Genomic DNA, 56,228 nt, shown 5'->3' on the forward strand with positions numbered 1-56,228 from the left:
CGGGCAGGGACTTCTGTCCGGTAACCCACGAATCTGCGTGAGCGAGGCCCCGGCCCGCAACCACCCACTAAGGCGGCCACTCCATACCGTCTAGGGGGTCCCGAAGCCGTCCATGATCCGCCCGACCAGCAGCGGAGCCAGGCTCGAGCCGGCGCGCAGCCACGCGCTGCCGAAGCCGGTGCCGATCGCCTGCGGACGCGTTGGGTACGAGCACGCGGGTCCCGCGAGATCGCGGCGGGCGCCGCCGATGAGCCGCTGGGCTCGATCAACGGCCAGCCCGCCTCATCGCATCGGCAGCGGATGCTGGCGCCCACGCTCATCCCGCGCACGTCGACCGGACGGCCATCGAGACGGGCCGACGGTCCTGCCCAAAGCCCCGTGCAGGACGCCACAACCTAGCCTTTAAATGTGCAGATGCGGGGCTGTCCGGGAATCCGCCCCTGGCAGGCAGCTCCGGCGTCGCAATGGCTATCTGGACGGGTCGTCGAGGAAGGTGGCTTCCAGATCGAGCGAGGTGAGCATGCCTTTGAGCATCGCCTTGGTGTTCTCGCCAGCCCGCTCCCGCAGCTCGGACTTCTCTGCGGCGTCGGTCAGCTTCGTTTCAGCGAGCGAGTAGAACTGCGACTGCTGGGGCGGTTCGAGCGCATCAGCGATCCGGTCTAGAACACCCCGGTCCTGCGAGAACACGTAGGACCGGCGATGGTCAAGGTTGGGCTTGTCGAGCTGTGGCTTCGGCAGCCGCACGTTTACGGACTTACCGTCCGCGGACAGCGTCAGGTCCCCTTCCTTCAACCCGGTCAAATCGACGTAGGCATCCACTGTGCCGGCGGCGACGAAAAGCGTGCGGCGTCCAGCGACGACCCCCAAAGCCCCTGGCATGCCGCCATCCTGCACATCAACCACCGTCTCGAAGTTGCCCACCGCCGCGTGGTATCGGCTGGTGTTCTGGATTGACTTCAGCAGCGCCGGCTGGCTCCGGCCAGTTCTACCGAGGTGGAACGGATTGACGCCGAATGCGTTCATTGCGAGGACCCCGGCCAACACGGTCGCGAGGACGCCAGCCACAAACAACCCAGTTATTTTGAGCACACGTGCGATCATCAGCACTTCCCCTTTCCGCCCCCTATTGGGCCGTGTCAAGATGCGTGAATGGCGCGAACCCGCCCTACTTGGCCGGGTAGCTCCACTCCCAGCCACCTGTAACGGCGATCGACTCAAAGATCAACGTTCCCCTGCCCGCGGGGACGTCGAACGCGATCTTCCCGGTCGCCTTTTCGCTGGGGCCCATTTCTTGCGGAAGCTGGCTTGCGGAGTCCAAGCACCCATATGCAACGGGGTCGCCGTTGACAGTCGTGCCATTCTCAGCAATCGCTTTCCACGACAGAGTCGTGAAGAACTTCTTGTTCGATAGCTCGCGCAGTGCGGCCGTTGTCTCAACATCAAGGTCCAGCGTGATGATCTGCCCATTCTTGGGTTGGTAGTACTGGCAGGCAACTCCCTCAGAGATCGACTTGACCGTGAATTTCACCGCGTGCGAGCCTGGCGTTCCGATCCATGCGGGCTCCCCCACCTGCTTGATCAGGTTCCCGCGTACGCTCGTCGGCCGAGGCGTGCTGGTCAGTGTCGGTGACGATGTTGGTCCTGCCGGCGCGACGCTCTGGGCTGCCGCGGGCGTTGGGCTGGTCTCCGCCGCCGGGGCTGCGGATCCGCAGCCCGCGAGCAGACCTGCGAGTACGCACGTCAGAACCACAAGATGCTTCTTCATTTGAGTGTCCCCCTCATAGATGCGATGCCCCTCCCCCAGGGCCCTGCTCATCATAGGGACACGCTCCGACATTCAAGCATTTGGTCCTGATCGGGCAAGATATCTCCCATGGGGTCTACCGATTTCGCGAGCGTGTTCGACCAGCTGTACTACTCGGCCACCGACGAGCGGGACAAGGGCGCCAAGTTCGAGCGGCTCGTGAAGCGGTACTTGGAGTTAAAGCCGAAGTACGCGGACCAGTTCTCGGACGTGTGGCTGTGGAGCGACTGGCCCGGCCGGAACGGGCACGTGGACACGGGCATCGATCTGGTGGCCCGCGACCGGTACACGGGCGAGCTGACAGGCATCCAGGCCAAGTTCTACGACCCGGCCCGCCAGCTGGACAAGAAGCACATCGACTCGTTTTTCACCGCGGTGGGCAAGGTCGACTTCGCCCACGGCATGGTCGTGACCACAACCGACCACTGGTCCAAGCACGCCGAGGAGGCGCTCGAGGACCAGTCCAAGGACATGCAGCGCATCCGCCTGCAGGACTTCGCGGACTCGACGATCGACTGGTCGGCCTTCGACGTGGACCGCCCGGAGGAGATGCGCAAGTCTCCGGCGAAGCAGCCGCGGAAGTACCAGCGGGAGCTCAACGAACGACAGTACCGACTGCGGTCTATCTTCCCAAGGAAGGGATCCCACAACCTCGGCTTCTACGCCAATGTCGGCGGAACGAACATTCCATTTTGCACGCTCGCGATCACAACGATTCCAGATCTCAATTTCTACAGCCAAGGCGGTCAGTTCTTCCCGCGCTACACCTATTCGACCCCCGCGCCCGGCGAGGCCGACCTGCTCAGTGGTCTCTCGCCGTCGTCCGAGGGGCCGGAGCGGATCGACAACATCACCGACGCTGCCCTGGCCGACTACCGCGCGGCGTACGGCGCGGAGGTGACGAAGGACGACATCTTCTTCTACGTGTACGGGCTCCTGCACTCGCCCGAGTATCGGGAGCGGTTCGCCGCGGACCTGAAAAAGATGCTCCCGCGCATCCCGAACGTCCCGAGCGTGGGGCGGTTCCGGCAGTTCGCGGAGGCGGGCCGGCGGCTGTCGGAGCTGCACATCGGGTACGAGGACGTCGAGCCGTTCCCCCTGACGGAGGTCGAGACCGGGCTCGGTCTGGAGACCGACGCGTACGTGAAGTACGCGGTTACGAAGATGCGCTACGGCGGGAAGTCGGGCGCGTGGGACAAGACCCGCGTGGTCTACAACGGGCACATCACCCTCGAGGGCATCCCCGAGGACGCCCACCGGTACATGCTCGGCTCCCGCTCGACGATCGACTGGATCCTCGAGCGCTACCAGATCAAGACCGACAAGGCCTCCGGCATCGTCAACGACCCCAACGACTGGTCCCGCGAGCACCACCAACCCCGCTACATCATCGACCTGCTCAAGAAGATCGTGACCGTGAGCGTGGAAACGAACCGGATCGTGGATAGGCTGCCCGCGATGGCAAGTATCCGCGTTGAGCCGCGGCAACGCTGAAAGGGCAAGAGCTCGTGAAGCCTCTCCGAGAACTCCTCTCAGGACTGATGACTTGGGTTGCCATCAGCATTGCAAGCGGCCTCGCTCTCACGCTTTGGTCTGCATCCATTACGAATCCGTTCTGGCAGCCGCTACTCGCCGCAGTCGGATCTACCGCCATATCGATCTCTGGCGCGCTACTAATTACTGAAGTGATCCTCAAACCGCTATACGTTCGGGACGTTCTCGACGTCGCCAGGCTCAGCAGCGAAGTATACGGTTCGGGCCTATCATCAATCACTCGTGCCAACAAACTCAGTTGGGAGAAGTATCTTTCCGGCACCGGAGATATCAATATCGCCGTGAGTAATCAAGCTCTCTTGAACGCCGGGGCATGGCAGCAAATCGTAGAAGATGTGCCACGCAAAAAGCGCCAAATAAACATTTTCGTCCCAAATACAGACGGCGGCAAGGAAATTGCAACGCATCTAGAATCATCATGGGGCCGCAACGAGTGCAACACGGGCGGTTCAATTCTCAAGATCGTACCTCTTGACTCCGTTACGCAGGGAATAATCGTAGTCTGCGATTCATTCACCGTTGCTTCTATAGCGGAGGACCCGTCATACGATAACCCACTCGTTGTTGCATTCAGGCAGAGCAACGGCAACGCGGATGACTCAACACTCAGGCGAGGAATCGAACGAATGACCGGCTCTGACATATCTCCACTCTTCGAAGGATGAGATTCTATTGGCAAATAAGCGTACGACCATAGACGATCCCGATCTTATCGAACTATTGGATGGGATCGATCAAGGTCTCATTGGCCTTCCCAACTTCCAGCGCGACTTCGACTGGAGCGACAGCGACATCCGTGCCCTACTCGCGACTGTTCTCAATGGATGGCCAATGGGAAGCCTCCTCCTCATTGACGGTGATAGCCAAAGCCGCGATTTCTATGATCCTCGACACTTTGAGTTCGCGCCCAAACTCCGGGGCACGCCCGAAATGATAGTACTGGACGGGCAACAAAGGCTCACATCTCTCTATTCTGCACTTTATGGAAGGTCTGAATCAGTTCATGCGGTGCGCTGCCGCCCAGGGATGCAGTGGGGTGATATTGATTCACTAGACTCGGCTATTACCACGTTCAAACGAACAATCTGGGAGGAGAAATACCCCTCACCCCGGGAACAATGGAGAAGCAGACTTATCCCAGCTACCGCCCTGAGATCGGCCATCGATTTTTACGCGTGGCGGGATCTTGCGGTGGATGATGAACGCGAGAGAGACGAGATAACCGAGATATATCGATCCCACCTGTCTGGTCTTTACAGGTATAGGATTCCGGCGCTTGTCGTGTCCAAAGGTACACTACCAGCGGCGGTGGCGCGCATATTTGAACGAGTAAACAAGACCGGTCAGCAGCTCGGAACATTCGACCTCATGGTAGCCAAGTCATTCACGTCGAACTTCAACCTTCGGGTGAAATGGGATCAAGCGAAGGAGCTGTACCCTGCGGTCGGCGCATTCTATGGGGAAAATGGGCTTGCACCGCTCCAGGTTATCTCGATGCGATACCAGGAAGATATCAGAGCGTCCCGCGTCTTAGGCCTATCTGCGGTGACAATACATGATCATTGGGATTCAGCCGTTGCTGCGTTGGATTCCGCGATTCGGTTCTCCATGGATCATTTGGGGATACGGACAGGATCGTGGCTCCCCTACCCCAACATGATGATAGTCCTCGCAGCTTATGCATGGTCAGGGGAATCATTCAGACATGCTTTGATTCTCAAGAATTGGTTCTGGGCATCTTCCTTCACAGGTCGTTACGCTGTGGGGTCAAACACCGTCGCAGAATCGGACTACAAGAAATTGTCGGCAGGCACATGGCTGGCTGATGGGATCAGAATTGACTGGCCCACGCTTCGTGATTCAACCAAGCAAGCCAGCGGAGCTATCCATCGCGCATGGCTGTGCGCCGTCGCGGCAGGGGCCGGGAGGCAACTCGGCCAGACTCTAGAAGTCCCCATTCCGCGTAGCGTTCTTCCTAGAAATGCTTGGGCACCTGATGGGCCAGCCCCTCACCTGCTGACGCTTGGATTTGTCCTGGAAACAGAAACCCGAGAACTTTTAAGCTCCAGGATGCAGCCTCAAGAAGCAGTTGCTGCAACAGGTATCAATAATTCGGTCAGTCTTCTTCGATTCCTGCGGGATCGGGCTGAGCAGCTCGTTTCCTTCCTGAAGGAGGAATGCAGAATCCCGGTAACCCTCATCGATAGTGAACTATATGAGATCGAAGGTCATACCGACTGATCATGGTTCCGCCGATTGAAGTAATCTTCGCGAACGCGACCCTCCGCGCCAAGGAGGCGGTCATGTCCGACGAGCCGATCGAGCGCCGCATGGTGATCGGATACGAAGTCATTGAGGGCGCCTGCGGCTGCACCGACCGCGGCCTCCCTCGCAAATGCGGCCCTTCGCATCTCCCGACGAACCGCGAAGAGCCCCTTGTTTCGAGAGCACGACGACCAGTTCGTCATTGCTTAGTCCCACGACATGGAAGGCCGTTGCCAACAAATTCCTGCCAACGATGGAACCGGGTCCGAGTAATTGGATGCTAAGAGGCAGACTACTGCCGGTAAGAAAGACTGCTGTGATGAACCAGCAATCTTCTCCCATCCGTCCATTTACGGCACTCCGGGGCGTGAGTCATAGAGGCTCGATCGTTGGCTGACGCGAGTGGCGCCCGGTCACCGGCCGCAGCCTGTAGAGGTGTGGCTCAGAGTGCGAGTCAACGTCGTCGAAGAAGTACGGAAGCCCGAGGGTGACCATCGCGAGCTGGGAGGCTAGACCGTGGGTGCCGGGCTCGTTGAGCTGCGGCACTCCGATCCAATGGAGCGAGCATCGCCGCAGCGCTGTGCGCTCCTCGTCCCTCACTAGCTGGTTCGCATCCTGCGTGATGATCGCGTCAAAGTCCAGCGTCTGGAGCGTCTCGAACAGCTCGATGTCCTCCACGCCGCCGAGGGACTCCTGCTGCGGCGAGCGGAACTGGTGGCGCCGGTGGAGCTTCGCGAGAGGTTCGCCAAGTGCCGGGAACAGGTTCTGGTCTAGGTAGAGCTTCAACGTCGACTAGTCCCCCTGGAGACGCCGAACCGTACCGTCGAAGTTGACTGCATCGATGGCGGCAGCGGCTGAGACGCTCGGGTAGAACTCGTGGACCTCGTCAGGCGCCACTGAGCCGTCCTGCAGCAAGAGCGCGATGTTGTTGTACGGGATGCGGGTGCCCGAAATAGTCGGCCAGCCGCCCATTCGCCTCTCGCGCACCTCAAGGTTCGGGCGCGGCCTCCGGAAATCGACGACGATATCGCCCTGCATATTCTCGAACGGCGCGAGCACGTCCTCCATGGTGCCGAGCAGCTCTTGGCCCTTCCGCGTAACGAGGTCGGTGATGCTGTCGTCCTGCAGCAGGAGGATGCTCCCGTGGTCAGCGACGAGCTTGTAGGACGCGGGGTGGTCCGTGAGGTCGTAGTCACGGAGCGACGCCATTGCACGTCGAATCTTCTGGAGCGACACGTGCCGACGTAGGCGCACGAAGGTCCGGAGGGCGAGGACGTCCCGGAAAGAATAGAGCACCCTCGGGTGCTGCTGGACCTCGGGGCGCAGCAACTCGGTACTCCGCCAGCTTCGCAGCTGGGCGACCGACGCGCCGCTCAGGACCGACGTAAGGTCTGTGGGAAACGCGATGGCACTCTCCCCCTCCGCCAAGTAGCCTCTCGCGAGAAGGATGTCACACACTGCGAGAAATTGCTGTATCCGGCGTGGTGAGAACGTAACTCGCAATCACCGAGCCGGCAGGACGCGCGCATCCGCAGGGCAGCTCAAAGCCTATAGTCCTGCATGGGCTAATGGACCACCGTTAGGTCGAAGCAGCTTCCACTCAGTGGAAGGCGACCCAGCACACTTGTCGGTGATCAGGACCACACTGGGACAAGACGCAGAGGCCCGGCCCCCCGCCGCGCCGAAGGCCACCAGATCAAGGAGTGCTGATGTCACTGGAGACTCAGGGAACGGGCTGCCCGTTCGGGTTCGGCGCCCAGGCGGGCACCGACACGGGGGCGGCGCCGGCGAGCGCCGGCCACGCGCCGTCGGCCGCGCACAACGCCACCCACCACGGCTACGAGCCGTTCCAGATGAAGAACCCCTTCCCGGCGTACGCGACTCTCCGCGCCGAGGAGCCTGTGATGTACGACGAGCGGATCGACCTCTTCGTGGTCACCCGCTACGACGACATCAAGGCCGTCTTCGACGACTGGGAGACCTTCTCCTCCGAGAACGCCCAGGCCCCGGTCCGCAAGCGCGGCCCGCAGGCCACCCAGATCATGAACGAGGGCGGCTTCACCGCCTACTCGGGCCTCTCCGCCCGCATCCCCCCGGAGCACACCCGCATCCGCGGCATCGTGCAGAAGGCCTTCACGCCGCGCCGGTTCAAGGTCCTCGAGCCCTTCATCCGTCAGAACGTCGCCGAGCGCCTGGACGCGATGATCGCGCGCGGCCAGGATACGGCCGCCCACCACGGCGAGATCGTCAAGGACCTCGCCTACGAGGTCCCCACCATCACCATCCTCACGCTCATCGGCGAGGACCTCGCCAAGCTGGACGACTACAAGCGCTGGTCCGACTCCCGCGCCGCGATGACCTGGGGCGACCTCTCCGACGAGGAGCAGATCCCCCACGCCCACAACCTCGTCCAGTACTGGCAGGCCTGCCTCGCGCTCGTCGCCAAGGCCCACGCCGAGGGCGGCGACAACCTCATCGCCGACCTCGTCACCGCGCAGAAGGACGGCGCCGAGATCTCCGACCACGAGATCGCCTCGGTGGCCTACAGCCTCCTCTTCGCCGGCCACGAGACCACCACCACGCTCATCTCCAACGCCCTCCGCCTCCTCGCGGCAGACGAGAAGACTTGGCAGAAGCTCGTGGAGGACCCCAAGAAGATCCCGGGCGCGATCGACGAGGTGCTGCGCTACTCCGGCTCGATCGTCGCCTGGCGCCGCAAGGCCCTCAAGGACGCGGAAATCGGCGGGGTGAAGATCCCCAAGGGCTCCGGCATCCTCCTCGTGATGGGCTCCGCCAACCGCGACGAGTCGAAGTTCGAGGACCCCGAGACCTTCGACATCACTCGCCCCAACGCCCGCGAGCACCTCTCGTTCGGCTTCGGCATCCACTACTGCCTCGGCAACATGCTCGCCAAGCTCCAGGCCAAGATCGCCATCGAAGAGGCCACGGCCAAGCTCCCCCACTTCACCGTGGACGACCCGGAGAGCATCGAGTTCCGCGAGAACCTCTCCTTCCGCGTCCCCGTCTCCGTCCCCGTGAGCTGGACCGAATGAACGCGCCGACCACAACCATGGAGCAGACCATGCAGGACACCCACTTCCAAGACACCGAGTACATCCAGTTCTTCGACGGCGGCACCGAGCCGACCCTCGCGAACCTCGGCGGCAAGGGCGCATCGCTCGTCACGATGACGTCCGCGGGCATGCCCGTCCCCCCGGGCTTCGTGGTCACCACCGCCCAGTTCGACGCGTTCATGGCCGAGAACCAGATCACGGAGAGGATCCACGCGCTCCTCGCCGGCCTCAACCCAGAGGACGTCGCCGAGGTCGACGCCGTCTCCGCGACCATCCGCGCGAGCATCGAGGAGTGCCCGGTCCCGGCCGAGGCCCGCGCGCAGACGGTCGCCGCCTACGAGGCCCTCCAGTCCCGCTTCGACTCCCCCGTCCCGGTCGCCGTCCGCTCCAGCGCCACTGCCGAGGACCTCCCCGATGCCTCGTTCGCCGGCCAGCAGGACACCTACCTCTGGCTCGAGGGATTCGACGCGGTGGGCGAGCACATCCGCAAGTGCTGGGCCTCCCTCTACACCTCGCGCGCCATCATCTACCGCCTCAAGAACGGCATCCCCAACGAGGGCCTGTCCATGGCCGTGGTGGTGCAGAAGATGGTCAACGCGAAGGCCTCCGGCGTTGCCATGACCCTCGACCCCACCAACGGCGACCGCTCCAAGATCACCATCGACGCCTCCTACGGCGTCGGCGAGATGGTGGTCTCCGGCCAGGTCACCCCGGACAACATCGTCCTGGACAAGGTCACCCTCGCCCTCGTGGCCGAGCACCTCGGCGACAAGCACGCCGAGCTCGTCCCGGACGCCGCCACGCGCCGCCTCGTGGAGCGCGAGGTCGACGCCGAGCGCCGCTCCCGCCGCTGCCTCACCGACGCGCAGCTCACCGCAGTCGCCACGCTCGCCAAGCGCGCCGAGAAGCACTACAGGACCCCGCAGGACATCGAGTGGGCCCTCGACGCCGACCTTCCCGACGGCGAGAACCTGCTGCTCCTGCAGGCCCGCCCCGAGACCGTCCACTCCTCCAAGCCCGCCACCGCACCCCAGCCCGTGGTGAGCCAGAGCGCGCAAGCCGGCGCCGCGCCGTCGTCCGCCACCGGCGGCTTCAGCTGGGGCTCCATCAAGCTCACCGCCTGACCCTTCCGTTCGCCCGAACAAGCAGAGGACACACCAATGTCGATGAAGTCCTTCCCGAAGCCGTCCGAGCTCCCGGTCCCCGCCGGAGCCGAGGGCTGGGAGAAGCTGTACCCCTACTACCTTGTGTTCCAGGACAAGCTCAAGGAGCAGGAGGACGCCAAGTTCTGGTTCTGCGACAGCCAGCACTGGCCCACCGTCTTCAAGCCGTTCGAGACGATCGGCGGCGAGTTCGCGGTCAAGTGCCTGGGCCAGTACAACGCCCGCCACCTCATGATCCCCAACGCGAACGGGATCGAGTTCCGCATCCATCTCGGCTACCTCTACATGAGCCCCATCCCGGTGCCGGAGGACCAGATCGCCGCGCGCGTTCCGGACTTCGAGGAGCGCGTGGGCTACTACTTCCAGAACTGGCCGCGCCTGCTCGAGCAGTGGCACACCAAGGTCAAGGGCACCATCGACGAGATGGAGAGGATCACCTTCGCCAGGCCCCCGGCCATCGTCCCGATCGAGGACATCCACTCGGGCAAGGCCAAGGACGGCTCCGAGGTCCTCCTCGACAACTACGACCGCCTCATCCAGCTCGCCTACCAGAACTGGCAGTACCACTTCGAGTTCCTCAACCTCGGATACATCGCCTATCTGGACTTCTTCAATTTCTGCAAGCAGGTCTTCCCGAACATCCCGGACCAGTCCATCGCCACCATGGTGCAGGGCGTGGACATGGAGCTGTTCCGCCCCGACGACGAGCTCAAGGGCCTCGCCGCCCTCGCCGTCGAGCTCGGCATCCAGTCCGCCTTCGAGAACGCGGACGATGCCGACGCCACCTTGGGCGCGATCCGCGCCTCCGCCGGGGGTGACCACTGGATCCAGCGGTGGGAGGAAGCCCACGAGCCGTGGTTCAACTTCACCGTGGGCAACGGCTTCTACGGCCACGACAAGTACTGGAACGAGCACCCGGAGATCCCGCTCAACTACATCAAGGACTACATCGCCCGGCTGGACGCGGGGCAGGAGATCCTCCGCCCGGTCGAGGCGCTCATCGCCGAGAAGGAGCGGATCGTCGAGGAGTACCGCGAGCTGCTCGAGGGCGACAACCTCGCCGCGTTCGACGCCAAGCGCGGCCTGGCCGCCCAGTGCTACCCGTACGTGGAGAACCACAACTTCTACATCGAGCACTGGACCATGGGCGTCTTCTGGCGCAAGATCCGCGAGCTCTCCCGCGTCTTCCATGCCGAGGGCTTCTGGACCGAGCCGGACGACCTCCTCTACCTGGGCCGCAACGAGGTCCGCGACGCCCTGTTCGACCTCGTGACCTGGTGGGGCGTGGGCGCCTCCGAGCCGATCGGCCCGAGCTACTGGCCCGAGGAGATCGAGCGCCGCCGCGCCATCGTGGACGCGCTCAAGACCGCCCGGCCCCAGCCCGCCCTCAACACCCCGCCGGCCTCCATCACCGAGCCGTTCACCCGCATGCTCTGGGGCATCACCACCGAGCAGGTGCAGCAGTGGCTCGGCGAGGGCGAGGCCGTGGAGGGCGGCGGCCTGCGCGGCATGGCGGCCTCCCCCGGCGTGGTCGAGGGCCCGGCCCGCGTGGTCACCGACGCGGACCAGCTCTCGGAGGTCCAGCAGGGCGAGATCCTCGTCGCAACCGTCACGGCGCCGTCCTGGGGCCCGATCTTCGGCAAGATCGCCGCGACCGTCACGGACATCGGCGGCATGATGAGCCACGCCGCCATCGTGTGCCGCGAGTACGGCCTCCCCGCCGTGACCGGCACCGGCTCGGGCTCCACGACCATCCGCACGGGCCAGATGCTCCGCGTGGACGGAACGAAGGGCACGGTGGAGATCCTCGACGCCGCCCCCGCCCAGGCGGTCGTGTCCGGCCCGGGCGCGCACAGCCACGCGCACGGCGAGCCGGGTCACGAGCACGGCGAGCACACGCAGGAGCCGGCGCATGCCTGAGTCGCCCAACCCCACGCCCGGTTCCCGGCTCGCGCTCATCACGGGCGCGGCCGGGGGCCTGGGCCGGGCCTTCGCCCTCGGCTTCGCCTCCCGCGGCTACAAGGTGGCCGTCGCGGACGTGAACGCCGCCGGCGCCGAGGAGACCGCGCAGCTCGTGCGTGAGTCGGCCGTCGAGGGCACCCAGGCCGAGGCCCTCGCCCTCAAGGTCGACGTCACCGACGTCGCGTCCACTGAGGCGATGGCCGCGGAAGCGGCCGAGTTCGGCCGAGGCCGGATCGACGTCGTCGTCAACAACGCCGCGATCTACGCCACGGTGACCCGCAGCCCGTTCGAGGAGATCGACCCCGCCGAGTGGGACCTCGTGATGGGCGTGAACCTCAAGGGCCCGTGGCTCGTGACCCGCGCCGCCAGCCCCTACCTGGGCGACGGCGGGCGCGTCATCAACCTCTCGAGCGCCACGATCTACTCCGGCTCCGAGCAGTGGGCCCACTACGTGGCCTCCAAGGGCGGCGTCGTGGCCCTGACCCGGGTCCTGGCCAAGGAGCTCGGCAAGCGCGGGGTCACGGTCAACGCGATCGCCCCCGGGTTCACGCTCACCGAGGCCAGCTACGGGCTCATGGAGAACGCCGAGACCTACGGCGTGGACCGCGGCTCCATCAAGCGGGCCAGCCAGCCCGAGGACATCGTGGGCGCCGCCCTCTTCCTCGCGAGCCCCGACTCCTCCTACATGACCGGCCAGACCCTCGTGGTCGACGGCGGCCGGCAGTTCATCTGAACCCTTTAGACCACCCTGACACCGATTCTCAGGAGAGCACCCCAATGACCACTACCGTCCACTACACCGACGCGGAGGGCACCGTCCGGGACATCGAGGGACGCCCCGGCGACTCCGTCATGGAGACCGCCGTGCGCAACGGCGTGCCGGGCATCGTCGCCGAGTGCGGCGGCTCGCTCTCCTGCGCCACGTGCCACGTCTTTGTCCGCGAGGACTGCCTCGACGAGCTCCCGCCCATCGAGCCCATGGAGGACGAGATGCTCTACGGCACCGCCGTGGACCGCGAGGAGAACTCGCGTCTGTCCTGCCAGCTCAAGCTCACGGACGGGATGGACCTGTACGTGACCACCCCGGAAACGCAGGTGTGACATGGCTGAGAAGACCGGCCTGCTGATCATCGGCGCGAGCCAGTCCGGCGTCCAGCTGGCCATCTCGCTCCGCGCCCTCGGCTTCGAGGAGCCCATCACCCTCCTCGGCGAGGAGAACCACCGCCCCTACCAGCGCCCGGCCCTCTCCAAGGAGTGGCTCCAGGGCGAGGTGGGCAACGAGTCGCTCATCTTCCGCTCCAACGAGTACTGGGACGAGCACCACGTCACCCTCGTCAAGGACCAGCGGATCACGGAGATCCGGAAGAACCCGGACGGCTCCGGCGTCGCGGTGGCCGCCTCGGGCGCCGAGTTCCCGTTCCAGCGCCTGGCCCTCACGGTCGGGGCGCGGGCGCGGAAGCTCGCGATCGACGGCGGCGAGCTGGCCGGCGTCGTCTACCTCCGCAACGCCGACGACGCCCTGGCCCTCAAGGCGATCGTGGGCACCGCGTCGGACGTCGTGGTGGTGGGCGGCGGCTTCATCGGCCTCGAGGCCGCCTCGAGCCTGAAGAAGATGGGCAAGAACGTGGTGGTCCTCGAGGCCGGGCCGCGGCTCGTGGGCCGCGCCGTAGGCGAGGAGACCGCGCAGTTCTTCCTCGACGCCCACCGGGCCCGCGGCCTCGACATCCGGCTCGGCGCGAAGATCACCCGGTTCGTGCCGGGCTCCGGCGAGGCGGATTCCGTCGCCGGGGCCGAGCTGGCGGCCGATGGTGGTGCCGAGCCCGAGGTCGTCCCGGCGCAGATCGTGCTCGTGGGCATCGGCGTCGTGCCGAACACCGAGCTGGCCGAGCAGATGGGCCTGGCCGTGGACAACGGGATCGTGGTGGACCAGTACGCGCTCGCCTCGGACGGCACCACGGTGGCCGTGGGCGACTGCGCCAACATGCCCAATCCGGTCCCCGGCTCCCCCGCCGGCGAGCGCATCCGGCTCGAGAGCGTCAACAACGCGATCGAGCACGCGAAGGTCGCGGCGTACTCCCTCATGGGCCGGCGTGAGGACTACGCGGGCATCCCGTGGTTCTGGTCCAACCAGGCCGACCTCAAGCTGCAGATCGCCGGCCTGTCCATGGGCTTCGACCAGACGGTGGTGCGCCGGGACGACGAGCGCGGCAAGTTCTCCGTGCTCTACTACCGGACCGGCCGGATCATTGCCGCCGACTGCGTCAACGCCCCGCTGGACTTCATGGCCGTCAAGAACGCCCTCGCCAAGGGCCAGAACATCCCGGCCGACGCGGTCCAGGCCGCCGCGCCGGACGTGCAGCTGAAGACCCTGGCCGTCCCGCTCGCCCCGGCACCCGCCTGATCGTCCGGCCCCCATCTGCCGGCACAGCGCCGATCCTCGAATTCCTTGCCCCGGAGGACCCCATGACTGACCAGCCCACCCTTGCTTCGCCGGAGGCGAGCGCACCCGCGAGCGCCGCACCGCCGCCCAGCGCGGGCCAGCCCGCCGGCGGCCCCGCCGTGGACTCCGCCCGCGCCGACGCGTTCGCCGCCGCCTACCCCGTGCGGCCCGTGCCGGCAGAGGGACCCGTAGACACCCGTCCCATCTGCGAGACGCCTGGGACGGCCGGCCCCGGTGGGCGCCTCGACCCGCTCTGGAAGGCCGTGGTCGAGTACACCCGCACCCGCGGCAACGACATCCACCTCCCCATGTCGGTGGCCTACGCCGAGCGCCTGTGCGATGCCTACCCGTCCGCTGACCGCGAGCTCGTACTCGTCGCCGTGCTCCTGCACGACACCGGCTGGGCCCGCGTCGACGAGTCCCGCATCCTCTCCGAGGGCTTCACCGGCGACTGGCGCAAGGCCCAGATCCGCTACGAGCACGAGCACCAGGGCTGCCTCGTGGCGCGCGAGGTGCTGCCCGGGCTCGGGTACGCGGACGAGTTCGTCGAGCGCGTCACGGCGATCATCGACGGGCACGACACCCGCCACGTCGCCTACTCCCTCGAGGACGCCCTCATGCGCGACGCCGACCGGCTCTGGCGGTTCGACCGCGCCGGGATCGCCCTCGCGTCGTCGTGGTTCGGCATGGACCCGGCCACCTACACGGACCGCCTCGCCGACGAGATCGTGCCCGAGCTCATCACCGCCGCGGCCGTCGAGATGGCCAGCACCGACCTCGCGCGCTCCACCGCGCTGCTCCAGACGGGAGTGCTCCGATGACTGTCCCCGCCCACACCGGCGCCAGCCACACCGGCGCGACCCAGAACACCGGCTTCACGGCCGCGGGAGGCGAGCGGCCGGCGTCGTCCGCCTCCGGCCCCGACGCCCGCGGGCGCCGCGCCGCCCTCGCCCTGCCCTACACGCGGGTGGACGACGTGTTCGTCGACGGCGCGTGGGTCCCCGCGCGGGCCACCGGCCGCAACCCGGTCACCGACCCGGCCACGGGCGAGGTCTGGGGCGAGGTCCCGGACGGGTCGGCGGAGGACGTCGACGCCGCGGTGCACGCCGCGCGCCACGCCTTCGACGCCGGCCCCTGGCCCCGCCTCTCCCCCTCCGAGCGCGCGGCGTACCTGCTGCGGATCGCGGACGAGATCGAGTCGCGCGCCGAGGACCTCGCGCTGACGAACACGCGCGAGAACGGCTCACCGATCACCGAGACCCGCGGGGCTGCGGCGAACGCGGCGGGGATCTTCCGCTACTTCGCCACCCTCGCCGAGTACCTCGAGCGCGAGGACGTGCGGCCGTTCCCGTTCGCCCCGGGCCAGGAGTCCGTGGTGCGCCGCGATCCCGTGGGGGTGTGCGCGCTCATCGCACCGTGGAACTTCCCGATCAACCTCGTGGTCATCAAGCTCGCCCCGGCGCTGCTGGCAGGGTGCACCGTGGTGATCAAGCCGGCCTCGCCCACGCCGCTGTCGATCCGGTTCATCGTCGACGCGGTCGCGGCGGCGGGGGTGCCGGCCGGCGTCGTGAACCTCGTGACGGGGTCGGGCCGGATGGGCGATGTGCTCGTCAAGCATCCCGGCGTGGACAAGGTCGCGTTCACCGGGTCCACGCCGGTGGGGCGGCGCATCGCGGCCGCGTGCGGGGAGCTGCTGCGGCCGGTGACGCTCGAGCTGGGCGGGAAGTCGAGCGCGATCGTGCTGCCGGACGCCGACCTGGACGCGATGTCCAAGGTTCTGATCCGGTCCTCGATGCGCAACACGGGCCAGACCTGCTACATCTCCACGCGCATCCTCGCGCCGGCCTCGCGGTACCGCGAGGTGGTGGACATGGCGGCGTCGGTCATCGCCGCGGCGCCGCAGGGCGACCCGCTCGACCCCGCCACGGTCTTCGGGCCGAGCGCCACGAAGTCCCAGTTCGACACGGTCATGGGGTACGTGGAGTCCGGCCTCGCGGAAGGCGCGCGGGCGGCGACCGGCGGCAGGGCGGCGTCGTTCGCGGCCGGAAGCGGCCTCGAGGGCGGCTTCTTCGTGGGGCCGACCGTGTTCGCCGACGTCACCCCCTCGATGCGCGTGGCCCGCGAGGAGATCTTCGGTCCCGTCCTGACGGTCCTGAAGTACGACGACGCCGGGCGGGCTCGCGGGGTCGACGAGGCCGTGGCGCTGGCGAACAACACCGAGTTCGGGCTCGGCGGCCTCGTGTTCTCGGCCGACCCCGAGGCGGCCCTGGCCGTCGCGGACCGGGTGGACACCGGTTCGATCGGCATCAACTTCTTCGCCTCGAACCACTCGGCCCCGTTCGGCGGCCGGCACGACTCCGGCCTCGGGACGGAGTACGGGATCGAGGGCCTGGGCGGGTACCTGACCTACAAGTCGATCCACCGGAAGGCGGGGTAGGCGGAAGGGGTGCTCCCCGGCCGTCACACCGGGGCGGACGGCCCTCTCGGGATGAGTGGAACGGCGTAGGCTGGGAAACGCATCACGAGGGACCGGATTGAGGGCCCCGCGCAAGGAGGCAGACCCATGGACGAGACCATCGCCGGGCAGGGTCCGGAAGCCGTACTGGCCCGGGCGCAGGAGGACGAACTCCTGGACCTGTTCCTCGGAAGCGTTGACCTTGCCACGTTCCTGGCGCGCGTGGCCGTGGTCGCCGCGGAGGACCTGTCGAAGGACACGACCGTTCCCGGCACGGTCACGTGCAGCGTCACCGTGGGCCGGCACGGGCGCCGCGCCACCGCGGGCAGCAGCGACCCGATCGCCGACGCGATGGACGAGCTGCAGTACGCGAGCGGTGAGGGCCCCTGCTCCGAGGCCGTGAGCACGGGCCACACGGTCTACGTCCCCGACCTGAGCACCACCACCCGCTATCCGCGCTACCGGGCCGCCGTGGCCGGGTCCCCGCTCCGCTCGGTCTTCGCCACGCCCATCCCGCTGCCCACCTCGGCCAACGCCGAGGCAGCCCTCAACTGCTACTCGGCCGAGCCCGAGGGCTTCCCCGACGAGCTCCGCGCCCGCGCCGAGGAGCTCGCGTCCCTGGCGTCGCGCTCGGTGCACCTCGCGGTGCGCTTCGCCCGGGAGACGGACCGCGTGTCGGACCTCGAGTCCGCCCTCGAGTCCCGCACGGCGATCAACCTCGCCGCGGGCGTGATCATGGCGCAGTCCAACTGCACCGCGGACGAGGCCATCCAGGTCCTCAAGAACGCCTCCATGAACCGCAACCAGAAGCTGCGGGATGTCGCCGCGCTGGTCCTGTCCCGGTACGGCAGCGAGGATCCCAAGACCACGTTCATCTGAGGTTCTCCGCGGGGGAGGTGAGGTGCCGTGCGCATCGTCTCGGTGGCCTTCGAGACGGAGGACCTGTTCCGCGCGGAGCAGTTCTACGGCGGGGTGCTGGGGCTGCCCACGCACCGTGAGGACGGGACGCTGGCCGTCCGGGCAGGGTCGTCGCTCCTGCTGCTGCGCCGCGGTCCCACGGGAGGCCCGACGGGCCCGGGCAGACAGCATCTCGCCTTCACCGTTCCCCGGCTCATGTTCGACGCCGCGAAGCGCTGGATCGCCCCCAGAGCGGAGCTCCTGCGCGATGCCGACGGCAGGGACGACTTCGAGACGGCGCCGCACTGGAACGCCCACTCCCTCTACTTCCCCGACCCCGACGGCAACATCCTCGAATTCATCATCCGCAGGGACATCCCGGACGACCGAACAGGACCCTTCGGCCCCGGCCACATCCGGTGCATCAGCGAAGTCGGGATCGCGGCCGACGCCGTCCCGACGCTCGCCGGGCGGCTCGAATCAGAGTTCGGCGTCTGCCCCTACGGGGACGGCGTCCCGACCTTCCAGCCGGTGGGCGACGTCGAGGGCCTGCTGATCCTCGTCGCCCCCGGCCGGCCCTGGTTCCCCACGTCCGTGCCGAGCGGGAGCCAGAGCCTCACGGTCGACATCGCCGGACGGGCCGCCGGGTCGCTCGAAGCGAGCCCCGGCATCGTGATCCACTCGAAGGCTTATCGCTCCTAGTTTCGAATATCTCTAGCTTTCCTCGAAACTGTATTCTAAAATAGGAGTATGGGGACGCCGGGCGGGGTCGGGAGGCAGCGGGGTGCGGGAGCGCCGCGAGCCGTCAGCCTCGACGGCCTTCCTCCGGACGAGGAACTGCTCGCGAAGGACTACGAGGACTACGGATTCGTCGATCCGTTCAGCGCCGAGGGCCGCGGCGCGCTGCCGGTGATCGAGGACTACCTCGCGCTGGTGCAGGCACTCGACAGCCAGGAGATCGGGCCGGAGTCGCTCGATTCGGCCGTCCTCGCCATCGTCGCCCCGCATCTGGCGCCGGACCGCGTCCTCGAAGCCATGGAGGCGGGCTCTACGGTGGTCGACCCTGCGGTCCTCGACCCCAGCGTGGTGACGGCCGGCGAGTGGGAGGCCCTCGGCATTCCCACTCCCCGCAGCGACGAGGACCTCTCCACGGCACGGCGGGCCCTGCGGCTCGAACACGCCGCCGAGATCGTGCGGGCCATCGAGGAGACCGAGGTCGACCAGGCGCGCCTCGATGCCCAGCGTGCCGGGCTCATGGCCGAGCTTGTGCGGCTCCACGAAAGATCAGGCGATCTCCAACGGCGCCTCGAGGCCCCGTCCCTCGCGGCCTCCGAAATTGCCGCAGCGCTCCGCGTGTCCCAGCGGACGGCGCGGGCGAGGGTCGAGGAAGCCCGAGCCCTCGCCGATCCCTTGATGGCACCTGTCCTCGACGCGATGAAGGCCGGGCGGCTCACACGCCAGCGGGCGGCCGCGATGCTCGACGCCGCCATTCCGGTCCCGTCCACGCGCCTCGCAGATTTCGCAGCGGCAGCCGCCGCCATCGCTGCGCCCGAGGACCCGGACCGCCGGCCCACCCTTCCCGCCCTGGGGCGGCGCCTGCGACGCCTCGCAGAGGACTACTGCGAGGAGCCCCTCGCGGCACGCCGGGCCAAAGCCGTCGCCGACCGCCGCGTGGACGTGACTCCCACGGGCGACGGCATGTGCTACCTCACGGCGTTCCTCCCCCTCGAGGTGGGCGCGGTGGTCGATACGCGCCTCACGGCGATCGCGCGTTCGCTCCAGTCACCCGCCGAGGCGCGCACCATCAACCAGCTCCGCACCGACGTCCTGACCGACCTCCTGCAGCACGGCGCCGGCCCGCAGCTCGGCAGCACTCCAGTCGTCGGCGGCGCTCCCGTCGCGGGCGGCGTGTCCGAGGGCGCCGAGCGGCCCTCGGCTTGGGCGCCGCGTGCCGAGCCACCATGGGCGGAGCCGCCGTCGGCTTGGGTGCCACTCGGCGGGGTGCGCCTGCAGCTCGTGGTGACCGCACCGGCGTCGACCGTTGATGGCACCGGGGATGGCCCAGGCGAGATCCTCGGCTACGGCCCCATCGATCCTGAGACGACGCGGCGCCTCGCCGCGCAGGCCTCGACCTGGACCCGGCTGCTGGTGAGCGCCCGGGACGGGGCGCCGCTGTCGATCGGCCGCATCCGCTACGCGCCCACCGCGGCCATGCGGCGGTTCCTCACGGTGCGGGACGCCACGTGCCGCTTCCCGGGCTGCGACAAGCCCTCCGCGGCCACCGAGGCCGACCACACGATCGAATGGCACGAGGGCGGCCAGACCGACATCCGCAACCTTGCGCTCCTGTGCCCCGAGCACCACCGCCTCAAGAGCCTCGGCCTCTGGACGGTCAGGCACCTCGGAGCCGACGCGGAGGTGCCTGCCACCACGACGCCCGACGATCCGTCTGCACCGCCTCCTCACGGGCCGGCCCCGAACCCAGCTCCGCCACCGAGCCACACGCCACAAACCGCGCAGACGCCACCACCGGGGCCCGAGCCCCCGGGCACTCTCGAGTGGACCGCGCCCTCAGGACGCCGCTACATCACCCGCCCGTACCGCGAGGATCCGCCACCGTTCTGAGGCCCGCCCTACGATCTTCCCCGCTGCCCACGAGCTTCGCCATCCGCTCGCCCGTGTCGGAGCCGGGGGCGGGGAGGTAGGCGACGATGTGCAGGGTCGGGGCGTCGGCGGGCACGAGCTGGTGCTGCTCGAAGTCCAGCCGTCCGGCCACGGGATGGAGGAAGGTCCGGGCCCGGGAGGCGAAGCGGCGCACCTCGTGGTCATCCCAGGCGCGGGCGAAGTCGGGAGAGTCCTCGCGCAGCCGCGTGACGAGTTCAACGTGCGCCGCCCGGTCGGCGTGCGAACCCGCCTCGGCGCGGTAGTCGGCCAGGAAGCTGCGGACCGTGACCTCCCAGTCCGGCAGCATCCCCCGCACATACGGATCCGTGAAGGTGAGCCGCAGGAGGTTCCGGTCGCGGGCAGGCACCGTGGCGATGCCAGGGAAGAGCGCCTCGTACCCGCTGTTCCACGCGCCGATGTCCCACGTCGAGGTCACGGCGAACGCCGGCGACGGGTCCAGCGCATCGAGCAGGTGCTGGACGTGCTCGGGCACCGGCTCCGGGGTGCCGGGCACCTCGCGCGGCGCCGGCGCGAAGCCACTGAGGCCCAGGATGTAGTCGTGCTCGGGGGCGCTGAGCCGCAGGTTCACGGCCACGGCATCGAGCACCTGGCGCGAGGGGTGGATGTCGCGGCCCTGCTCGAGCCATGTGTACCAGGTGACCGAGACGCCGGAGAGGAAGGCGACCTCCTCGCGCCGCAGCCCCACGGTGCGGCCTCGGCCCACGGGCGGCAGGTCGTAGTCGGCGCGCACGGCCCGCTCGCGTCGGGAACGGAGGAAGGCCCCCAGTTCCTTGCGGTTCGCCGCCTGGCGGTCAACCGGCTCCGGACTCGCAGCACCCGTACGGCGCGCGGAAGGCTCGGGACTCACGCTCCAACGCTAGCACTCTCACTACTAGTACCACCGCAGTCTGGCGGCGCCCCCGGGCGCGTGAAACGCTCGTGCCATGCCCGCTCTTCGCTCCCGCACCGTGACCCATGGCCGCAACATGGCCGGCGCCCGCGCACTGATGCGCGCCTCCGGCGTCGCCAACTCGGACATCGGGAAGCCGATCGTCGCCGTCGCCAACTCCTTCACCGAGTTCGTCCCCGGCCACACCCACCTCGCGCCGGTGGGCCGCATCGTCTCCGATGCGGTCCTGGCCGCCGGCGCCGTGCCGCGCGAGTTCAACACCATCGCCGTGGACGACGGGATCGCCATGGGCCACGGCGGCATGCTCTACTCGCTGCCGTCCCGCGACCTCATCGCCGACTCGGTCGAGTACATGGTCAACGCCCACTGCGCCGACGCCCTCGTCTGCATCTCCAACTGCGACAAGATCACCCCGGGCATGCTCATGGCCGCGCTCCGTCTGAACATCCCCACGGTGTTCGTCTCCGGCGGCCCCATGGAGGCCGGCCGCGTCACCCTCACCGACGGCTCGGTCCGCTCCCTCGACCTCGTCAACGCAATCTCCGACGCCGTGGACGAGTCCATCTCGGACGCCGACATCGACCTCATCGAGCAGAACGCCTGCCCCACCTGCGGCTCCTGCTCGGGCATGTTCACGGCCAACTCGATGAACTGCCTCACCGAGGCCATCGGCCTGTCGCTCCCGGGCAACGGCTCCGTCCTCGCGACCCACACCGCCCGCAAGGCGCTCTACGAGCGGGCCGGCGCCACCGTCGTCGACCTCGCCAAGCGCTACTACGAGGACGACGACGACTCCGTCCTCCCGCGCTCCATCGCCACCGCGCAGGCGTTCGACAACGCCATGGCCCTCGACATCGCCATGGGCGGCTCGACCAACACCATCCTGCACCTGCTCGCCGCCGCCCAGGAGGCGGGCGTCGAGTACGGCCTGGCCGAGATCGACGCCAAGTCCCGCAAGGTCCCGTGCCTCGCGAAGGTCGCCCCGAACGTCGCCAAGGACAAGACGTACTACATGGAGGACGTGCACCGCGCCGGCGGCATCCCCGCCCTCCTGGGCGAGCTCAACCGCGGCGGCCTCCTGCACACGGACGTCCACTCGGTCCACTCGCCCGACCTCGCCTCGTGGCTCGACGCGTGGGACATCCGCAGCGGCAAGGCCACCGACGAGGCCCAGCAGCTCTGGCACGCGGCGCCGGGCGGGCAGCGGTCCTCGACCGCGTTCTCGCAGTCGAACGAGTGGACCTCGCTCGACACCGACGCCGAGGGCGGCTGCATCCGCTCGGTCGAGCACGCGTACTCGAAGGACGGCGGCCTCGCGGTGCTCCGCGGCAACGTCGCGGTGGACGGCGCCGTGGTCAAGACCGCCGGCGTGGACGAGTCGATCTGGACGTTCGAGGGCCCCGCGGTGGTGTGCGAGTCGCAGGAGGAGGCCGTCGAGAAGATCCTCAACAAGACGGTCAAGGAGGGCGACGTTGTGGTGATCCGCTACGAGGGCCCCAAGGGCGGCCCGGGCATGCAGGAGATGCTGTACCCGACCTCGTTCCTCAAGGGCCGCGGCCTCGGCAAGAAGTGTGCGCTCATCACCGACGGACGATTCTCCGGCGGCACCTCGGGCCTCTCGATCGGGCACATCTCGCCCGAGGCGGCCTCGGGCGGCACGATCGCCCTCGTCGAGGACGGGGACCTGATCCGCATCGACATCCCGAACCGCTCGATGGAGCTCGTGGTCGACGCCTCTGAGCTCGACGCCCGGCGCGAGCGGCTCGAGGCCACGACCGGCTACCACCCGGCGAACCGCGAGCGTCCGGTCTCGGCGGCCCTGCGCGCCTACGCGGCGATGGCCACCTCGGCGGACAAGGGCGCCGTGCGCGACATCGACGCTCTCACCCGGCTCACCTCGCCGCAGGCCCAGCCCGTCGGTTAGGGTTCCACCTCGCCGGTAGCCCGCACGGTACTGCATCACTCAGGCGGCCTTCCCCCCACAAAGGGGGCTTCGGCCGCCTGAGTGATGCAGTTTCGCACCTTTGTTCAGGGACGGGTCAGCGCCGCCGGTAGTAGTCCCGCCAGATGAGCCGGTGGAGGGGGATGATCCGGGGAATCGACCGCAGGCCCGGGATGAACGGCAGGAACATCAGCGCCAGGGTCAGGACCACCATGATCCCGATGACCACGAGGTCCGCGTTGGCGAGCCCGTTGAACGGCGGGATCTGGTACCAGAAGGAGAAGAGCCACAGCCAGGACTGGCCCGGGTAGTTGCCGGTCTCGTTCATCATGCCCCACTGGTCGCCCGTGAGGTGCTGGCTGTCCGCCAGGCCCTTGAAGTAGGAGCCGTCGCCGAGGAACAGCTCGGTCCGGGTGCGGTCGAGGCCCGCGGCCGTCCCACTGGCCGTCCCGCCGTCGAGCACCCGGTCGAGCGCTCCCGAGCGGGCCATGCCGAGCAGCGCGTTGGCCAGCGCGGGCACCGGGCCGTAGTCGCCGGACGGGACCTTGGCCGGATCGCCGTCCGGCGCCTTGGACAGCGCGTCGGAGTAGGCGGCCGTCCAGTCGGCCCGCTGCTTGTCCGTGGCCCCCGTCCAGGCGGACAGGGCCGACGGCGGCTGCGGCAGCGTTTCGAGGGACGCCACCACGAGGTCCTGCGCGGTGTCGACCGGCAGGCGGACGCCCGAGAGGCTCTGGAGGTCGATCGGCCCGAGCGTCTGGCTCGCGCCCTGGGTGGCGTTGTACGGCGGGCCGTACTGGGCGGTGTCGCTCGTGCCGCCGAGCTCGGCCGTGGCCGTCGCCACGAAGTCCGACGGCGCCGCGCCGGCCCACGAGGCGAACGTCACCGGGGCGTCGTCCGGCGATCCGACCACGGCGGCGAGTCCCACGGTGAGCACTCCGATCACGACGAGCGCGTAGACGAGCTCCTTGACGAGGTCGTACTCGCGGACGGCTCCGGTCCACGGTCTGCGGTCGAGATCGCGCCTGCGCTCGAGGTCGCCTGTCCGGCGGGAGCGCGGCGTGCGGGAGCGCGGCCGGTGCTGCTCGGACCGGCCGTGCCGCTCAGGTCCGGCGGCAGGCGGCCTCGATGTGGTCGTCATGCCGCGCCGCCCGTCCCGGCCTCGGGGATCGCCTGAGAGTCCCGGGCCTGCATCCCGCCCAGCTCGGCGTCGGTCCTCAACTGGGCATCGGTCCCCAGCTGGGCATCGGTCCCCAGCCGGGCGTCGGTCCCCAGCTGGGCGTCGGTCTCGGCGGCCTCGAGCGGCGGGACGACTCCGTGGACGCGCACCAGGAGCACATGGAGCACCACGACGGCGCCCACCGCGAGGGGCAGCAGCACGATGTGCCACATGAGGACCTGGCCGAGGTTCGCCACGTTGAACCACGCGCCGACCCCGACCGCGTTGAGCGCGTCCTTCGCCTGGAACGCGATCCATTCGGAGTCGAAGTTGGTCTGGAGGAGGTAGCCGGTGAAGGCCGTGACGATCGAGACGACGAACGCGATCACTCCCGTGATCCAGGTGAGGGCACGGCCGCCGCGCCAGGACGCCATCCAGAACTTGCCCCACAGGTGGATGACCATCGTCATGAAGAACAGCTCGACCGCCCACAGGTGGGTGCTGTTGACGAAGTGGCCGAACGCGGACACGTGGTACCAGGAGGGCCCATTGAGCGCGAGCACCAGCCCGGAGACCACCACGTAGGCCAGCGCCGCGATCGCGCCCATCCCGAAGACGTAGATCCAGGACGCGACGTAGCTGGGCTGGGTCTCGGGGAGGAGCCGTTCCGGCGGCAGGGTGCGGACGCCCCAGCCCCTGAGCCGCCCGGTCCAGTTCACGATCCGGCCCCCGGGTTCCGAGTGCGGGGACTGCGCGGTCATCGCCTGTCCTTCCCCCCGGGGAACGGCAGGAGGAGCGCTGCGACGAACAGGGCGATCATCGCGAGGATGACGATGAGGTTCCCGAGCTGGACCGTGAAGGAACCCCATCCGAGGTAGATGCCGCCGGCCTGGAGCCGGACGGCGGCCGCGAGGGCCGTGAGTGGCGTGGACACGCCACTCACGGTCCGCCCGCGCCGCCGCCCTACCTAGGGGCTTTCGGCCCGCCCGGGCACATTCCGGGCGAACTCACAGGACTCAGAACGGGTACGGTGCGATCTCCGGGCGCATGGTGAGCCACTGGACCTCGGTGAACGCGTCCATGTTGGCCGTGGCGCCGCCGAACCGGGCCCCGGTCCCGGAGGCCCCCACGCCGCCGAACGGGGCGTTGGCCTCGTCCGAGACGGTCTGCTCGTTGATGTGCACCTTGCCGGAGTGGACGCGGTCGGCGATCTGCATCGCGGTGCCGACGTCGCCGAGGATGCCCACGGAGAGGCCGTACTCGTTGGCATTGACGAGATCCACGACCTCGTCCACGCTCGTGAACCGGGTGACGGGGGCGACGGGGCCGAAGATCTCGTCGGCGAACGCGGGGTTGCCGAGGTCGAGGTCCGCGAGGACGGTGGGCCGGTAGAACAGCCCCTCGAAGCTGCCGCCTGCCGCGAGCCGCCCGCCCTGGGCAACAGAGGCCTCGACGATGCCGTGGATGCGGTCCAGCTGCTTCTGGTCGATGATCGGGCCGAGCGCCACGTGCCCGGTGGCCGGATCGCCCACGGGGAGGTGCTCGGCCTTCTCGGCAAGGGCGGAGACGTAGTCCTCGTACACGGACTCGTGGACGAAGTGCCGGCCGGTGGTCATGCAGATCTGGCCCTGGTGCATGAAGGACCCGAAGGCGCCCGCGGACGCGGCCTTCGCGAGGTCGGCGCCCGGGAGCACGATCAGCGCGTTGTTGCCGCCGAGCTCGAGGTGCGCGCGCTTGAGCAGCCGCGCCGCCGCCTCGCCGACCTTCCGGCCCGCGGCCGTGGAGCCGGTGAAGGAGACGACCCGCACCTCGGGCGCCTCGACCACGGCCTGGCCGGTCTCGGCGCCGCCGGGAAGGAGCGAGAGCACGCCCGCCGGCAGTCCCGCCTCCTCGAACACCCGCATGAGCGCCACACCGCCGCACACCGCGGTGCGGGGGTCCGGCTTGAGCAGCACGGCATTGCCGAGTGCGAGCGCCGGCGCGACCGAGCGGATGGAGAGGATGAGGGGGAAGTTGAACGGCGCGATCACACTCACGACGCCGACGGGCCGCCGCCGGGCGAACGACCACCGGTCCTCGTCCGAGGTCAGGACCTCGCCGTGCGGGTGCGAGGGCAGGGCCGCGGCCTCGTAGCACTCGTTCGCGGCGATGTGCGTCTCGAGCTGCGCCTTCGGCGGGATCCCGCCGGACTCCCGGACGATCCAGTCCTGGATCTCGGCGCCGTGGTCCTCCCAGAGCTGGCCGGCCCGGCGCAGCACGGCGGCCCGCTCCTCGGGCTTCTTGGCCGCCCACGCGAGCTGCGCCTCGGCCGCGACCCGTGCGGCCCGGTAGACGTCCTCGCGCGAGGCGGTCCCCACCGAGCCGAGCGTGGCCCCGGTGGCGGGCTCGACGACGTCGTGCGTGCCGCCCGCCGCCTCCGTCCAGCCGCCGATGTTCACCTTGCCGCCCCACAGGGCGGCGTCATCGAGAAGTGCCATGGGTGACCTCCCTGTCGCCGTGGTTCCCCTCAGCCTAAACCCGCGCCCCTCGGCCCGGACGGCGCCGACGCCCGGGGGCTGATGACAGCGCCGCGGGGACCCATAATGGTCCGGTGCCGAAGATCTCCGCCCCGACCGTCGCCGAGCACCGCGACGCCCAGCGCACGGCACTGATCCGGGCTGCCGAGGCGGTCCTCCTGGAGGGCGGCCTCGCGGCCGCGACTCCTCGCGCCGTGACCGAGCGCGCCGGCCTTGCCCGCTCGAGCTTCTACGACTACTTCCCGTCCAAGGACGACCTGCTGGTGGCCGTGGCCCTGCGGGCCTTCGAGCAGTGGAACGAGGAGATCGGCGTCGAGCTCGCCGAGGCCGCGCCGGGACTCGAGCGGCTGCGCGTCTTCGTCGAGGCGACCCTGCGCATGACCGCCGACGGGAAGCACGGGCTCGCCACCTCGCTGCGGGAGGCCGAGCTGACGCCGAAGCGGCGCGAGGACATCGGCGCCCTGCACGCCGCCCTGTTCCGGCCCCTCGAGCAGACGCTCGCCGAGCTGGGTCACTCCGACGCCACGCTGTGGGCCTACCTCGCCCAGGGCGTGCTCGGCGCCGGCGTCCAGCTGGTCGAGCACGGGGCCAACCATCGGGCCGTGGCGGACTCGGCGTTCCAGCTCCTCACCCGGGGCCTGCCCGCCTGACGCCCGGCTCCCGGCCCTGAGGAGCCCTTCGCCGGCCGCGCGCATCCGCGAGCCGACTCTCCATTTTTGCCGACACCACCCGGTAGCTGACATACTGTCGGCATGATTCCGACACGAAGTCGGAAAGATGCCTCCAAGGAAGTGACATGTTCCTCGCTCTGCGCGAACTCAGATTCGCCCGCGGCCGGTTCACCCTCATGGGTGCCGTGATCTCCCTGATCGCCGTGCTCGTCGTCCTGCTCTCCGGCCTCTCCTCCGGCCTCGTCAACGACGGGGTCTCCGGCCTCAAGTCCCTCAGCGCCACCGCGTTCGCCTTCGACAAGGGCACCATCAAGGACAACGCCTTCAGCCGTTCCCTCGTGGACGGCAAGCAGCTCCAGGCCTGGCGGGACGCGCCGGGGATCGAGCACGCCGAACCGATGGGAGTGAGCATCGTCAACGGCACCACGTCCTCGGGCCACCAGGTCGATCTGACCCTCTTCGGGGTGCAGCCCTCCGGGTTCCTCGCCCCGGCGGCGGCCGAGGGCAAGGGCCTCGGGGCGCCCGAGGGGATCGTCGTCTCGTCCACGCTCAAGGCGAAGGGCGTGGCGGTCGGCGACACCGTGACGCTGGACCGGATCGGGACCGTCCTGACGGTCGCCGGCTTCACCGACGGCCAGGCCACCTTCGGCCACGTCGACGTCGCGTACCTCCCGATCGGCACGTGGCGGCTGCTCGCCTCCGCAACCGCCAAGCCCGGCGCACCCACCCAGGCCCAGGTGGACGCGGCCGACTACCCGTACTCGAGCGTGGTCGCGCTCAAGGCGGCGCCCGGCCGGTCCCCCGACTACTCCGCCCTCGACGCCGGCGCCGGCACCATGACGATGACCAAGGCGCAGGCGTTCAACGCGTCCCCCGGCTACGAGGCGGAGACCCTCACGCTGAGCATGATCCAGGTCTTCCTGTACGCCATCTGCGCGCTCGTGGTCGGCGCCTTCTTCACCGTCTGGACCATCCAGCGCACCCAGGAGATCGCGGTGCTGCGCGCCATCGGCGCCTCGGGCGGCTACCTCCTGCGCGACGGGCTCGCCCAGGGCGCCCTCCTGCTCCTCGCCTTCACGGCCCTCGGCCTCGCGGTCGGCGTGGGCTTCGGCGCCATGATCCCGGACGCCGTCCCCTTCGCCCTCGAAGCGGCCCCCATCGGCATCGCGACCGCGCTCACCGTGGTGCTCGGGCTGCTCGGCGCGGCCGTTGCCGTCCTGCGCATCACGCGCGTCGATCCCATCACTGCGCTCGGAGGAAACCGATGACCACGCACTCAGCATCATCCGCGGCCGTGCCCGCCCTCGAGGTCTCGGACCTCGTGCTCGAGCTCGGCGACGGCAAGGTCCGCGCCCTCGACTCGGTGGACCTGCGGGTCGAGCCGGGCGAGTTCACGGCCATCGTTGGGTCCGTCCGGTTCCGGCAAGTCCTCGCTGCTCGCGGTGGCGGGCCTGCTCGCGAAGCCGACCTCCGGCGTCGTGCGCGTCCACGGCACGGAGGTGGCGGGCCTCGGGAAGGGCGCGGCGGCCCGGTTCCGGCTGGCGACCATCGGCTTCGTCTTCCAGTCGGCGAACCTGATTCCCGCCCTGACCGCCGCCGACCAGCTCCGCCTCGCGGCGCGCCTGGCGGGGAACCGCTCGCTGGATCCCGGGCCCCTGCTCGAGGCCGTCGGCATGTCGCACCGGGCGGACCACCGGCCCGGCCAGCTCAGCGGCGGTGAGCGCCAGCGGGTGGGGATCGCCCGGGCCCTGGTCAACCGGCCGAGCCTGCTGCTCGTCGACGAGCCGACGGCTGCCCTGGACCGCCGCCGCAGCCACGAGGTCGTCTCGCTCCTCGCGGACCAGGCGCGCGAGTCGGGCGCGGCCGTGGTGATGGTGACGCATGACCGGGATGTCCTGGTCCACTGCGACCGGGTGCTAGAGATGTCCGACGGCCGCCTGGCGGAAGCCGGCGTGCCGGCCTGACGCGCCCCATCCCGGATGCCCGGGGAGCCCGCGCGGTCGCCTCAGGCGGCCCCGACCGCGCGGGCGGCCTCGGCGATCGACACCGCGGCGGCGCGCAGCTCGGGCACGAGGCGGGCGAGCTCGGCGTCGCGCCCCGCATCCCGGCCGTCGCCGTCGATCCGCGCGGAGAGGGCCATGTTGATTGCGGCGAGCGTGCGCCCGTCCGCCCCCAGCACCGGGACCGCGAGCGAGCGCAGGCCCACCTCGAGCTCCTGGTCGACGACGGCGTACCCCGCCTCGCGCACCCGGCGCACCTCGGCTTCGATCGCCTCGCGCGAGGTCAGGGTGCGCGGCGTGAGCGGGGTGAGTTCCGCGCGGGCGAAGTAGGCAGCGAGCTCGGCCGGCGGGAGGGCGGCGAGCAGGACGCGGCCCATCGACGTCGCGTGCGCGGGGAACCGCGTGCCCGGCGAGATGCCCACCGAGATGATCCGGCGTGTGTGGATCCGGGCCAGGTACACGATGTCGGTGCCGTCGAGGATCGCGAGCGAGGTCGACTCGCCGTGCCGGTGCGAGAGCTCCTCGAGGATCGGCTGGGCGAGCTCGGGCAGCTGCTGGCCGGAGAGGTAGGCGTAGCCGAGCTGGAGCACGAGCGGGGTGAGCGCGAAGGTCCGCCCATCCGTGCGCACGTACCCCAGCTCGACGAGCGTGTGGAGGAACCGGCGGGCCGTGGCCCGCGTGAGCGCCGTCCGCGCGGCCACCTCCGAGAGCGTCATCTCCTGGTGCTCGGCGTCGAACGCGCGCACCACGGCGAGCCCGCGCGCGAGCGACTGCACGAACGCGTCGCCCGGTCTCGACTCCGCGTCGCTCCGCTCAACCACCGGGGGTTCGGCCACGGGTTCCTCTCTGCTGGCAGGCTGCTCTGGGCTCAGGCGGCGGGCAGCAGCGGCACGTCCACGAGGCCCTGGAGGCCCTCGAAGCTGATGCCGAACGTCTCGCGGACGCGCACGCCCTCCTCCGTGATGAGGAAGACCGCCTTCTCCGTGTACACCCGGGTCACGCAGCCCACGCCGGTCACAGGGTACGTCAGCTCGGGGACGAGCTTGGACTTCCCGTCCTTGGTCAGCAGCGTCATCATCACGTAGACGTCCTTCGCGCCGGTCGCGAGGTCCATCGCGCCGCCCACGGCCGGGATCGCGTCCGGGGCGCCGGTGTGCCAGTTCGCGAGGTCCCCCGTCGCGGAGACCTGGAACGCGCCGAGCACGCACACGTCGAGGTGGCCGCCGCGCATGATCGCGAACGAGTCGGCGTGGTGGAAGTAGCTCGCGCCCGGCAGCTCGGTGACGGGGATCTTGCCCGCGTTGATGAGGTCCTGGTCGATCTGGTCGCCCACCGCGACCGGGCCCATCCCGAGCATCCCGTTCTCGGTGTGCAGCGTGATGTCCTGCTCCTCGGTGAGGTAGTTGGACACGTTGGTGGGCTGGCCGATGCCGAGGTTCACGAAGGAGCCCGGCGCGATGTCCTTCGCCACCAGCTTGGCCATGTCGTCGCGGCCCAGGGGTGCGTCGCTGCTCTGGGGCACGGTGCCCGAGGCGGTGTCCGCCGAGGTGAGGTCCGACGTCGTCTGCTCGCCCATGCTTTCAGCCCACCTTCACGATCGTGTTGACATAGATGCCCGGAGTGATGACGTTCTCGGGGTCGAGGCCGCCGACCGGCACGACCTCGGCAACCTGCACCACGGTGTGCTTCGCGGCGGCGGCCATGATGGGGCCGAAGTTGCGGGCGGTCTTGCGGTAGACGAGGTTGCCCTTGCCGTCCGCCTTGAGGGCCTTGATGAGGGCCACGTCGGCGTGGATCGGGGTCTCGAAGACCTGCCACTTCCCGTCGAGGAAGCGGGTCTCCTTGCCCTCGGCGAGCATGGTGCCGTAGCCGGTCGGGGTGAAGAAGCCGCCGATCCCGGCGCCCGCGGCGCGGATGCGCTCGGCGAGGTTGCCCTGCGGGACGAGCTCGAGCTCGATCTCCCCCGCGCGGTACTTCGCGTCGAAGTGCCACGAGTCGCTCTGCCTCGGGAAGGAGCAGATCATCTTCTTCACGCGGCCCTCCTTGATGAGGAGCGCGAGGCCCTCGTCGGCCTGGCCCGCGTTGTTGTTGACCACGGTGAGCTCCTTCGCCCCGCCCTGGAGCAGCGCGTCGATGAGCTCGAACGGCTGCCCGGCGTTGCCGAATCCGCCGATCATCACGGTCGAGCCGTCCCGGACGGCCGCCACGGCCTCCGCGGCGGTGTCCTTGAACTGGAGTGTGTGTGCCATGCCGGTCCCTTACTTCGCGTTGACGTTCTCGAGCACCACTGCGAGGCCCTGGCCCACGCCGATGCAGATGGCCGCGACGCCCCACCGCTGGCCGCTGCGCTGGAGCGAGCGGGCGAGCGTGCCGAGGATGCGGCCGCCCGAGGCACCGAGCGGGTGGCCCATCGCGATCGCGCCGCCGTGCTGGTTGACGATCTCGGGGTCGATCTTCCACGCGTCCACGCAGGCGAGGGACTGGGCGGCGAAGGCCTCGTTGAGCTCGACGGCGCCGACCTCGTCCCAGCCGATCCCCGCCTTGGCGAGGGCCCGGTTCGCGGCCTCGACCGGCGCGAAGCCGAAGTACTGCGGCTCGTTGGCGGCGGCGCCGCGGCCGGCGATGCGCGCGATCGGCTCCAGGCCCAGCGTGCCCGCGGCGCCCTCGGAGCCGAGCAGCACGGCGGAGGCGCCGTCGGAGAGCGGGGAGGCGTTGCCGGCAGTGACGGTGCCGCCCGCCGTCGTCCCCGAGCGGTCGCCGTTGTCCTTGCGGAACACGGTCTTGAGCCCGGCGAGCTTCTCGGCGGAGGAGCCGGGACGGATGCCCTCGTCGCGGGTGAGGTCGGTGCCGGGCACCGGGACCACGAGGTCGTCGTAGAAGCCGGCGTTCCACGCGGCGTCGGCGAGGTTGTGGGAGCGGGCGGCGAACTCGTCCTGGCGGTCGCGGCCGATCGAGAAGCGCTCGCGCAGCTGCTCGGTCGCCTCGCCGAGGGAGACGGTCCACTCGGCGGGCATGTTCTTGTTCACGAGGCGCCAGCCGAGCGTGGTGGAGGCGAGGGCCATGTCGCCGGCCGGGTAGGGCTTCTCGGTCTTGGGCAGGACCCAGGGCGCGCGGGACATGGACTCGACGCCGCCCACGAGCATGACGTCGGCGTCGCCCACCTGGATCTGGCGGGAGGCGATCATCGCGGCGTCGAGGGAGGAGCCGCAGAGCCGGTTCACCGTGGTGCCCGGGATCGAGACCGGCAGGCCCGCGAGGAGGGTGGCCATGCGGGCCACGTTGCGGTTCTCCTCGCCGGCACCGTTGGCGTTGCCGAAGATGACCTCGTCGATCGCGCCGGGCTCGCCGCCCGCTCCCTCGAGGGCCTCGGGGGTCAGGCCCGGGGCGCGGTCCACGATCGAGCGGACCATGTGGGCCGCGAGGTCGTCGGGGCGGACGCCGGCCAGGCCGCTGCCGAACTTGCCGAACGGGGTGCGGATGGCGTCGTAGACGAACGCGTCAGTCATGAGTTCGAGTCCTTAGTGCTGTCTGCATCAATCTGGTCGAGGGTCTTCTGGGCCACCTTGAAGGCGGTGTTGGCCGAGGGGACCCCGCAGTAGATCGCGCTCTGCAGGATCACCTCCTTGATCTCGTCCCGCGTGAGCCCGTTGCGCAGGGCGGCGCGGACGTGCATCGCGAACTCGTCCCAGTGCCCGTGCGCGATCATCGCGGTGAGCACGGCGACCGAGCGCATCTGGCGGCTGAGGCCGGGCCGCGTCCAGATGCCGCCCCACGCGATGCGGGTGATCATGTTCTGGAACTCCGCCGTGAACTCGGTGGTGTTCGCGTTGGCGCGGTCCACGTGCTCGTCGGAGAGCACCTCGCGGCGCACGGCCAGGCCGCCGTCGTACAGCTCGCGCTGGGTGGCGTCGGGCTGGACGGCCCCGGCCCGCTCCTGCGGGACCCAGTTCTCGCCGGCCTGCTGGTGGCTCATCGCGCCTCCTGCCCGGCGCCGGATCCGTCCACGCCGCTCACCGTGCGGGCGGCCGCGGCGAAGTGCTTGCGGAGCAGGTCTGCGACGAGGGCCGGGTCCTCGGTGGGCGCGATGTGCGCCACGCCCGGGACCTCGACGGCGGTGCCGTCCTGCGCGTGCTCGGCCATCCACCGGGCATCGGCGATGGGGCAGACCGAGTCGAATTCGCCGGCCACAGCGAGGAACGGCACCGCGATCTCGCCGAAGCGGTCGCGGACGTCGTACGCGGCGATGGCGCGGCAGACCGCCGCGTAGCCGAACCGGTCGGCGTCGCGCAGGGTGTGGAGGAGGCGCGAGGACTCGGTGGGGTGGGAGCCCAGGAAGCCGGGGGCGAACCAGATCTCGGCCGAGGCCTGCAGGCGGACGGCGGTGCCCTGCTTGGCGACCTGGTCGGCGCGCTCGGCGTAGCCCTCGGCGCCGTTGAAGCGGGCCGAGGAGCAGAACATCGCCAGGCTCAGGAGCCGTTCGGGGTGCCGCAGGGCCAGTTCGGCGCCCGTGGCGCCGCCCACGGAGTCGCCGGCGTAGTGGAAGCGGACCGGCCGTTCATCACCGCGGGCTGGGACGATCGAGTCGACGAGGGCCACGACCGCGTCCGCGAGTTCCCCGATGCTGAACTCGGTGTCGGGGTCCGCGGCGGGCGAGATGCCGTGGCCGGGCAGGTCCCAGCCGAGGATGTCGTAGTCGTCGCCGAGGAGGCGCGCGGCGTCGTCCCACATGACGGTCGAGGTTCCGAGCGACGGCCCGAGCACCACGAGCTCCTTGTCCCCGAGCTGCTCGCGCGGGCTGAGGCGGACGGCCTTGATCTTCGGCATGCTCACGTGCTGGTCCTTTCCTTCAGGTGTCACTGGATGTCGTGGAGCGGGTCTCAGCGTGGCGCAGGGTCAGGCCCTGCGGAGCTGGCCCCGCAGCGGTTCGCGGAGCTGGGCCGCGGTGGCTTCGTAGTCGGCGAGCACGCGGTCCACGATCCCGGCCGCGTCGCCGCGGTAGCCCGCCGGGTCGAGCAGCTCGTCGAGGCGGGCATCGGTCACCGTCTCCGTGCGCACGACGCCGCGCAGCGCCTCGCGCAGGACCCTCGCCTGCTCGTCGGTCCCGGCGCCGTCCCTGGCCGCGCCGATCGCGGCATCGACGGCGGACTGGACGCCCTCGCGGCCGCCCTCGGCCACGGGGGCGAGCTCGAGCATGAGCCGCTCGCTCGTCAGCAGCGGCCCGGAGATTGCGAGGTTGGCGCGCATGCGCCCAGGGAAGACCCGCAGCCCTTCGGCGAGCTCGCGCAGGGCGGCCGCCGCGCCCGAGGCCAGGCGCAGGAGGGTGCGGAGGGCGGGCCACTCGGTGTGCCACGCGCCGCCGGTGCGCTCGTCCTCGGCCAGGGCCGCGGCGAGCTCGACCTGCGCTGCGTGGGCCGGGGCCTGGAGCGCGGCGGAGCGGATGAGGGTCGAGAGGGCAGGGTTCTGCTTCTGCGGCATGGCCGAGGAGACGCCGCGCCCGGCGGCGAGCGGCTCGCCCAGCTCCCCGATCTCGGGGCGTGAGAGGAGCATGACGTCGTTGGCCACGTGGCCGGCTGCCGTGCAGGCGGCGGCGAGGGCGTGGGCGAGGTCGGTGACCGGCCCGCGGAAGGACTGCCACGGTGCGACGGCCGCGTCCAGGCCCGCGCGGCGGGCCCAGTCGGCCGCCAGTGTGGCGGGCTCGGCGCCGAGCGCGACGAGGGAGGCGTTGGTGCCCGCTGCTCCCCCGCACTGGACGGGGAAGCGGAGGCCCGCGAGCCGGGCCTCGGCGTGGGCGATGCCCTGGAGCCAGTTGGCGGCCTTGAGCCCGAAGCTCGAGGGGAGGGAGTGCTGCGCGAGGGTGCGGGCCACCTGGGGGGTGTCCCGGTGCTGCGCCGCGAGGTCCGCGAGGGCGTCCGCGGCGGCCGCGAGGTCGGCCGCGATCCCCACCACGGCGCGGCGGCCCACGAGCTGCAGCGCCGAGTCGAGCACGTCCTGGCTCGTGAGCCCCTGGTGGACTGCGCCCTTCCCGGGACCGTCGGGGTCCGCATCGGCAACGGAGGCCCGCAGCGCCTTCACCAGGGGGATGACGGGGTTCCCGCCGCCCTGGCCCGCCTCGGCGAGCCGGGCCGGGCTGAGCGGCCCCGCCGGGGAGCCGGCGGCAGCCCGCACCACGGACCGCACGGCCGCTCCCGCACCCCGGCCCGCGAGGCCGGCGGCCTCGAGCGCCTCGGCCCAGCACGCCTCGAGGTCGGCCATCGCGGCGACCAGTGCGGCGTCGCCCGTCGGGGCCGCCACGGAAGGCGAGGCCCAGACGGGGGCGAGCAGGCCGACGTCGGCCGGGTCGAGGCTGGCGGGGCCGGCTGGATCGCCGGCGGGGCGGGGGGCGGGAACCGTCATCGTGTCTTCCTTGCCCGGGCTAGGCCTGGCCGTGGAAGTCGAGGAACACGGTCTCGTCCTCGCCCTGCAGCCGGATGTCCCAGTGGAGCGAGCCGTCGGCGAGGCGCTCTGCGACGAGCGTCTTGCGGCGGGCGGGCTCGAGGGCGGACAGGACGGGGTCGTTCGCGAGGGCCTCGGCGTCTTCGGGCAGGTACACGCGGGTGAACAGGCGGTTCAGCAGGCCGCGGGCGAACACGGTCACGGCGATGAACGGCGCCTTGCCGGGCTCGGTGGGTCCGGGGTTGACCGTCGTGAAGACGTACTTGCCCGTGTTGCCCACCGCGACGCGGCCCCAGCCGGTGAACGTGCGGCCATCGCGGACCAGCGAGCCGGTCTCGGCGACCACGTTGCCCTTGGCGTCCGCCTGCCAGATTTCCAGCAGCGCGTCCGGAATCGGGTCGCCGTGACCGTCCAGCACCGTGCCGTGCAGCGTGATGCTGTCCGGGGAGCCCGGCGGTACGAGCTCCCCGCCCTTCTCGAACGGCAGCGCGAAGCCGTAGAACGGGCCGATGGTCTGCGCCGGCGTCTCGGTCAGGCTGGTCTTCGTGCTGTTCACGTTCTCAGTGCTCATCGTCGCCCTGCTCTCCGTAGGCTTCGTTCTCGGTCCAGGTGCGCTTCGGGCCGGTGAGGACGATGTCCCACTCGTAGCCGAGCGCCCACTCGGGCGAGGTCAGGTCGTGGTTGTACTTGGCGATCAGGCGATCGCGGGCATCCTGGTCCACGATCGACTGGTAGATCGGGTCGAGCGGGAACAGCTGGTCTCCCGGGAAGTACATCTGCGTGATGATGCGCTGGGTGAACTCCGAGCCGAAGAGGCTGAAGTGGATGTGCGCGGGGCGCCACGCATTGAGGTGGTTCTTCCACGGGTAGGCGCCGGGCTTGATGGTGAGGAACTCGTAGGAGCCGTCCGGGCCGGTGATGCAGCGGCCGACGCCGGTGAAGTTCGGGTCGATGGGGGCCGGGTGCTGGTCGCGCTTGTGGATGTAGCGGCCGGCCGAGTTGGCCTGCCAGATCTCCACGAGCTGGCCCGCGACGGGGCGGCCGTCGCCGTCGAGCACCTTGCCGCGGAGCACCATGCGTTCACCGAGCGGCTCGCCGTTGTGCTGGATGGTCAGGTTCGACTCGAGCGCATGCACGTCCTGGTGTCCGAACGCCGGGCTGTAGAGCTCGATCGTCTCGGGATCGGCATGGTGCAGGCTCTTGGTGGGGTGCCGCAGGATCGAGCTGCGGTACGGGGCGTAGTCGACGCGGGGCTGCGTCTCGGCGGGTGCCCCTGCGGCGCGCCCGGCCTTGTAGGACTCCTCGATGTCCCGGATCTCCTGGCTGACGATCGCCTGATTGTCAGCCGCGGCGTCCGACGACTTGACGGGCTCGCCCATGGGCTCTCCTCCTCTAGCTTCCTTGCAGAGTCGTTTCTCAGCAGAGTGCCCCGCACTTCGCCTGGCATCCTCTGTCAGAGTAGCGCGATGTTCGCATCCTGCACAAGTGTTCGGCATGCGAACACCATATGCCGCCGAGGACGTACGGGGCTGTCCTGCCAATGTAGGACGGGGCCCGGATGTGATCTATAGAACTTCCGATGAACGGAAGAAGTGGATTGGCGTGGTGCCGTGCCCCGCGTTTCATCGCCCTGCCCTGCGGGTACTGGACGCAGATGCTGACGGGAGCCGTGGCCATGGGCCACGCGGCGAAGGTCTTCTCCTCGACCCACTGGTTCGGGATCCCCATCGCGCTGCTCGGCGCCGTCTTCCTGGCCTTCGGGACCATCTTCCAGGGCCGCGGGGTCGGCGCCCACGGGACGCGGGAGACGAGCCTGCGGACCCTCGCGCGCAGGCCCGTCTGGCTCGCCGGGAGCGCGATGCTCGGGGCGGCCGTGCTGCTGCAGCTCGCCGCCCTCCGGTTCTCCCCCCTCATGGTGGTCCAGCCGATCGGCGCCGCGGCGCTCGTGGTGACAGCCCTCGCCAACGCCCGCGGGTCCCGCCAGGCACCCGGTGGCCGGCAGACGGCGGCGATCCTGCTCAGCGTCGCCGGCATCGCCGCGTTCGTCGCCGTGGCCTCTGCCTCGGCGCAGGACGTCGAGATCAGCGACGCCCATCTGCGCACGATCCTGATCCTCCTCGCCATGGCGGTCGCCGCGGGGCTCCTCGTCAGCGCCCGCAACCGCTCGCGTCCCAACGCCACCCTGTCCACGGCCGCGGCCGGTGTGCTCTACGGCTTCGTCGCGACCCTCGTGAAGGCCGTGATCGGCCGGCTCGTGCAGGGGGACTTCGCGTGGCTCTCGATCGTCGGCGTGGCCGGGCTCGCCGTCGCTGTCGTCATCGGGGCCCGCCTCGTCCAGAAGGCCCACGCCGGCGGCAGCGACGAGCTCGTCGTGGCCGGCCTGACCGTAGTCGACCCGATGACGGCGGTCGGTCTCGGGATCGCCGTGCTCGGCGAGGCCGACGCCGCCCCGCCGGCCGCCTTTGCGGGCTTCCTCGCCGCCGGGGCCGCCGCCGTGGCGGGCGTGTGGCTGCTCGCCAGGCCCGCGGGCCAGCGCCGGTCCGCCGGGACGGGCGGCCGGACGAGGGAAGGATGACGGGCATGGGCGCCGTGTCGATCGTGATTCCCGCGTTCAACGAGGAGGCCCTCATCCGTCGCAGCCTCGAGGCGGCTGTCGGCCAGACCGTCCCCGCCCGGGAGATCCTCGTCGTCGACAACGGCTCCTCCGATGCCACGGCGCAGGTGGTCCGGCAGTTCCAGTCGGCACATCCGGGCCACGGCGTGCGGCTGGTCCGACAGGACGGGGCCTCGGGCATCGTGCCCACGCGCAACCGTGGCTTCGACGAGGCCCGCGGCGAGGTCATCGGGCGCTTCGACGCGGACAGCCTCCCCTCCCCGGACTGGGTGGAACAGGTCGAGGCCTGCTTCGCTGACGGCACCGTGGCGGCGGCGACCGGCCCCGTGTACTACTGGGACCTGCCCTTCCGCCGCCTCCTCCTGGCCGCCGACAGGCTGGTGCGCCGCGCGATGCTCCAGGCGGTCCCGAACGAGTTCCGGTTCCTCTTCGGCTCCAACATGGCCCTCCGCGCGAGCGCGTGGAAGCTCATCCGCGGCGAGACCTGCCCGGACGAGCACGACCGCCTGCACGAGGACATCGATCTGGCCCTCCATCTGGCCGGTCGGGGCCTGCGCATCGCCTACAGCCCGTCGATGGTCACGGGCATCTCTTCCCGCAGGCTGGACGACTCGCCGCGGGACTTCGTCTTCTACGTCACCCGGTTCGGCCGCACCTACGCCGCGCACGGCATCCACTCCAAGCGCCTGAAGGCACCGACGGTGTTCTTCCTCGGCATCTACCTCCCGGCGAGACTGGTGCGGAGCGCCTACCGCCGCTGGTCGCGGAGTCCGTCCGGGGAGCCTCCGGGTGGCCGCTGAGCGCCTTGGGCTAGGGGCGAGGCGCAGGGCCACGAGCTCCCCACACAGAAAACGACCCGGCGGCCAGAAGGCTGCCGGGTCGTTCCGCGTCAGGAAATCAGGCGCGGCGCTGCTTGCGCACGAAGCCGAGGGTCGCAACGATCGCGACGCCGAGGACGAGGGCGCCGGCACCGATCCAGACCATGAGCATCGGGAGCGAGGCACCCGTCTCGGCCAGGGCGGCGCCACCGGCGTTGCCCATCGAGGCGCTCGTGCCGGTGTTGGCGACGCTGGCCGGGACGACCGTGATGGTGGCGGTGCCGACGTTGCCCGAGGTGAGGCCCTTGGCGGTCAGGGTGTAGGTGCCCGAGGCGTCAGCCGGAAGGGTGACGTTGAAGGACACGGCGCCCGTGGCGGAGGCCTGCTTGGTGAACTGGGTGGTGACCGCGGCCTTCACGACCGAGAGGGTCACTGCCGTGTTCCCGGTCACGGAGGCGCTGACCTCCTCGTTCGGGGCGAAGGAGCCAGCAGCGAAGTTGACGGTCACGGTGCCGCCGGGCGTCGCATCGCCGGCGACGGTGATGTTGTTGCTCACGACGTAGGCGGCGTTGGCGGCGGACGGCGCAGCGACCAGCGCCGCAAAGGCGACGGCTAGGACTGCGATGGCTTTCTTCAGCATCACGAGGCTCCCCCAGAAGGATTGATAGTTAACAGTCAGTTCTGCAACCGCCCGCGACTAAGGCGCTACACGGACACGTTACCGAGCTACATCTTTGCATGAAAGGGCCGCTTGAGAAAAGGCGGGCTTATTAACAGTTGGTGTCGAAATCAATCCCGGCGTTGTTTCCGCGTGCTCGCCGCCCAGGAATTGGAGGCGGAGGGTCGTCGAGGCGCCGGGGGCCAGCGATATGTAGGTCTGCGCGACGGGGTATCCGCCGTCGGCGTCGCGATGCACATTGAGCGGCTTCGAATCCTTCCACGCGCCGAGGAAGACGGCGGACTGGGGCGCGTAGACATTCACCTGGGTCTTCACAACTCCCGCCGGGACCCCGAACACGCCGCCGCCGGTCACATATCTCGGAAGGGCCGTGGCCGCGTCCGCCGGGGCCGTGCTCGTCAGCGTCACCTCGACCTGCCAGGCGGGCCTCCCGTCCTGCCGGCACATGGCCCCGCCCACGCGGTAGGCCTCGCGCAGGTAGTAGTCCATCTTGGCCCCCGTTGCGTCATTGAGGTACACGCCGAACGAGTCCTTGGAGGAGCTGGAGGCCGGCGGCCAGCCGGAGAGGTCCGCGGCCGCTATCGCGTCCTGCTCCTGCTGGTTCGGGCTCCACCCGAGGAGCCTCCGCTCCGAGGCCGCGTGGCCCAGGGCGTCCAGCATGGCCTTGGGCTGGAAGCCTCCGGCGGCGACCTTCTGGAACACGGCCGCGGCGGCCGTGGCGAAGAACTCGTCCTTCTGCTGCACCACGCGGTAGTCGGCATAGGCATCGCTGAGGAGGAGCTTGACGGCGTTGCCGCTGTCCATCGTCTCCCCGCCCGGGAGCTTGACCGGCCCGGTCGCCTTGAGCAGGTAGCCGAGGGCCACGGGGTCGAGGGAGAAGACCCCGTCCACCTTCTGCCCGAACTGGCGTCGCCACATCTCGGTGGCGAGGCGGGCGCTCAGGGGAAACTGCGGGGTGAGGTTCACGTCCTGGAAGTACTGGCCGGTGATCGGCTCGTAGAGGCCCTGGGTCTGGTCCGACAGCGGCAGGACCGGTTCCTCGAACGGGCCGATGTTCTTGCCCGCCGACTGCCGTCCGAGCGAGATCTTCCCGTGGTCCACCCGGACCTCGGCGGCGGCGCCGGGGATGCCTCCCGTGGCCCGCAGCTCTGCGTTGTTCTGGAAGAGCACCAGATACGTGCGCGGGGCGTCGCTGCCCATCATGGCGGGAAGCACGCTCGTGGCCGTGTCCGCGGCGGAGACCTGCTGCGCCGCCTCGTCCACCACGGTCTTGAAGCGCTCGAGCCCGTCGCGGACCGGGGGCAGCGTCCCGTTCGCCGGCGTGAGCGCCGCGAGCTGGGCGGACGCGTCCTGGAGCGCCTTGTCGGCCTGGACGATCGCGGGGCGCGCGGCCGTGACCGGCTTCAGGTCCACGGCGCCGTGGGACGGCTTCAGGCTGGCGGGGCTGAGGGTCCCGGCGACGTCGGCCAGCGGCAGCACCGCCTGGTGCGTGACGGTGCCGAGGATGTTCGCGAGCTGGGAGACCGTCGAGAAGTTGCTGCCCACGAACGGCACGTGGCCCGCGAGGCTCCAGATCGGATCGTCCACGTAGGAGCGGCCGGCGTCGACGTGGGCGGCGAACTGGCGGGCTGAGTCCTGGGCGTCGCCGCCCTGGCCCGCGACCACCTGCGTCTGGACCACCTTGGCGAGGCGCTGGGCCTCGGCGATCTCCTTCTGGGCCAGGAACGCGCGCACCCCGAGCCAGGCGCAGCACGCGAGCAGGAGCAGCACCACGACGGCGGCGCCCGTTGCCCAGGCCCGCTTCCGTCCCCGCGGCCAGCGCAGGCGGCGGCCGGAGCGCGAGCCGGCCGCGCGCCGTCGGCCGCTCTCGGCGGAAGCCTCAGCGTGCACCTCTGACGACGAGCTTCTCCGGCGCAACGACTGGTCCTTCCCCCTGGGCCACACGGCAGCGAACGCCCCTGTCCGGCGATCCGGCCGTGGCGGCGACGTTCGGCACCGCCATCCTACGGGACCGCCGTGACAGGGCCGGTGGTAGCCTTCGATCCGTGCGCCGCCGGGCGCCGGATGCCCGCGATGACGGCCCTCGTGCCGCCCGCCCCTGTGAGTGGAGGACCATGGTCACGAAGACCCGCCGCCGCGTACCGCGGCTCGTGTGGGCTGGGCTCGGACTGGTCGCCGCGGTGCTGTGCGGCTGGACGGTCGAGGCCGCGGCAGCCGCCCGCCTCGACCCGGCCCTGCTGGGGGTCGCCGCGTATGTGCTCGTCTGGGTCCCGCTCGTCCTCGGGCTGGCCCTGAGCTTCGCCGGGGAGACCCTGCGGGACGCGGCCGCCTTCCTCGGGCTGCGCTTCCGCCCCATGGACCTCCTGTGGGGCGTGGGCATCGGGTGCCTCGCCCGCGCGGCCGACGCCCTCGTCCGGATGGCCGCCACCGGATCGACCGGCCTGGCGCCCCAGCCCACCCTGAGCTCGATCGGCGGCCTGGGCGTGCAGGCGGTCGCCCTCGGGATCATCGCGCCCGTGGTCATCGCGCCGGTCCTCGAGGAGACCTACTTCCGCGGGCTGGTGCTGCGCTCCCTGGCCGGCGCGCTCGGCCGGCTCTCCGCCCCGGCCAGGTGGGCCACCGCCGTCGTCATCACCGCGGCCGCGTTCGCCCTGGTCCACGCGCTGCTGCTGGCCGGGACCCCGGGCGAGGCGGTGCTCACCGGCGTCTCGACGTTCCTGTTCGCGCTCCTCGCGGGGGCGGTCGCCGCCGCGACCCGGCGGCTCGGCGGCGCCATCGTGGGGCACGTGGTCTTCAACGGGCTCGGCGTCCTGCTGACCTGGGCCGTCTGACCCTGGGCCGTCTGACCCAGCCGTCCGCCGAGGAGTACGGGCCCAGGGGGATCAGGCCTTCGGCTGGCGCCCGATCAGGCAGGTCCCCTGGGCGACCGGCGCCGCGACCTCGGTGGAGATGCTCGCGTCCGACCTGACGAACTGCCCCACGAGGCAGTCGCCGCCCACCCGGACCGCGACGGTGAGGACCGGGGCCTGGAGGTTGGCGCTCGTCTGGTCCGCACTGCGCTGCATCGCCGAGGGCGCGAAGCCCGCGGCCTTCAGCGCCCCGGTGAGGGTCGCCGCGTCGACCGAGGAGGACGACGCCGACCGGGCGGCACCGTCCAGGGCGCGCCTGAACACCTCGAGGTTCTCCGCGGCCGAGGCGCCCGGGTCGAACCGGCTCAGGCTGCGGGCGGGCGACGACGTGGGAGCCGGGGTGGCCGGCGCGGCGCTGGCGGGCCTCCCGGCCCCGGTCGGGGCGGTGGGGGCTGCGGTGGATCCGGCGGTGGAGCCGCGGGCAGCCGCCCCCAGGTCGAGTCCCTGCAGCGCGCCCGCAAGCCCGATGGCGCCGACCGCCAGGAGCACCACCAGCACGGCCGCCCACACGAGGTTCTTCATCCGAGTGTCCATGCCGTCCTACGCGCCGTTGCCGACGGTGGCCTGGTCATCGACGAAGGTCGCGGCGAGCCACGGGAAGACCCACTGGTCCAGGACGATGAGGAGCACCGCGACCATCAGGGCGAGGACCAGCACCCGGACGAGGGTGGGACCGGGAAGGGACCTCCACAGGGCTCGGTACATGTCAGCCGTCCTTCGCGAGGATGGGGGCGAGCTCCGCGGGCGGTGCCGTGTCGAAGCCCACGAAGGTGCCGTAGGCGGCCAGCCGCTCGAGCGGCGGGAAGATGGCCGGGTAGCACGTGGTCAGGGTGATGAACCGCTCGCGCGCGGCCGCGCCGGACACGGTGGGCACGGCGTTGAGGACGTCGATCGCGTCAGGCTGGACGAACTGGAAGTTGCGGAACGTGTACGTGTACCAGCCGAGGGAGGTCTGGATGTAGACCTTGTCGCCGAGGCGGAGCTTGCTCAGGTTCAGGAAGCTGTTGCCGTAGCCGATGTCGTGCGCGGCCACGGCGAAGTTCCCCTGGCCGCCGGGCATGGCCGTCCCGGTGTAGTGGCCCACGCCGGCCGTGACGCTGTTGAGGACCCGCTCCGTGTCCACGGCCTGCCGCACGATGCGGCGCCAGCCGTCGCCGAGGCGCGGGATGTAGATGACGCCGATCGTGTCGGCCACAGCGGGGGGCTCGGCGGCGACGGGAATGGTGGCCGCCGCCGGAGCGGCCTTCGGGCCGGCGGTGCCGCCCGAGGGCTGCGGCGCCGGAGCCGTCCGGGGGGCCGCCTGCGGCTTGGCCTTGAGCTGCTGGGTGAGCTGCCTGCTCTGTTCGGCGGCAACCTTGTCCTGGCGCAGCCCCACCACCCACGGGTTGACGTACGCGTACCAGAGGATGAACAGGCCGATAATCACCGCGAACGTGATCAGCAGCTCCCCGGTCACGCCCAGGGCCTTGAGCAGCCCTGTCCGGTCTGCCGTACCGCGTCTCGCCGCCACGTTCCTCCCCCACAGCTTCCGCTTCCAGCCCTTCGAGGATACAAGCTCGGCCGCGCCGTTCGTGCCCGGGGCCGTGCTGGCGGCGCTACCGTGAGCAGCATGGCCACGCTCGATCCCGTCCGCGTCCCCTACGGCCCCCACCCCGACCAGTGGGCCGACCTGTACCTCCCGGCTCCCGGCCCGCGGCCCGGACCCGGCGGCCGGCGCGACGACGGCGGGTGGCGAGGGGTCGCCGTCGTGATCCACGGCGGCTACTGGCGGGAGAAGTACACGGCCGAGCTCGGCGTCCCGGTGGCCCGGGACCTCGTCGCGCACGGCATCGCGGCGTGGAACCTCGAGTACCGGCGGGCGGCCGCGGACGGCCCGGGCGGCACGCCAACGGCGGGCGACGGCGGGTGGCCGGCCACGTTCCTCGACGTCGCCGCCGGGATCGACCGGCTCGCCGACGTGGCGGGCCTCGGAGTCCTCGCGGACGACGACGCCGCGCGGCTCGCAGGGGTGCTCTCGGCGGGGCGGGTGGTGGGCCTGGGGCACTCGGCCGGCGGGCACCTCGCCGTCTGGGCGGCGGGCCGTCATCGGCTCCCAGCGGGCGCGCCCGGCGCGGCCCCGGATGGAGCGACCCCGGATGGAGCGGCGGGCGCGGGGCCGCGGGTGGCGCTGCGCGGCGTCGTGAGCCAGGCCGGCGTGCTCAGCCTCGCCGAAGCGGAGGCCCGCGGGCTCAGCAACCACGCGGCACGGAACCTCATGGGCGGGGCGTCGGCCGACTCGGCCGAACTCGCGCGGGCGTTCGCCCTGGCCGATCCGATGTGCGCGCTGCCGATCGGGGTGCCGGTCCACGCGGTCCACTCCCGCGACGACGAGGCCGTGCCGTTCGCCCTCTCCGAGGACTACGTGGCCGCAGCCCGCGCGGCCGGCGATCCGGCGGTGCTGCACGTGACCACCGGCGACCACCGGGCCGTGATCGACCCCGGCCACGAGGCGTACCGGCTGTGCCGCTCGCTCGTGGAGGAGCTGCTCGGCTGAGGCCGCGGCGGCGCTGGGGCACCATGGGCGGGTGGGCATCCTGAAGACCGCCGTCCTGTTCGTCCTCGCCGCCGCGGCGGAGATCGGCGGGGCCGACGTGACCCCTCAACTCTGGGACATGACCCCACATCAACGTTGAGGGGTCATGTCCCTGCGATGAGGGGTCATATCCCTGTCATGTCCCTCAACCGGAGGTCAGGCGAGGTCCCCGAGGGCGTCGCGGATCGCCTCCATGCCCGCCTGCAGCTCCGCGAACGAGGTGCTCAGCGGCGAGAGCCCGATCCGCAGCCCGTGCGGCGGCCGGAAGTCGGGGATGACCCCCCGCTGCCACAGCAGCGCCGTGACCTCGCGGAAGCGCGGGTGGTTCACGGTGATGTGCGAGCCGCGCTCCGCCGGATCCCGCGGACTCGCGAGCTCGACGCCGAGCGGGGCCAGGAGCGCGTCGTGCAGGGCGATGGCCCGCTCGGTCAGGGCCACGGACTTGGCCCGGACGGCGTCCATGCCGGCCTCGGCAACGAGCTCGAGCATGTGCTTGAGCGGCTGCATCGCGAGGATCGGAGGGGTGCCCGTGATGAAGCGGCGCACATCCCCGGCAGGCTCGTAGGCGTGGGTCATGCCGAACGGATCGGCGGCCCCCATCCACCCCCAGATCGGCTGGCGGAGGCGGCCCTGGAGGTCGGAGCGGACGTAGGCGAACGCGGGTGCCCCTGGGCCGCCGTTGAGGTACTTGTACGTGCAGCCGACCGCGAGGTCCGCGCCCCACGCGTCCAGCTCCACGGGCACGGAGGCTGCGGAGTGGCACAGGTCCCACAGGATCAGCGCCCCGGCGTCGTGCGCCACCTGGGTGATGGCAGCGGCGTCGGCCATGAACCCCGAGCGGTAGGCGACGTGCGAGAGGAGCACGACGGCGGTGCGCGGCCCCGCGACCGCCGCGACGTCCGCGGGCCGCACCCCGGTGAGGGGGTCCGCCTCGATCCAGGCGATCCGGGTGCCGCGCTCGGCGGCGATGCCCTCGACGATGAACCGGTCGGTCGGGAAGTTGTCCCGGTCGAGGACGATCTCGGTGCGCCCCTCCCCCGCGGCGGCCTGCGCGTCCAGCGCCGCACGGAGGAGCTTGTAGAGCAGCACGGAGGTCGAGTCCGCGACGATCGTCTGGCCGGCGGCCGCGCCGAGCACCACCTCGCCGAGGCGGTCGCCCACGGACGTGGGCTCGTCCATCCACTCCTCATCCCAGGCGCGGATGAGCCGCTCGCCCCACGGGCCGGCCACGAACTCGCCGAGCTTCGCGGGCGTCTCGGCGAGCGGACGGCCGAGCGAGTTCCCGTCGAGGTAGGCCACGACCGCCTCGCCGTGCGGGCCGGCAGGCCGCAGGAAGCGGTCGCGGAACCGCGCGAGGGGATCGGCGGCGTCGAGCGCGGCGGCGGTGAGGTCGCCCGCGGCGGCGGCCAGGGCGGCGTCGTGCTCGGCGGCGCCGAACTCGGGGGCGTCCATGCTCACGGCTCAGGCTCCGATCTCGGTGCGGACGGCGTACAGCTCGGGGAAGAACGTCAGGTCCAGGGCGCGCTGGAGGAAGCCGACGCCGGAGGACCCGCCCGTGCCTCTCTTGAACCCGATGGTCCGCTGGACGGTGCGCAGGTGCCGGAAGCGCCAGAACTGGACGTTGTCCTCGACGTCCACGAGGGCCTCGCACGCCTCGTAGAGGCCCCACGGGGCGTCGTCGGACTCGTAGATCTGCCGGAAGACCGGCACGAGGGCCGGTTGCAGAGTCCAGGGCTCGGTGACGTCCCGCTGGAGGATCTCGGGCGGCACGGCGTAGCCGGCGCGGGCGACGGCGCGCAGGAACTCGTCGTAGACCGTCGGCTCCGCGAGGAGCCCCTCGAGCAGCGCCTGAGCCTCGGGCTCGGAGCTGAAGACCTCGAGCATGCGCCGGTGCTTGTTGCCGAGGATGAACTCGACGGCGCGGTACTGGTACGACTGGAACCCCGAGGCGTTGCCGAGGAAGCCGCGGAACTGCGCGTACTCGCGCGGGGTGAGGGTGGCCAGGACGGTCCACTGGTCCGTGAGCTGCTTCTGGATCGCCTTGACGCGGGCCAGGCACTTGAGGGCCATGCCGAGGTCGTCGGCGGCGAAGCGCGCCCGGGCCTCCCGCAGCTCGTGGAGCATGAGCTTGAGCCACAGCTCCGAGGTCTGGTGCTGGATGATGAACAGCATCTCGTCGTGGTGCTCGGGGGCGCTCACCGGGTGCTGGGCGTGCAGGAGCCGCTCGAGGTCGAGGTACCTGCCGTAGGTCATGGCGCCGCGCAGGTCGGTGCGGATGGAATCTTCGATGTCGCGGACGCCCTTGGCCACGGGTTCTCCTTGCCTGGTTTTCGTGGTCGGCCCTTTGTGGGGGCCGTCACACGATCGTAGCGGGAGAGGAGGGCGCCGAATCACCGCCCATCTTGACCGATGCTGGGCAGCGGTCCGACAGTGTCCTCTGTGAGGCGCGAGGCAGTCCGCGAATACTTGGCCGGTGCGCTCTGGGCGATGCCGACTGCTGCGGTCATCCTTGCGCTCATCCTCGGGGCTGGACTGTCCTCGGTCCTCGTCGATCCCGCCTCTCCGTTCGCTGTCCTCCTGTTCCAGGGAACGTCCGACGACGCGCGCAACCTCCTCGTGAGCATCGCCAGCACCATGGTCACGGTCATCGCCCTCGTGCTCGGCCTCACGGTGGTGGCTCTCCAGCTCGCGTCGACGCAGTTCAGCCCTCGGCTGCTGAGGAACTTCCTCCGCGACCTCCCCAATCAGCTCACCTTGAGCATCTTCGTCGCGACCTTCGCCTACAGCACCGCAGGGCTGTACACGGTCGGCATTGCCAGCGGGCAGCGCGTCGAGACCTACCCTCGACTAGCCGTCAGCGGCGCCTTGTTCCTTCTGTTCGTCAGCATGGTCATGCTCGTCTTCTTCGTGCATCACCTCGCCCATTCGATCCAGATCGACCATGTGATGAAGGGCGTCGAGAAGGCGACGCTGGGGGTGCTCGAGCGCTCCTTCATAGCGGGCGATCCGCAGGTGAGCCTCCCGGGGCCGCCCGAAGGCGCGGCCGTCCTGGAGGCGACGCGGTCCGGGTACGTCCAGGCGATCCATGCCGAAGCCTTCGTCGGGGCTCTGGAGGCCAGAGGACTGAGCGCCCGGATCGTGCCCATGGTCGGACGCCACGTCGTCGCCGGGACGCCGCTCGCGTGGGTCTGGGACACGGACAGCACCGGCCCCCGTTCCCTCGACCCGCAGTCTCGGACCGAGCTGCGCCGGGCCCTCATGCGAACCGTCAGGGTCGGGTACGAGCGCACCCTCGAGCAGGACATCGCCTTCGGCATCCGCCAGCTCGCCGATATCTCCTCCAAGGCGCTCTCGCCCGCGGTCAACGACCCGTACACGGCGAACCAGGCTGTGGACCACCTGGCCTCGATCCTCGCTGCCCTCACCGTCCGGCAGCACGGCCCTTACGCCGTGAAGGACCGGCAGGGACTGGTACGGCTGCACGTGCCCGCGCGGGACTTCGAGTACCTCCTGGAGCTCGCCCTCGGCCAGGTGCGCCGCTATGGGGCCAACGAGCCGCGCGTGGTCCGCGCTCTCCTGCGGGTGTGCCGCGATGTCGGATCGCTCAGCGGGGAGGACCACCGCACCGTCGTCCGTCGCTACGTCGAGACGCTCCTCGACGACGTCCGGCGCATGGTTCCCCAGGCTGCGGACCGCGAGCCCCTGCTCGCGGAAGGGGCCGCGGTTCTGGCAGCGCTGGCCTGACTTCCGGCGGCAGACCGCGGCGGAGCGCCCTCAGAGGCCGTCTTCGGCGAGGCCCTCCTCGGCCTCGGCCTCGGCGTTCCGCGTCCCCCGAGGCCTTCCGGCCTTCACCCAGGCGCCGAAGAGGCCAGCGGCGATCAGGCCGGCGGCGCCGAGGCTGATGGCGGGGAGGCCGCGGGCGAGGTTGGCGGCCAGGGTGAAGGCCACGACCAGGGCGCCCGCGGCGTTCAGCACCAGGTGGCCGCGCCGCCCGTCACGGTGGGAGAACAGGGCCATGGACAGCAGCCCGGCAAGGAAGCTCAGGAAGACGGACACGGCGTAGAACAGCACGAGCTCCTGGTCGTCGCCGCCGGCGGCGGCCGTGGCGGCCGCGGCGAGGACGGCGAACACGACGGTCCCCCAGTAGGGGGTGTGGTGGACGTTGGTCCTGCCCAGGGGCACGGCGAGGATCCCCACGTTCTCGCCCCGGGCGGTCGTGTGCCGGGCAAGGGCCTTGAGCAGTCCGGGGCCCGCCTGGAAGGACGAGCTCGCGGCAGCGAGCAGCAGGAGCGCCGTGACCAGCTGGAACGCGGCGAAGACGGGGGCCGGGGCCACGAGGCGCGCCAGCTCGGCGATCTGGGTGCTCTCAGCCGGTGGGACGCCCACGCCAAGGCGGACAGCCTCGAAGGTCAGGCCGAGGGTGATCGCGCCGACGACCGCGAGGGTCAGCCACAGGGTCACCCGCCCGAATCCGACGCGTCCGGCATTGTCGAGCTGGCCGAGCTGGGCGATGGCCGAGGAGGGCGCCTCCACCCCGGTGGCCAGCGCCATCGCCACCGGGAACGCGAGCACGACGGCCAGGACCGGGCCCTGCCCGGCTGCCGTTCCCGGGTTCACCGCGGCGTGGGGCTGTGCGAAGAGCCCGAAGGCCAGCACGATGACGGCAACCGCGATGAATGCGAGTGTCATCGCAGCGAAGACCAGCCGCCCCAGATGCCCGAACCAAGTCATGCCGCCGACCACCAGCACCAGCGCGACGGCGAGGACGAGCCGCCACGGTGCGAGGACGGGGAAGTAGGCGATCACCGCAGAGGCGCCGGCTGAGACGCTGATCGCGATGGTCAGGACGAAATCCACCACGAGCGCCCCGATCGGCAGGAAGGACCAGCCATCACCGAACGCCTCCCCCACGGCGGCCGAGGCACCCCCGCCGCCCGGGTACCGTCCCACGAGCTGGCGGTAGTTGAGGATCACGAGCGCAATGATCGCCACCACGAGCACCATGGTGGGCGCGAGCAGGGCCAGATCGCCGTCCAGCGCGCGCAGGGCGGCCTCGATCGCGTAGGCGACTGAGGAGACCGGGTCCGCCATCACCGCGAAGGCGAACCCCAGGAGCAGGGCGGACCGTGAGCGCAGCAGGCCGGGACCGGACTGGGATGGGATGCGGGACGACATGCGCACGGGAACCTCCGGGCCAGGAGCAGGACCGACTTCAATGCCGACCAGACTTCCCGGCGCACCTGCCTCAGGATAAGGCCGCGGGGCCGCCCGCGGAGGGGCCTTTGCGGAACCTTTGCGTGCGAGGCCGCCCGCGGGTCGTACGCTCGCAGTTCTCGGCATCCTCCCTGCGTCTTCCCTCCATCGCTCAAACGGCGTAGACACGGGAGGGACAGCCCGCCCATCCCCAAGGAGCACCACCATGCGCTACCGCAAGCTCGGCAGTTCAGACCTCGAAGTCTCGGAGATCTCCCTCGGCTCGTGGCTCACCTTCTCCGGCGGCATCGAACAGGAGCAGACCCAGGCCTGCACCGAGGCCGCCTTCGACGCCGGCATCAACTTCTTCGACACCGCGAACGTCTACGGGCGCGGGGCGTCGGAGACCGCGTGGGGCGACATCCTCTCGGCTCATCCTCGCGACTCCTACATCCTCGCGACCAAGGTCATGGGCCAGATGTCCGACGACCCGGCCGAGTCCGGCCTCTCCCCCGCGCAGATCGCCAAGCAGATCGACGCCTCGCTCTCGCGGCTGCAGACGGACTACGTGGACCTCTACCAGGCGCACCGCTTCGACACGTCGGTGCCGATCGAGGACACCGTCGAGGCCTTCCAGAAGGTCGTCGAGCAGGGCAAGGCCCGCTACCTCGGCTTCAGCGAGTGGACCCCGGAGCAGATCCAGTCCGCGATCGACATCGCCGGGCCGGACCTCTTCGTGTCCTCGCAGCCGCAGTACTCGATGCTCTGGCAGGCGCCCGAGGCCGAGGTCTTCGGGCTGTGCGCGGCCAACGGCATCTCGCAGATCGTCTGGTCCCCGCTCGCGCAGGGCGTCCTCACCGGCAAGTACAGGCCCGGCCAGGACATCCCGGCGGACAGCCGCTTCGCCAACGACTCCATGAATATGGCCAAGGACCTGGTGCTGTCCGACCCGGTCCTCGAGGCCGTGCAGCGCCTCGTCCCCATCGCTGAGGGCGCCGGGATGAGCCTGCCGACCATGGCCCTCGCATGGGTCCTGCGCCGCAGCGAGCTCGCCTCCGCGATCACCGGCGCGTCCCGCCCCGAGCAGGTGCACGCGAACGCGGCCGCGTCCGGGGTGGAGCTGTCCGCGGACGTCCTCAGCGCGATCGACGAGGCCCTCGGCGACGTCCCGGTCCGCGGACCGAGGCTTGCCCCCAACGCCCGGGAAGGGGTCCTGCACCGGGGCTGACGGCTCCGATCCGCGGGGCGGCCGGCGCGGAAGGCGAGGGCGCGCGCCGGCGGTGTCCACGCGCCGTCGTGCACCCGGCCGCGCTGCGGCCCGGCTGGCCTCAGGCCCCCGGTTCCCCGGCGACCCAGGCGCGGGTCACCCCGAGCACGCGCTCCCCGTCGAGGTCGGCGAGCGAGGCGCCGACGAAGCGGACCGCGGCCTCGGAGGTCTGCCAGCGGAAGCGGTAGTCCGCCGAGGTCGCGGCATCCGCGATCACCGCCCCGGCCTCCGCGGCGGCCTGGGCCCCTGCGAAGGCGCCCGAGGCGCGCGCGAGGTAGGCGTCGAGCTGCGCGCCGTACGCGCCGATGTCGGCGGGGCGCTCGACGTTCGCGACGAACTCGCTCGCCACCGCGGCCGGCTCGACGACGCTCACGCGCACGCCGAACGGCTCGACGACAGGCGCGAGTGACTGCATGAAGCCCTCGATGGCGAACTTCGCACCGCAGTACGCGTCCGCGAACGGCTGGCCGACGGCCCCGCCCACGCTCGTCACGGTCACGATGCGGCCGTGGCGGCGCTCCCGCATGCCGGGCAGGACGAGCTTGGCCAGGTGCACCGGCGCGAGGTAGTTGACCTCGAGCTGGTCCCGGACCACTTTCATCGGCAGCTGCTCGGCCGTCCCGACGCAGCCCCTCCCGGCGTTGTTGACCAGGACGTCGATCCGGCCGTGGTCGGCGGCCACCGCGGCCACGAGAGCCTCCGCGGCGGGGTGGTCCACGACGTCGAGGGCGCGGATGTCGAGCACGACGCCGGCCGCCTCGGCCGCCGCTCGGAGGTCCCCGGCCCGCGTGGTGTCCCGCATCGTCGCGACCACGGCCAGGCCGCGGCGGGCGAGTTCGACGGCGGCATGCAGCCCCATCCCCGACGAGGTTCCTGTGACGAGCGCAACATCAGGCATGCGCACACGGTATCCGAGCGCACCCCTTCCGCCGACCGGAGTCTGGGATCCGAGACCCCGCCAGAGCGCGCGAAGAGCCGCCGACGGCGCCCGTTACCCGGCCTTGTGGCGCGCCCCACTCCTCGCGTACCATCGTTGTGAGCGATATTAGAACACCGTGTTCCATTATCGAACACAGCAGATATCGGACAGGCAATGCGATGGCGAGTGGTCGCCACCCCACAGAGAAGTGAGGAAACCCGTGCAGTTCCACCATCACGGCTACGTCTCCACGAACCCCAAGGTTCAGCCGGCCGCGGGCGTCGGCCTCAACCGCCCCGAGGAGCTCCCCGACCAGGTCGACGTCCTGATCATCGGCACGGGCCCCGCCGGCATGATCACCGCCGCGCAGCTCTCCCAGTTCCCGGACGTGACCACGCGCATCATCGAGCGCCGCCCCGGCCGCCTCGAGATCGGCCAGGCTGACGGCATCCAGGCGCGCAGCGTCGAGACCTTCCAGGCGTTCGGCTTCGCACCCGAGATCATCGCCGAGGCCTACCACATCACCGAGATGAACTTCTGGAGCCCAGACCCCGAGGACCCGCACAACATCGTGCGGACCTCCCGCGCGGTCGACGACGAGATGGGCATCAGCGAGTTCCCGCACCTGATCGTGAACCAGGCCCGGGTCCTCGACTACTTCGCCGACGTCATGCGGAACTCGCCGACCCGGATGACCCCGGACTACGGCTGGGAGTTCCTCGGCCTCGAGATCGGCGAGGGCGAGTACCCCGTCACCGTGCGGATCGTCGGCTCGGGCCACGACAACCAGGGCCAGGAGCGCACCATCAGCGCCAAGTACGTGGTCGGCTCGGACGGCGCGCGCTCCAAGGTGCGCGATGCGATCGGCTGCGAGATGAGCGGCGACCGCGCCAACCACGCGTGGGGCGTCATGGACGTCCTGGCCAACACGGACTTCCCGGACATCCGCACCAAGTGCGCCATCCAGTCCCACGACGGCGGCAGCATCCTGCACATCCCGCGCGAGGGCGGCTACCTGTTCCGCATGTACGTGGACCTCGGCGTGGTGCCGGATGACGACCACGGCAAGATCCGCCAGACGCCCCTCGAGGAGATCATCGCCCGCGCGAACAAGATCCTCCACCCGTACAGCGTTGACGTGAAGAGCGTCGCCTGGAACAGCGTCTACGAGGTGGGCCACCGCGTGACCCACCGCTTCGACGACGTCCCCACCGAGCTCGCCGGCACCCGCACCCCCCGCGTGTTCATCACCGGCGACGCGTGCCACACCCACAGCGCCAAGGCCGGCCAGGGCATGAACGTCTCGATGCAGGACGGCTTCAACATCGGCTGGAAGCTCGGCCACGTCCTCGAGGGCCGCAGCCCCGAGAGCCTGCTGTCGACCTACACCGCCGAGCGCCAGGTCATCGCGCAGAACCTCATCGACTTCGACCGCACCTGGTCCTCGATGATGGCCAAGAAGCCCGAGGAGTTCGAGAACCCCCAGGAGCTCGCCGACTTCTACGTGCGCACCGCGGAGTTCCCCGCCGGGTTCATGACCGAGTACACCGAGTCCATGATCGTGGGCGCTCCCAAGCACCAGGCCCTCGCCACCGGGTTCCCCGTGGGCAAGCGCTTCAAGTCGGCCCGCGCCGCCCGGATCTGCGACACGAACCCGCTCCACCTCGGCCACCTGGCCGCGGCGGACGGCCGCTGGCGCATCTACGTCTTCGCCGATGCCGCCAAGCCCGGCACGCCCGACTCGACGCTCGCCAAGTTCGCGGACTGGCTCGCCACCGACCCGGCCTCCCCGGTCGTCGCGACCCCGGACGGCCTGGACCGCAACGCGTGGTTCGACGTCAAGGTGATCTACCAGCAGGACCACCGCTCCTTCGACCTGAACGACGTCCCCGCCGTCTTCAAGCCCCAGGTCGGCGAGTTCGGCCTGAACGACCTCGAGAACGTCTTCGGCACCCTGGCCGACGACGACATCTTCGCCGAGCGCGGGATCGACCGCGACGGCGTGGTCGTGGTGGTCCGCCCCGACCAGTACGTCGCCGACGTCCTGCCCCTCGCGGCCACCGACGAGCTCGGCGCGTTCTTCGCCGGCGTCCTCAAGGGCCGCACGGCAGCGCAGGTCTGAGCAGGCCGGCCGGCCGCTTCGCGAAGCACGACGGCGCGGGGTCGCCTTCCGTACGGGAGGCGGCCCCGCGCCGTCGTCGTCCGCGGAATGTTTCTCGGAGCGCTCGGAGGGGAAACCTCGAACCACTCGAGCACCACGCGAAACACCCGAACGGAAGGCACTGCCATGATTGACTCACTCACCGCGGGTCTCGCCGAAGTGGCGCGGTTCGTCCCCCAGTTCCTGCTCTTCCTCGTCATCCTCATCGTGGGGCTGCTGGTGGCCAAGGCCATCGCCAAGGCGCTCTCCCGGCTCCTGACCAAGGTCGGGTTCGACCGCTGGGTCGAGCGCGGCGGCGTCAAGCGGGCCCTCGCCAATTCGAATCTCGACGCGAGCGAGATCGTCTCGAAGATCATCTACTACGCGCTCGTGCTCTTCGTGCTCCAGTTCGCCTTCGGCGTCTTCGGGCCCAACCCGGTCAGCACGCTGCTGGCCGCCATCATCGCCTTCCTGCCCAAGATCGTGGTGGCCATCATCATCGTGATCGTGGCCGCCGCCATCGCGGCCGCGGTCAAGACGCTCATCCAGGGCTCGCTCGGCGGCCTCTCGTACGGCCGCACCCTGGCCAACATCGCGAGCATCTTCATCATCGGGATCGGCGTCATCGCCGCCCTCAACCAGGTGGACATCGCGGTCACGGTCACGACGCCGATCCTCATCGCGGTCCTCGCGGCGATCGTCGGCGTGGTCATCGTCGGTGTCGGCGGCGGCCTCATCAAGCCCATGTCCCAGCGCTGGGAGCGCTACCTCTCGCGGGCCGAAGAGGAGGCCCCGCGCGTCAAGGCCCACGCCGAGTCCGCTCCCCCGGCGAGCGAGCAGATCAAGCAGGCCGCCCGCGCGCACATGCCCGACTCGTCCGACGGCGGCGCCCACAAGTACTGAGCGCACACTGGTACTGACGGCGTGCGACCTGGCCAGACAACGACACCCCCGCGCGAAGGAGGAACCGCGATGCTCACCAACGCAGACCTCGAGGACCTCAAGGACGGCCACGGCGACGTGGTCTCCCAGGACGGGGAGAAGATCGGCGGGATCGGCGACTTCTACCTCGACGACGAGACCGACGTCCCCACGTGGGTCACGGTGAAGACGGGGCTCTTCGGGACCAAGGAGTCCTTCGTGCCCCTCGAAGGGGCGAGGATCGCCGAGGAGAACCTCGTGGTCCCCTACTCGAAGGAGCACGTCAAGGAC

Annotated in this window: 55 protein-coding genes (1 of these 55 running past the window's edge); 27 read left to right on the forward strand and 28 right to left on the reverse strand. The window is 70.2% G+C overall.

Features of this window, described 5'->3' with window-relative positions; genetic code table 11:
• Positions 1-468: 468 nt before the first annotated feature.
• Both J2W20_RS14635 and J2W20_RS14640 read right to left on the reverse strand, forming a co-directional pair.
• Positions 469-1,101 carry a DUF4230 domain-containing protein gene (locus J2W20_RS14635; protein WP_307007599.1) on the reverse strand — a complete coding sequence of 211 codons (633 nt, stop codon included), beginning with the start codon at positions 1,099-1,101 and terminating at the stop codon, positions 469-471.
• A 64-nt stretch (positions 1,102-1,165) separates the two neighbouring features.
• Complete coding sequence (locus tag J2W20_RS14640; protein WP_307007428.1) at positions 1,166-1,765, reverse strand: hypothetical protein; 600 nt, start codon at positions 1,763-1,765, stop codon at positions 1,166-1,168.
• Positions 1,766-1,873: 108 nt separating this feature from the next.
• Between J2W20_RS14640 and J2W20_RS14645 the strand changes: the two genes are divergently transcribed.
• The 3 genes from J2W20_RS14645 to J2W20_RS14655 are packed head-to-tail and all read left to right on the forward strand — an operon-like array spanning position 1,874 to position 5,599.
• Entirely contained in the window at positions 1,874-3,298 is a 1,425-nt protein-coding gene (locus J2W20_RS14645) for a type ISP restriction/modification enzyme (RefSeq protein WP_307007429.1), read from the forward strand.
• A gap of 14 nt (positions 3,299-3,312) precedes the next feature.
• A complete protein-coding gene (locus J2W20_RS14650) occupies positions 3,313-4,023 on the forward strand; it encodes a hypothetical protein (protein WP_307007430.1) in 711 nt (236 codons plus the stop codon).
• Between the two features lie 7 nt (positions 4,024-4,030).
• Complete coding sequence (locus J2W20_RS14655; RefSeq protein WP_307007431.1) at positions 4,031-5,599, forward strand: GmrSD restriction endonuclease domain-containing protein; 1,569 nt, start codon at positions 4,031-4,033, stop codon at positions 5,597-5,599.
• Between the two features lie 396 nt (positions 5,600-5,995).
• Here J2W20_RS14655 and J2W20_RS14660 read toward each other — a convergent pair whose 3' ends face one another.
• Positions 5,996-6,409, reverse strand: a complete 414-nt coding sequence (locus J2W20_RS14660; protein ID WP_307007432.1) for a PIN-like domain-containing protein — start codon at positions 6,407-6,409, stop codon at positions 5,996-5,998.
• A gap of 6 nt (positions 6,410-6,415) precedes the next feature.
• Positions 6,416-7,081 (reverse strand): DUF433 domain-containing protein, encoded by a 666-nt coding sequence (locus J2W20_RS14665; RefSeq protein ID WP_307007433.1) that lies wholly within the window; start codon positions 7,079-7,081, stop codon positions 6,416-6,418.
• Positions 7,082-7,332: 251 nt separating this feature from the next.
• Here J2W20_RS14665 and J2W20_RS14670 point away from each other — a divergent pair, with 251 nt between their 5' ends.
• The 11 genes from J2W20_RS14670 to J2W20_RS14720 all read left to right on the forward strand — a co-directional run bounded on the left by J2W20_RS14670 (position 7,333) and on the right by J2W20_RS14720 (position 20,239).
• A complete protein-coding gene (locus J2W20_RS14670; RefSeq protein ID WP_307007434.1) occupies positions 7,333-8,676 on the forward strand; it encodes a cytochrome P450 in 1,344 nt (447 codons plus the stop codon).
• 29 nt (positions 8,677-8,705) lie between these two features.
• Positions 8,706-9,821: a PEP/pyruvate-binding domain-containing protein gene (locus J2W20_RS14675; RefSeq protein ID WP_307007435.1), complete on the forward strand. Its 1,116-nt coding sequence runs from the start codon at positions 8,706-8,708 to the stop codon at positions 9,819-9,821.
• Between the two features lie 36 nt (positions 9,822-9,857).
• Entirely contained in the window at positions 9,858-11,780 is a 1,923-nt protein-coding gene (locus tag J2W20_RS14680; protein ID WP_307007436.1) for a PEP-utilizing enzyme, read from the forward strand.
• Positions 11,773-12,555: an SDR family NAD(P)-dependent oxidoreductase gene (locus J2W20_RS14685; RefSeq protein WP_307007437.1), complete on the forward strand. Its 783-nt coding sequence runs from the start codon at positions 11,773-11,775 to the stop codon at positions 12,553-12,555. The genes J2W20_RS14680 and J2W20_RS14685 overlap by 8 nt, the downstream gene beginning before the upstream one ends.
• A gap of 44 nt (positions 12,556-12,599) precedes the next feature.
• The gene (locus tag J2W20_RS14690; RefSeq protein ID WP_307007438.1) at positions 12,600-12,923 is read left to right on the forward strand and encodes a 2Fe-2S iron-sulfur cluster-binding protein; all 324 of its coding nucleotides are present in this window, start codon (positions 12,600-12,602) and stop codon (positions 12,921-12,923) included.
• A 1-nt stretch (position 12,924) separates the two neighbouring features.
• Positions 12,925-14,223, forward strand: a complete 1,299-nt coding sequence (locus tag J2W20_RS14695) for an NAD(P)/FAD-dependent oxidoreductase (RefSeq protein WP_307007439.1) — start codon at positions 12,925-12,927, stop codon at positions 14,221-14,223.
• Positions 14,224-14,285: 62 nt separating this feature from the next.
• Positions 14,286-15,083: an HD domain-containing protein gene (locus J2W20_RS14700; RefSeq protein WP_307007440.1), complete on the forward strand. Its 798-nt coding sequence runs from the start codon at positions 14,286-14,288 to the stop codon at positions 15,081-15,083.
• On the forward strand, positions 15,080-16,699 hold the full coding sequence (locus J2W20_RS14705; protein WP_307007441.1) for an aldehyde dehydrogenase family protein: 1,620 nt from the start codon (positions 15,080-15,082) through the stop codon (positions 16,697-16,699). The genes J2W20_RS14700 and J2W20_RS14705 overlap by 4 nt, the downstream gene beginning before the upstream one ends.
• Before the next feature lie 126 nt (positions 16,700-16,825).
• Positions 16,826-17,596: a GAF and ANTAR domain-containing protein gene (locus tag J2W20_RS14710; protein ID WP_307007442.1), complete on the forward strand. Its 771-nt coding sequence runs from the start codon at positions 16,826-16,828 to the stop codon at positions 17,594-17,596.
• Between the two features lie 27 nt (positions 17,597-17,623).
• On the forward strand, positions 17,624-18,316 hold the full coding sequence (locus tag J2W20_RS14715) for a VOC family protein (RefSeq protein WP_307007443.1): 693 nt from the start codon (positions 17,624-17,626) through the stop codon (positions 18,314-18,316).
• Between the two features lie 48 nt (positions 18,317-18,364).
• Positions 18,365-20,239 (forward strand): HNH endonuclease signature motif containing protein, encoded by a 1,875-nt coding sequence (locus J2W20_RS14720; RefSeq protein WP_307007444.1) that lies wholly within the window; start codon positions 18,365-18,367, stop codon positions 20,237-20,239.
• Here the strand turns inward: J2W20_RS14720 and J2W20_RS14725 are convergent.
• On the reverse strand, positions 20,202-21,146 hold the full coding sequence (locus J2W20_RS14725) for a helix-turn-helix transcriptional regulator (protein ID WP_373458023.1): 945 nt from the start codon (positions 21,144-21,146) through the stop codon (positions 20,202-20,204). The genes J2W20_RS14720 and J2W20_RS14725 overlap by 38 nt on opposite strands.
• Positions 21,147-21,222: 76 nt before the next feature.
• Here J2W20_RS14725 and ilvD point away from each other — a divergent pair, with 76 nt between their 5' ends.
• Entirely contained in the window at positions 21,223-23,112 is a 1,890-nt protein-coding gene (ilvD, locus tag J2W20_RS14730) for a dihydroxy-acid dehydratase (protein WP_307007445.1), read from the forward strand.
• Positions 23,113-23,227: 115 nt separating this feature from the next.
• On the opposite strand, the gene J2W20_RS14735 is transcribed toward ilvD, so the two are convergent.
• From J2W20_RS14735 to J2W20_RS14750, 4 genes are all read right to left on the reverse strand, one after another.
• Positions 23,228-24,268 carry a hypothetical protein gene (locus J2W20_RS14735; RefSeq protein ID WP_307007446.1) on the reverse strand — a complete coding sequence of 347 codons (1,041 nt, stop codon included), beginning with the start codon at positions 24,266-24,268 and terminating at the stop codon, positions 23,228-23,230.
• Positions 24,265-25,047: a cytochrome b N-terminal domain-containing protein gene (locus tag J2W20_RS14740; protein WP_307007447.1), complete on the reverse strand. Its 783-nt coding sequence runs from the start codon at positions 25,045-25,047 to the stop codon at positions 24,265-24,267. Before J2W20_RS14740 ends, J2W20_RS14735 begins: the two co-directional genes overlap by 4 nt.
• Positions 25,044-25,220: a hypothetical protein gene (locus J2W20_RS14745; RefSeq protein WP_307007448.1), complete on the reverse strand. Its 177-nt coding sequence runs from the start codon at positions 25,218-25,220 to the stop codon at positions 25,044-25,046. The genes J2W20_RS14740 and J2W20_RS14745 overlap by 4 nt, the downstream gene beginning before the upstream one ends.
• A gap of 82 nt (positions 25,221-25,302) precedes the next feature.
• Entirely contained in the window at positions 25,303-26,763 is a 1,461-nt protein-coding gene (locus J2W20_RS14750) for a benzaldehyde dehydrogenase (protein ID WP_307007449.1), read from the reverse strand.
• Between the two features lie 113 nt (positions 26,764-26,876).
• On the opposite strand from J2W20_RS14750, the gene J2W20_RS14755 reads away from it, so the two are divergent.
• Positions 26,877-27,452 (forward strand): TetR/AcrR family transcriptional regulator, encoded by a 576-nt coding sequence (locus J2W20_RS14755; protein WP_307007450.1) that lies wholly within the window; start codon positions 26,877-26,879, stop codon positions 27,450-27,452.
• A gap of 146 nt (positions 27,453-27,598) precedes the next feature.
• Positions 27,599-28,741: an ABC transporter permease gene (locus tag J2W20_RS14760; protein WP_307007451.1), complete on the forward strand. Its 1,143-nt coding sequence runs from the start codon at positions 27,599-27,601 to the stop codon at positions 28,739-28,741.
• Positions 28,742-28,755: 14 nt separating this feature from the next.
• Here the strand turns inward: J2W20_RS14760 and J2W20_RS14765 are convergent, their stop codons facing one another.
• On the reverse strand, positions 28,756-28,899 hold the full coding sequence (locus J2W20_RS14765; protein WP_307007452.1) for a hypothetical protein: 144 nt from the start codon (positions 28,897-28,899) through the stop codon (positions 28,756-28,758).
• On the opposite strand from J2W20_RS14765, the gene J2W20_RS14770 reads away from it, so the two are divergent.
• Positions 28,877-29,437 (forward strand): ABC transporter ATP-binding protein, encoded by a 561-nt coding sequence (locus tag J2W20_RS14770; RefSeq protein WP_307007453.1) that lies wholly within the window; start codon positions 28,877-28,879, stop codon positions 29,435-29,437. The genes J2W20_RS14765 and J2W20_RS14770 overlap by 23 nt on opposite strands.
• Positions 29,438-29,478: 41 nt before the next feature.
• Here the strand turns inward: J2W20_RS14770 and J2W20_RS14775 are convergent, their stop codons facing one another.
• The 9 genes from J2W20_RS14775 to pcaH form a co-directional block, all read right to left on the reverse strand.
• A complete protein-coding gene (locus J2W20_RS14775) occupies positions 29,479-30,309 on the reverse strand; it encodes an IclR family transcriptional regulator domain-containing protein (protein WP_307007454.1) in 831 nt (276 codons plus the stop codon).
• A gap of 32 nt (positions 30,310-30,341) precedes the next feature.
• The gene (locus J2W20_RS14780) at positions 30,342-31,049 is read right to left on the reverse strand and encodes a 3-oxoacid CoA-transferase subunit B (protein WP_307007455.1); all 708 of its coding nucleotides are present in this window, start codon (positions 31,047-31,049) and stop codon (positions 30,342-30,344) included.
• Between the two features lie 4 nt (positions 31,050-31,053).
• Positions 31,054-31,722, reverse strand: a complete 669-nt coding sequence (locus J2W20_RS14785; protein WP_307007456.1) for a 3-oxoacid CoA-transferase subunit A — start codon at positions 31,720-31,722, stop codon at positions 31,054-31,056.
• Positions 31,723-31,731: 9 nt separating this feature from the next.
• A complete protein-coding gene (locus J2W20_RS14790; RefSeq protein WP_307007457.1) occupies positions 31,732-32,979 on the reverse strand; it encodes a thiolase family protein in 1,248 nt (415 codons plus the stop codon).
• Positions 32,976-33,446, reverse strand: coding sequence for a 4-carboxymuconolactone decarboxylase (gene pcaC, locus J2W20_RS14795; protein WP_307007458.1), 471 nt, complete (start codon positions 33,444-33,446; stop codon positions 32,976-32,978). Before pcaC ends, J2W20_RS14790 begins: the two co-directional genes overlap by 4 nt.
• Positions 33,443-34,297 carry an alpha/beta fold hydrolase gene (locus tag J2W20_RS14800; protein ID WP_307007602.1) on the reverse strand — a complete coding sequence of 285 codons (855 nt, stop codon included), beginning with the start codon at positions 34,295-34,297 and terminating at the stop codon, positions 33,443-33,445. Before J2W20_RS14800 ends, pcaC begins: the two co-directional genes overlap by 4 nt.
• Before the next feature lie 69 nt (positions 34,298-34,366).
• Positions 34,367-35,866: a lyase family protein gene (locus tag J2W20_RS14805; RefSeq protein WP_307007459.1), complete on the reverse strand. Its 1,500-nt coding sequence runs from the start codon at positions 35,864-35,866 to the stop codon at positions 34,367-34,369.
• 19 nt (positions 35,867-35,885) lie between these two features.
• Complete coding sequence (gene pcaG, locus J2W20_RS14810) at positions 35,886-36,476, reverse strand: protocatechuate 3,4-dioxygenase subunit alpha (RefSeq protein WP_307007460.1); 591 nt, start codon at positions 36,474-36,476, stop codon at positions 35,886-35,888.
• Positions 36,466-37,284 carry a protocatechuate 3,4-dioxygenase subunit beta gene (gene pcaH, locus J2W20_RS14815; RefSeq protein WP_307007461.1) on the reverse strand — a complete coding sequence of 273 codons (819 nt, stop codon included), beginning with the start codon at positions 37,282-37,284 and terminating at the stop codon, positions 36,466-36,468. The genes pcaG and pcaH overlap by 11 nt, the downstream gene beginning before the upstream one ends.
• A 275-nt stretch (positions 37,285-37,559) precedes the next feature.
• On the opposite strand from pcaH, the gene J2W20_RS14820 reads away from it, so the two are divergent.
• Positions 37,560-38,480 carry a multidrug DMT transporter permease gene (locus J2W20_RS14820; protein WP_307007462.1) on the forward strand — a complete coding sequence of 307 codons (921 nt, stop codon included), beginning with the start codon at positions 37,560-37,562 and terminating at the stop codon, positions 38,478-38,480.
• 5 nt (positions 38,481-38,485) lie between these two features.
• Positions 38,486-39,319, forward strand: coding sequence for a glycosyltransferase (locus J2W20_RS14825; protein WP_307007463.1), 834 nt, complete (start codon positions 38,486-38,488; stop codon positions 39,317-39,319).
• 97 nt (positions 39,320-39,416) lie between these two features.
• Here J2W20_RS14825 and J2W20_RS14830 read toward each other — a convergent pair whose 3' ends face one another.
• Together J2W20_RS14830 and J2W20_RS14835 are read right to left on the reverse strand one after the other, a co-directional pair.
• Positions 39,417-39,977, reverse strand: coding sequence for a hypothetical protein (locus J2W20_RS14830; RefSeq protein ID WP_307007464.1), 561 nt, complete (start codon positions 39,975-39,977; stop codon positions 39,417-39,419).
• Positions 39,978-40,055: 78 nt separating this feature from the next.
• Positions 40,056-41,906 (reverse strand): DUF4012 domain-containing protein, encoded by a 1,851-nt coding sequence (locus tag J2W20_RS14835; RefSeq protein WP_307007465.1) that lies wholly within the window; start codon positions 41,904-41,906, stop codon positions 40,056-40,058.
• Positions 41,907-42,130: 224 nt separating this feature from the next.
• Here J2W20_RS14835 and J2W20_RS14840 point away from each other — a divergent pair, with 224 nt between their 5' ends.
• Positions 42,131-42,847: a CPBP family glutamic-type intramembrane protease gene (locus tag J2W20_RS14840; protein WP_307007466.1), complete on the forward strand. Its 717-nt coding sequence runs from the start codon at positions 42,131-42,133 to the stop codon at positions 42,845-42,847.
• 51 nt (positions 42,848-42,898) lie between these two features.
• On the opposite strand, the gene J2W20_RS14845 is transcribed toward J2W20_RS14840, so the two are convergent.
• From J2W20_RS14845 to J2W20_RS14855, 3 genes are read right to left on the reverse strand one after another with little or no spacing between them, the layout of a single operon-like run.
• Complete coding sequence (locus J2W20_RS14845; RefSeq protein WP_307007467.1) at positions 42,899-43,459, reverse strand: DUF6993 domain-containing protein; 561 nt, start codon at positions 43,457-43,459, stop codon at positions 42,899-42,901.
• A gap of 6 nt (positions 43,460-43,465) precedes the next feature.
• Entirely contained in the window at positions 43,466-43,630 is a 165-nt protein-coding gene (locus J2W20_RS14850) for a hypothetical protein (RefSeq protein ID WP_307007468.1), read from the reverse strand.
• Position 43,631: 1 nt separating this feature from the next.
• Positions 43,632-44,381 carry a class E sortase gene (locus tag J2W20_RS14855; protein ID WP_307007469.1) on the reverse strand — a complete coding sequence of 250 codons (750 nt, stop codon included), beginning with the start codon at positions 44,379-44,381 and terminating at the stop codon, positions 43,632-43,634.
• A gap of 153 nt (positions 44,382-44,534) precedes the next feature.
• Here J2W20_RS14855 and J2W20_RS14860 point away from each other — a divergent pair, with 153 nt between their 5' ends.
• Positions 44,535-45,458 (forward strand): alpha/beta hydrolase family protein, encoded by a 924-nt coding sequence (locus tag J2W20_RS14860; RefSeq protein WP_307007470.1) that lies wholly within the window; start codon positions 44,535-44,537, stop codon positions 45,456-45,458.
• A 195-nt stretch (positions 45,459-45,653) separates the two neighbouring features.
• On the opposite strand, the gene kynU is transcribed toward J2W20_RS14860, so the two are convergent.
• Together kynU and J2W20_RS14870 are read right to left on the reverse strand one after the other, a co-directional pair.
• Entirely contained in the window at positions 45,654-46,949 is a 1,296-nt protein-coding gene (gene kynU, locus J2W20_RS14865; RefSeq protein ID WP_307007604.1) for a kynureninase, read from the reverse strand.
• Positions 46,950-46,958: 9 nt separating this feature from the next.
• On the reverse strand, positions 46,959-47,750 hold the full coding sequence (locus J2W20_RS14870; protein WP_307007605.1) for a tryptophan 2,3-dioxygenase: 792 nt from the start codon (positions 47,748-47,750) through the stop codon (positions 46,959-46,961).
• 234 nt (positions 47,751-47,984) lie between these two features.
• On the opposite strand from J2W20_RS14870, the gene J2W20_RS14875 reads away from it, so the two are divergent.
• The gene (locus J2W20_RS14875) at positions 47,985-49,241 is read left to right on the forward strand and encodes a DUF2254 domain-containing protein (RefSeq protein WP_307007471.1); all 1,257 of its coding nucleotides are present in this window, start codon (positions 47,985-47,987) and stop codon (positions 49,239-49,241) included.
• 30 nt (positions 49,242-49,271) lie between these two features.
• Here J2W20_RS14875 and J2W20_RS14880 read toward each other — a convergent pair whose 3' ends face one another.
• Entirely contained in the window at positions 49,272-50,672 is a 1,401-nt protein-coding gene (locus J2W20_RS14880) for a hypothetical protein (protein WP_307007472.1), read from the reverse strand.
• A 244-nt stretch (positions 50,673-50,916) separates the two neighbouring features.
• Between J2W20_RS14880 and J2W20_RS14885 the strand changes: the two genes are divergently transcribed.
• On the forward strand, positions 50,917-51,918 hold the full coding sequence (locus J2W20_RS14885) for an aldo/keto reductase family protein (protein WP_307007473.1): 1,002 nt from the start codon (positions 50,917-50,919) through the stop codon (positions 51,916-51,918).
• Between the two features lie 100 nt (positions 51,919-52,018).
• Here J2W20_RS14885 and J2W20_RS14890 read toward each other — a convergent pair whose 3' ends face one another.
• Positions 52,019-52,855: an SDR family NAD(P)-dependent oxidoreductase gene (locus tag J2W20_RS14890; RefSeq protein ID WP_307007474.1), complete on the reverse strand. Its 837-nt coding sequence runs from the start codon at positions 52,853-52,855 to the stop codon at positions 52,019-52,021.
• Positions 52,856-53,096: 241 nt separating this feature from the next.
• On the opposite strand from J2W20_RS14890, the gene J2W20_RS14895 reads away from it, so the two are divergent.
• The 3 genes from J2W20_RS14895 to J2W20_RS14905 form a co-directional block, all read left to right on the forward strand.
• Positions 53,097-54,998 (forward strand): FAD-binding monooxygenase, encoded by a 1,902-nt coding sequence (locus tag J2W20_RS14895; RefSeq protein WP_307007475.1) that lies wholly within the window; start codon positions 53,097-53,099, stop codon positions 54,996-54,998.
• A gap of 165 nt (positions 54,999-55,163) precedes the next feature.
• On the forward strand, positions 55,164-55,919 hold the full coding sequence (locus J2W20_RS14900; protein WP_307007476.1) for a mechanosensitive ion channel family protein: 756 nt from the start codon (positions 55,164-55,166) through the stop codon (positions 55,917-55,919).
• Between the two features lie 69 nt (positions 55,920-55,988).
• Positions 55,989-56,228 carry the beginning of a PRC-barrel domain-containing protein gene (locus tag J2W20_RS14905; RefSeq protein WP_307007477.1) on the forward strand. The gene runs 267 nt beyond the window's last position, so only the first 240 of its 507 coding nucleotides appear in the window; it begins with the start codon at positions 55,989-55,991; the stop codon falls past the right edge of the window.

The organism is Sinomonas atrocyanea, from assembly GCF_030812675.1.
Lineage (GTDB): Bacteria > Actinomycetota > Actinomycetes > Actinomycetales > Micrococcaceae > Sinomonas > Sinomonas atrocyanea_B.

Bases quoted from the DNA above. Each gene is read 5' to 3' on its own strand.
- J2W20_RS14830 (WP_307007464.1), bottom strand. From the start codon at position 39,977: ATGCTGAAGAAAGCCATCGCAGTCCTAGCCGTCGCCTTTGCGGCGCTG.
- J2W20_RS14825 (WP_307007463.1), top strand. From the start codon at position 38,486: ATGGGCGCCGTGTCGATCGTGATTCCCGCGTTCAACGAGGAGGCCCTC.
- J2W20_RS14890 (WP_307007474.1), bottom strand. From the start codon at position 52,855: ATGCCTGATGTTGCGCTCGTCACAGGAACCTCGTCGGGGATGGGGCTG.
- J2W20_RS14885 (WP_307007473.1), top strand. From the start codon at position 50,917: ATGCGCTACCGCAAGCTCGGCAGTTCAGACCTCGAAGTCTCGGAGATC.
- J2W20_RS14720 (WP_307007444.1), top strand. From the start codon at position 18,365: ATGGGGACGCCGGGCGGGGTCGGGAGGCAGCGGGGTGCGGGAGCGCCG.
- J2W20_RS14860 (WP_307007470.1), top strand. From the start codon at position 44,535: ATGGCCACGCTCGATCCCGTCCGCGTCCCCTACGGCCCCCACCCCGAC.
- pcaG (WP_307007460.1), bottom strand. From the start codon at position 36,476: ATGAGCACTGAGAACGTGAACAGCACGAAGACCAGCCTGACCGAGACG.
- J2W20_RS14845 (WP_307007467.1), bottom strand. From the start codon at position 43,459: ATGGACACTCGGATGAAGAACCTCGTGTGGGCGGCCGTGCTGGTGGTG.
- pcaC (WP_307007458.1), bottom strand. From the start codon at position 33,446: ATGAGCCACCAGCAGGCCGGCGAGAACTGGGTCCCGCAGGAGCGGGCC.
- J2W20_RS14680 (WP_307007436.1), top strand. From the start codon at position 9,858: ATGTCGATGAAGTCCTTCCCGAAGCCGTCCGAGCTCCCGGTCCCCGCC.
- J2W20_RS14645 (WP_307007429.1), top strand. From the start codon at position 1,874: ATGGGGTCTACCGATTTCGCGAGCGTGTTCGACCAGCTGTACTACTCG.
- J2W20_RS14780 (WP_307007455.1), bottom strand. From the start codon at position 31,049: ATGGGCGAGCAGACGACGTCGGACCTCACCTCGGCGGACACCGCCTCG.
- J2W20_RS14740 (WP_307007447.1), bottom strand. From the start codon at position 25,047: ATGACCGCGCAGTCCCCGCACTCGGAACCCGGGGGCCGGATCGTGAAC.
- J2W20_RS14750 (WP_307007449.1), bottom strand. From the start codon at position 26,763: ATGGCACTTCTCGATGACGCCGCCCTGTGGGGCGGCAAGGTGAACATC.
- J2W20_RS14635 (WP_307007599.1), bottom strand. From the start codon at position 1,101: ATGATCGCACGTGTGCTCAAAATAACTGGGTTGTTTGTGGCTGGCGTC.
- J2W20_RS14735 (WP_307007446.1), bottom strand. From the start codon at position 24,268: ATGACGACCACATCGAGGCCGCCTGCCGCCGGACCTGAGCGGCACGGC.
- J2W20_RS14675 (WP_307007435.1), top strand. From the start codon at position 8,706: ATGCAGGACACCCACTTCCAAGACACCGAGTACATCCAGTTCTTCGAC.
- J2W20_RS14640 (WP_307007428.1), bottom strand. From the start codon at position 1,765: ATGAAGAAGCATCTTGTGGTTCTGACGTGCGTACTCGCAGGTCTGCTC.
- J2W20_RS14875 (WP_307007471.1), top strand. From the start codon at position 47,985: ATGCCGACTGCTGCGGTCATCCTTGCGCTCATCCTCGGGGCTGGACTG.
- J2W20_RS14805 (WP_307007459.1), bottom strand. From the start codon at position 35,866: ATGACGGTTCCCGCCCCCCGCCCCGCCGGCGATCCAGCCGGCCCCGCC.
- J2W20_RS14695 (WP_307007439.1), top strand. From the start codon at position 12,925: ATGGCTGAGAAGACCGGCCTGCTGATCATCGGCGCGAGCCAGTCCGGC.
- J2W20_RS14760 (WP_307007451.1), top strand. From the start codon at position 27,599: ATGTTCCTCGCTCTGCGCGAACTCAGATTCGCCCGCGGCCGGTTCACC.
- J2W20_RS14790 (WP_307007457.1), bottom strand. From the start codon at position 32,979: ATGACTGACGCGTTCGTCTACGACGCCATCCGCACCCCGTTCGGCAAG.
- ilvD (WP_307007445.1), top strand. From the start codon at position 21,223: ATGCCCGCTCTTCGCTCCCGCACCGTGACCCATGGCCGCAACATGGCC.
- J2W20_RS14870 (WP_307007605.1), bottom strand. From the start codon at position 47,750: ATGACCTACGGCAGGTACCTCGACCTCGAGCGGCTCCTGCACGCCCAG.
- J2W20_RS14800 (WP_307007602.1), bottom strand. From the start codon at position 34,297: ATGCCGAAGATCAAGGCCGTCCGCCTCAGCCCGCGCGAGCAGCTCGGG.
- J2W20_RS14850 (WP_307007468.1), bottom strand. From the start codon at position 43,630: ATGTACCGAGCCCTGTGGAGGTCCCTTCCCGGTCCCACCCTCGTCCGG.
- J2W20_RS14880 (WP_307007472.1), bottom strand. From the start codon at position 50,672: ATGTCGTCCCGCATCCCATCCCAGTCCGGTCCCGGCCTGCTGCGCTCA.
- J2W20_RS14785 (WP_307007456.1), bottom strand. From the start codon at position 31,722: ATGGCACACACACTCCAGTTCAAGGACACCGCCGCGGAGGCCGTGGCG.
- J2W20_RS14900 (WP_307007476.1), top strand. From the start codon at position 55,164: ATGATTGACTCACTCACCGCGGGTCTCGCCGAAGTGGCGCGGTTCGTC.
- J2W20_RS14710 (WP_307007442.1), top strand. From the start codon at position 16,826: ATGGACGAGACCATCGCCGGGCAGGGTCCGGAAGCCGTACTGGCCCGG.
- J2W20_RS14840 (WP_307007466.1), top strand. From the start codon at position 42,131: ATGGTCACGAAGACCCGCCGCCGCGTACCGCGGCTCGTGTGGGCTGGG.
- J2W20_RS14670 (WP_307007434.1), top strand. From the start codon at position 7,333: ATGTCACTGGAGACTCAGGGAACGGGCTGCCCGTTCGGGTTCGGCGCC.
- kynU (WP_307007604.1), bottom strand. From the start codon at position 46,949: ATGGACGCCCCCGAGTTCGGCGCCGCCGAGCACGACGCCGCCCTGGCC.
- J2W20_RS14690 (WP_307007438.1), top strand. From the start codon at position 12,600: ATGACCACTACCGTCCACTACACCGACGCGGAGGGCACCGTCCGGGAC.
- J2W20_RS14700 (WP_307007440.1), top strand. From the start codon at position 14,286: ATGACTGACCAGCCCACCCTTGCTTCGCCGGAGGCGAGCGCACCCGCG.
- J2W20_RS14820 (WP_307007462.1), top strand. From the start codon at position 37,560: ATGCTGACGGGAGCCGTGGCCATGGGCCACGCGGCGAAGGTCTTCTCC.
- J2W20_RS14705 (WP_307007441.1), top strand. From the start codon at position 15,080: ATGACTGTCCCCGCCCACACCGGCGCCAGCCACACCGGCGCGACCCAG.
- J2W20_RS14685 (WP_307007437.1), top strand. From the start codon at position 11,773: ATGCCTGAGTCGCCCAACCCCACGCCCGGTTCCCGGCTCGCGCTCATC.
- pcaH (WP_307007461.1), bottom strand. From the start codon at position 37,284: ATGGGCGAGCCCGTCAAGTCGTCGGACGCCGCGGCTGACAATCAGGCG.